The sequence below is a fragment of the Clostridium sp. 1001271st1 H5 genome (assembly GCF_005845215.1).
Taxonomy (GTDB): Bacteria; Bacillota; Clostridia; order Lachnospirales; family Lachnospiraceae; genus Enterocloster.
Genome location: NZ_SPHO01000006.1, coordinates 172,006 through 226,706, shown reverse-complemented (window position 1 = coordinate 226,706; position 54,701 = coordinate 172,006). Strand labels below are relative to the sequence as shown.

Below are 54,701 nucleotides of genomic sequence, written 5' to 3'. Positions count from 1 at the left end.
TCCCGACAATCCGTTTCATGTTGTGGAGGATGAAACGCTGTCAGAGTTAGCGGAAAGCATCAAGGAATTTGGCATTGTCACGCCGATAATCACACGCCCGAAAGAGGACGGGGACGGTTATGAAGTGATTGCGGGACAGCGGCGTGTCCGTGCGTCTGAACTTGCAGGGATAAACACAATCCCTGCTTTTGTCCTGCCCTTAGACCGTGACCGAGCCATCATCACCCTTGTAGACAGTAATTTACAGCGTGAAAATATCCTGCCATCGGAGCGGGCGTTTGCCTACAAGATGAAATCCGAAGCCATGAAGCGGCAGGGGTTCCGCACAGATTTAACCTCGTCACAAGTTGTGACGAAGTTGCGGACGGACGACAAGGTGGCGCAGGGCTTCGGCGTGGGCAGGATGACCGTGCAGCGTTTTATCCGCCTGACGGAACTGATACCGCCGATTTTGCAGATGGTGGACGAGGGGAAAATCGCCCTCACGCCTGCGGTGGAATTGTCCTTTTTGAAGAAAGACGAGCAGGAAAACCTATTCGCCACGATGGAGAGTGAAGAAGCAACGCCCTCACTCTCACAGGCACAGCGGATGAAAAGCCTAAGCCAGAGCGGGCGGCTTGACATGGATACGATATTTGCGATTATGACCGAGGAAAAGGGAAACCAGAAAGAAACCTTGAAAATCAACACAAGCAAGCTGAAAAAATATTTTCCGAAGAACACAACGCCAAAGCAGATGGAGGACACCATCATCAAACTTTTAGAGCGTGAGTTGCAGAGGAAACGGGGCAGGGACAGCCGCTAATCTTCTTTTTCGGTAGGTAAATGCAGAAATTTGGAACAGGAGAAAGACTGTATTTTAAGGAAAATGAGGTAAGGAATGAAAGAAATCCAGTATGAGATTGTAAAGGAAATCGCCGTATTGTCTGTAAGCGACAGCGGATATACAAAAGAAATCAACTTGGTTTCATGGAATGGGAAAGAGCCGAAGTATGATGTACGCAGCTTTTCCCCGAACCATGAGAAGTGCGGAAAAGGTATCACGTTGAACGCTGATGAAGCGGCGTCACTCCTTAAAGCATTACAGAAAGAAGTAAACAGCGGGGATTGATGGTATCTGATTGACAGGGCGGGGCGTTTCCAGACGTTCTCCTGCCCTGTCTGGAAAGGAAGATTTAAGTATGGGCGAGGATAAGAAAGCAGATAAAAAGAGAAAGCGTGTCGTGCCGAAAGCACCAGTGCAGATGATAATCAGCCGTGAATATGTCGGCACACAGACAGTCACAGAAGCGTTTATCCCGATTATCTCCGAGGATATTCGGAAGAAGATTGCCGAGGGCGACACCTTCGACAAGGAGGGGCTGTCCGCTTAGAATGTACGCAATGGAACATGAAAACAGATAGGACAGATATGGAGGTTTTATTATATGGCAGGAATAAGAGCGAAAAATATGATTTATGATGTCGGCAATTACTGCCGTCTGTCAAAGGATGACGGGACGGACAATGAGAGTGCGAGCATCGCAACACAGAAATCCATCCTCACGGATTATGTAAAAAAGCAGGGATGGAATCTGGTAAAAACGTATGTGGACGATGGGTATTCTGGGACAAATTTTCAAAGACCAGCTTTTCAGGAAATGCTTAAGGACATTGAAAACGGTCTGATAAACTGCGTGATTACGAAAGATTTATCACGTTTGGGGAGGAACTATCTTGACTGCGGACTGTATCTGGAAGTGTTTTTTCCAGAGCATAACGTGAGGTATATAGCGGTCAATGACGGCGTGGACACGCTCAATAAATCCGCTATGGACATCACGCCTTTCCGCAACATCCTAAACGAAATGTACTCTGCCGATGTGTCGGTCAAGATAAAATCGGCGTACCGAGCGAGATTTCAGCAGGGGAAATTCATGGGGACGACAGCCCCTTATGGATATGTCAAAGACCCTGCCGACCATAACCATCTGCTGATAGATGACAAGGTTGCCCATGTGGTAAGGGAGATATTCGACCTTGCGTTAGCGGGCAACGGAATTGCCAAAATCCGCAAGCACATCAACAAACAGCATATCTTACGCCCCGCCGCTTATGCGGTCACGCAGGGGGCAACAGGCTATAAGCGGCACTTTGAAGATAACGAGGAAAACCGTTATATTTGGAGCGAGAACAGCGTAAGGGGCATTTTAAGAAGCCCGATATATGCGGGAAACCTTGCAGGCTACAAGCGGATTGCCGCCAACATGAAAAGCAAGAAACGCCCCTCTAAGCTGCCCGAAGAATGGGAAGTGATACCCGACACCCATGAGGGGATAGTCACGCAGGAGGAATTTGACACCGTACAGCAGCTTATTACAAGCCGCAGATTACCAGAAAACAAGGGCGGCTTTGAGAACATCTTTGCAGGCGTTATTAAGTGTGCGGACTGCGGCTATGCTATGCGGGCTATGAGTGCCAACAGGAGGAAACGCCCCGACATCATCGACTGCGTACAATATTCCTGCAATAATTATGGCAGATACGGTAATATCATGTGTACCGCACACAGCATTGAAGCGAGGGACTTGTTCAACGCTGTCCTTATCGACATCAACCGATTTGCGGATATGGCGGTCAATGATGAAAAGGCAGTGAGGGCGATAGAGAAGCGGCTCACGGAAACAGACCAGAGCAGGGCAAAGGCACTGGAAAAGGAGCAGAGAAAGCTGAACAAACGCCTTGCGGAACTGGACAGGCTGTTTTCCTCTCTCTATGAGGATAAGGTGATGGAGCGTATTACGGAGCGGAATTTTGAGATGATGTCGGGAAAGTACCAGAAAGAACAGCTTGAAATTGAAGCAAGGCTGAAAGAGGTAACGGAAACGCTTAACGACAGCTATGAGAAGTCACAGGGTGTTCGTGACTTCCTCTCCCTAATCCGCAACTATCAAGGAATTAAGGAACTGGACGCAACCATTATAAACGCACTCATAGACAAGATACTTGTTTCGGAACGTGAGAAACTTGCAGACGGGACAGTAAGACAGGAAATCAAGATTTACTATAAATTCATCGGCTTTGTCGGTGAATTACATATCACACCCACAAAACGGTGGACAGCGTTAAAGCCTAAGAATTGTACGGTGTGCGGTGGTGAATATGTTCCCCGCTCTGGAATATCAAAGTATTGTCCCACTTGTGCTAAGAGAATACAGAGGGAGAAATCAAATGAGAGCAAACGCAGGAGCAGGGAGCGAAACAGACAGGCATGTATTGAACTGTCCGCAAAAAATGACCGACTGATTTGGAACAGCGTCAAGGCAGGCTCGAAAGGCAGGGCAATATGTTTCCAGAGGTGGAAGTCTACCGTTATGTGACGGAGCAGACCTTTGATGCGTACCTCTATCAGCTTGTGGAATCGAAGCAGAAATTTATTTCCCAGATAATGACCAGCAAAAGCCCTGTCCGTTCTGCCGAGGACGTGGACGAAGTGGCTCTCTCCTTTGCGGAGGTCAAAATGCTTGCCACAGGGGATGAAAGATTTAAGGAAAAAATGGATTTGGATATGCAGGTTGTAATTTAACGTATAGAATCCAAAAAGAGACCAACTAGAACCCTTAGAACTCCTTAAATCTCCTTACGTTGTAGGAAAGCCCTTGAAAAGGGCCGTATTTAGGTTTAAAGAGCTAGAAAAAATGTTAAATTTTCAAGGAGAATTCAATACCAACTTGAAAAAAAGAAAAGGGCTAAAAAGGCCGTTTTGAGATAAAAGATAACTTATAAAGAATGTCCCATAAAAACCGTTCAAAAACCGTTTAAAAACCGTTTGAAAGTAAACCAGTAAAGCGCTTAAAACCATTGATTTTACGTGTTTTTTTTAATTTAAATGTTTTTTGAAAGCCACCCTTCAAAAGAGGGATGATTTTACGAGGAAGAAGTGAATCTTAATACCAACCACAATACCAACTTGCTAAAAGACTAAATTATAGTTAAAAATGGGAATCGGTAAAGTTGCCGATTCCCATTATATATACCAGAGGGCAGTCTGGTATGGAGATAAATGTACCTAAAGTATATCAGGCCTATTTATGGAAGTCAATTCAAAAAAGAATCATAACGCAAATCTGAAAATCGTAACAAAATCCGTTATTATATAACAATTTCACCAAAACAATTCTAAATTACGATAAACTTTTTATAAAGAAGGAATGTCTGTTTTAACTATATAATTAAAAAATGCATCCAAATCATTCCTAATTACCTGCTTGTGTTTATCAATATTTTTCGAATCTTTATTATTAAATGAAACATAAACCATGCGATCCAAGTCCATTACCAATGTTGTAAGTAATTCAAGATAAATTAATTTTCTATCTTCCCCAAGGGAATGAGAACAATCTAACATATTAGAAAATAAACTAAGAGAATTAGCATAAAAACCATATTCAACATTAGATTTTGTTGAAAGGAGAGTCATTATTTTGAGTAAAGCACCATTTGACACTTCTGTCAAGGACGCTTTATCATTTTCATATACTTCCGTATACATTTCTCCATTATCATTTAAAAGCCATGACTCACTTACTCCGAATTCTAAGCAAATAAGCTTTAGTAATTTATTAGTAGGAATTTCGTTACCGTTTTCCAATCCACTTAAATAAGATTGGGATATCAAAAGTCTTTTTGCAAATTCTTTTTGAGTTAAATGTTCGGATTTTCTAAGCACTCGTATTCTATCACTAATATTATTCATTTTCCCTCCAATGAATATCAGTATACTGATAAAAACCTCCAAAATAACTTGACAAATATCAGTAAGCAGATATAAAATATTAATACACTGATAATTATATATTAGAGAGATAAAAAAATCAATTAAGGCGGTGAATGATTTGGATGCTGGTAAAATTATCAAAAATATACGCAAAGAAAAAGGACTTAGGCAAAAAGACATTGCACATGCAATGACTGTTGAACAGTCATATATAAGTCAAGTTGAAAATGGAAAAACAGTACCTACACCTATGTTCATCAAATTATTTTGTCTTACCTTTTCTGTAAATGAAGAACAGTTTCATGAAAAATAAATGTTGAAGCGGGGCATATGTTCCGTAATGTAGAGGCAGTTCCCCGAATCTGAAGATGAGAGACTATAAGGTGGTGATTAGGATATGGGACAGATGCTCACTGTAAAGCAGGTGGCAGAAGTTAAGGGATGTAGAGTTCAGTATATTCAAAGGATGGCTAAAGAAGGAAAACTTCCGTCAGTGAAAACAGTCAATAATAGGAACCAAAAAGTGTACCAGATTCCCCTGGAAAGTCTCCCGGATGAACTCCAACAGCGCTGGTATCAGATGCAGGTAGAACAGATGCGCGAGGAAAACGGTATAGAAGAGGAGAATCGGGGAGGGACAGATCAGTTTTCCGCAGAAGAACGGCTGGAGATAGACTTCTGGCTAGAGTTGGTGAGAAAATGGCAGGAATACCGTAACCTGGCCCCCAAGAGGAGCAAGGGGGAAACCGACCAGAAGTTTCTTATCTGGTGCAGCCTGGAATATCCAGACCGGACCATTTCCATGGATATCTTATATCGAAAATGGAAAGCAGTTCGGGAGAATAATATGGCCGGTCTCACAGATAAGCGTGGAAAATGGAGAAAAGGCACAAGTGACATCCATGAGACTGTCTGGCAGGCATTCCTTTATTACTACCTGGATGAGGGTCAGCATACCATCCAGAAGTGCCTGGAGTATACCAAGATGTGGATAAGGGAAAAGCAGCCAGAACTGTATACGGATATCCCCAGCTATTCCTCCTTTTACCGGAGGCTTAACCGGGATATACCGGAAGGCGTGAAGGTGCTGGGGCGTGAAGGCCATAAGGCATACAATGATCGCTGTGCTCCCTATATCCGCAGAATTTATGAGGATATTGCTAGTAATGAGTGGTGGATTGCGGATAATCATACATTTGACGTGATCGTGGTGGACAAGAATGGTAAGCAGCACAGGCCATATCTGACCGCTTTCATGGATGCCCGCAGCGGCATCCTGACCGGCTACTATATTACATACAACCCCAGTTCAGAGGCCACACTAATTGCACTCCGGAAAGGGATTCTGGAATACGGCATCCCGGATAACATTTATGTGGATAATGGACGGGAGTTCCTGACCTTCGATATTGGAGGGTTGGGGCACCGCAGAAAGAAGCCAAAGAATGGCGAGGAGCGGTTTGAACCACCTGGTGTGTTCAAGCGGCTTGGAATCAACATGACGAATGCCATTGTCCGGAACGCAAAGGCCAAGATTATTGAGCGCCGGTTTCGCGATGTCAAGGATTCCCTGTCAAGGCTGTTTGATACTTATACAGGAGGCAGTGTGGTTGAAAAGCCAGAACGTTTAAAAGGCGTTTTAAAGAAGGATGAAATCTATTCAGATGATGAGTTTCAGGAATATGTCGAGGCAGTGATTGACTATTATTTCAACCTTCAGCCCTATCATGGGGCGGTCCCGGCAGACCATGGAAAACTCAAAATGGATGTATTTAACGAACATCTGATTAAAAAACGCACAGCCACGGCAGAAGCCCTGAATCTCATGCTTATGCGCAGCAGCCGTGCACAGACCGTAGGCAGGCGAGGGGTGCACCTGGATATTGCAGGAGGGCGAATTGATTACTGGAACGATGATTTTGTTCATCTAATGCTTGGCAAGAAGGTGTATTTCAGATATGACCCGGATAATTTAAGCGAAGTACGGATTTATGACCTGGAGGACCGTTACATTATGACGGTACCAGCGGATAATGAAGCAGTTCTTTCCTATAATGCTAGCAGAGAAGATGTCAAAGCAGCTATGGCAAAAACCCGTAGGCTGGAAAAGGTTGCTAAGGAATATATTGAACATGCTGTCCTGGCAGACTGTGACAAGGTAACAGCCATGGAACTGGTGCTGAAGGAAGCACAATACAATAAAGAGAATTACCAGGGCAAGGCCAACCCCAAGGTGCTAGAGGTTCAGAGGGCAGACGAGGAACCAGCATTTAAGAAGGTGGTTGGAGGTATCGATCTGGATCGAATGATCCGGAATGCGGAAATCAGACATGAACAGGAAAAACAGAGATAAGGGACAGACAGGGAGGTAAATGCAATGAGTAAAGAGTATAACGTAAAATTACAGAAGAAGCTGGAAGATTACCTGGAGGCCGAGGGCCTAAGCCAGGCAAAAGCAGCACCGATCCTGGGGATTAGCGCGGCAGTACTCAGCCAGTACCGCCGAAGCGTCTATGACAAGGGCGATATTGGGGAGGTCGAGAAAAAGCTGGAAGAATTCTTCCGGATCAAGGAAGAACAGGGCCAGAACAGCCGGAAGGCGGAGCCCTTCCGAGCCAACCTGCAGGGATACATCCCTACATCCATATCGGAAGCGGCCTACAAGTTGATCCGCTACTGTCAGCTTGAGAAGGGGATTGTGGTTATTGACGGAGACGCCGGAATCGGGAAAACCAAGGCAGCTGCCAAGTTCCTTCAGGACAACCCATCCACCACGGTATACCTGAAGGCGGCCCCCAGCACTGGGACGTTAAGAAGCCTGTTGAAGATGATCGGGAGGGCGTTGAAACTGCCGGAGAACCAGCGGACGGAAGATTTGTCCTTTGCAATCCAGGACAAGCTGAAGGAGACGGATAAGATCATCATCATTGATGAGGCCCAGAACCTGAAATTCATGGCCCTGGAAGAGATAAGGGGCTGGGTGGATGAAGATCCCCTTACGGGGAAGCCGGGGATCGGCATCGTCCTGATTGGTAACGTAGAAGTATACAATAAGATGCTGGGCAGACAGGAAGCCATCTTTTCCCAGCAGTTTAACCGGACCCGGCTCCATGGCCGGTACCGGACTACAGACATCAAAAGGGAAGATGTGGTCAAACTGCTTCCCGCATTGGAAGAACGTAGGATGACGAAAGAGATTGACTACCTGCACAGCATCAGCCGAAGCAAGTGGGGAATCCGTGGAATGGTCAATGTGTTCCGTAACGCGGTAAATGATGAGGATGTATCAATGGCTGGACTTGAGCGGGTGGCCGGTACCATGGGAATCAGGTTTATATAGGAGGGGAACAGGCATGAAGCGTTTGAATGAAAAAGTGATAATGATGGTAAGAGGACTTATGATCGGGAGCAGCATGGCGGCAGTACTAACAGTTTTAGTGATGAGGGGCAAGCTTGGAATATGGGGATTCATTAGCGTTCTGGGTTTGATCGTTCTGGCGGGTCTGAGCGGCTGGATGATTGGATTTCAGACCAGAACGCGTCTGGATGCGGATCAGGTGTGGCTGAAGGGATATAAAGAAGGCCGCCAGGACGGATGCCTGATACCTTCACACCGGGAATAACTCATTAGTAAAAAGGGGTCTAGGCCCCTCCTTAATGCAGCCACCTGATGGTGTAGGTCACAAGCCCTGACAAATGCAGAGTGAGGAAACAAAAGGAAGAAGAAAGTATAAAAGGAGGGAGGTTAAGTTGAAGAGTCAGGAGAACCATTCCGTAAGGCTGGAGGAGTTCCTGGCCTGGGTGAAGGAATGTGAGGAGCAGTACCGGACAGCCAGTGAAGCGGTAGCCCTTGAGGACCGGCGTCTGCAGGACCTGCTGCATGAGATGGAGTTTGCGGCCACCAGCAAGGAACGGAGCCGTGTGGCAACGAAGCTCTCCAGGAGCCGGAAGCTTCGCAGGGAACAGAAGGACATCATGAAACGGAATGAGCAGGTAGTGGAATTCTTCCGGGAACAGCCAGCGAGAGCAATCCTTAAACGGATGAATCAACTGGTGGGCCGTCAGAAAACGGAGGAACAGTACCTGGACGGGAAGCGGACATACAAGCCGAGAGTAGAAGGAGGCGGGAATGGAAAAGGAGCATAGGCCACAGAAATGGGAAAACGATGCCTGTCCTGTCGCCACAGGCGAGTAATAGAAGACAGCAGGGGTGAGAGCATCAGCTTGTGTGTATGCGCAGTGGGAAGGAAATACCTGAATCCGGTATGCCCCCTTGGGACATGCGGCCGGTATCTGGGATATTAGAATTTCCGGTAGAGCCGGAGGAAAGTGAGAGCTATATGAATATAGGTGATTCTGTAATTATGAATGAAAAATATGTTGTAGCAGAAAAGAACCAGGGGAAGGTTTTTACAGTCAGAAGCCAGCATTTTGATATTTGCGGGACAGAGTGCGTCATGCTGGAAGGATACAGTGGCGGGTATGCTGTGGATGGACTTACTGTGGTAGGAAAGCGTATATCGGGGCGAGAAGCTGTTGCCCAGTTATTCCGCTAAACTGATATACTGCGAAGGAAGGGAGGCCGTTTATGAAGTTAAAAGTTATTTCCTGCTTACTTGCCATGATCATTTTCGCGGCCGTGATATATCTGAGGTTGAATATAGTTGCATATTTCTTAAAAATAGTCTGAAATTGGAGGAAAAACATATGAAGAAATACATAGGAACCAAGCTGGTCCAGGCGCGTCCAATGACAAGAGGCGCGTATAACAGATACCGTGGGTGGGAAATCCCGGCGGATGAAAACCCGGAAGATGAAGGATACCTGATACAGTACCCGGATGGATATGTCAGCTGGAGCCCCAAGGGGATGTTTGACCACTCCTATCTGGAAGTGGATGATAACTCGCAGCTCCCATCCGGCGTGAGCATCGGACCCGGAATGGTGGAGGCGTTCATTGACCAGGTAGAGGTCATGAAGCTGGGGGAGCGCACGGCCGTGGTCCGGTGCATCTTGAAAAATGGGTTTGAGCTGGTGGAATCCAGTGCCTGCGTGGACCCAAGAAACTATTCGGAGGAGATTGGCCAGGAGGCCTGCATGGAGAAGATCCGGGACCGGATATGGAACCTGCTTGGTTTCCTGCTCCAGACGGCCTGGATGGGGGTGAGAAAGGATGAAGGCACTAAGGGATGAGTTTTACTTTGAACCCCGTGTGATTGACAGCAGCGGGAAGCTGCGCTGGTATGGGGAAGTATACACCGGCAACATGCTGCTCCTGCACACGGAGGAGACCGTATACATAAGGGATAATGGCAGTAAACTTTTTATCTATACGCTGGACAGTGACCAGATGAAGCAGGAACAGCGGATTGAAGCGGTATTCACCCTGGTCTGTCAGGTACAGAAATACAGTAATAAGTGGCGGTATGGAAAAAGGAACCGCTAAGGGGCATCCGCCCCTTCCTAATGCAGCCACCGGCCTATAGCCGGTGCAGGTCACAAGCCCTGATCAATGCAGAGTGGGAAAGGAGAAATTCCATGCAGATGAGTAAAAAAGTTACCAAAGGCGGCGGTATCACTATTCCACGTATACTCCGCCAGGAAACAGGAATCCTTCCGGGGGTCCCAGTGGATGTGACAGCCGATGCTGCCGGAATCCATATCGTGAAGCATGTCCCAGCCTGCCGGTTCTGCGGGACAGTGGAGGATGTGGCTGCCGTATGCGGGATGGAAGTCTGCCGGACCTGTGCCGGAAAGATTGCGGAGGTGTTCCAGTGACGGAGAAAACAATGGAAATCAAAGCCAAGGCGGACCGTCTGGTGGAGCTGACGGCCCAGAAGGAACGGGTCCAGGCGGAGATGGAGGAAATCAAGGCGTGGTTTGAGAACCTGGCTGTCAATGACTTAAAGGACACCAAGAAAAAGACCGTGGAATACTGGGGCAGCAGTAATGCCCGGGTGGTGGTGGGAAACAGTGAAACGGTCAAGCCAGTTTCCATGGCGATGGTCAAACGGCTTTTAAATACCGTTTACCCGGACTTTGTAACGGAAAAGACCAGCTATTCCCTTGCAGCTCCGGCCAAGCGCCTGTTCACCATCGCCTATCTTGGCGCCTATACGGAAGGGACACTGGATGATACCATCCAGGCCATCACGAAGGATGAGAAGCTGCAGCGGACGCTGCGTAAGAAGCTGAAAGGAAAGTATGAGAAGGACACGGAAAGCCTGATGAAGTCAGCCGGGATGGACGCAAAGGAAGCCAGCGACTGGGCCTATCTGGTGTCAGAGGTGGTCAACTGGGAGTGGATGCTCCAGGTGCTGAAGGCAGCCGAATGGAGCGGGACACCCCAGGAAGCGGTTGATATCATCAACGCGGCCGTGATTGTGGATGAGAGCCTCAAGGTGACGGTAGGAGCGGAAGAAAAAAGTTAGGAAATGTCAGCAGGCCAGGAGGCCATAGAGGAGGGGAGAGATAAAGCCATGAGAAGCATTGACCCATACCAGATGAAGCGGATTTATGCTATTGGACATCAATTAAGCCTTGTGGGCCATGACCATGAGGACGAGCTGCATGCGCTGGTGGCCACCATAACCGGGAAAGAGTCCGTGAAGGCCCTGAGCTATCGGGAAGCGGAATCTGTAATTGCCAGGCTTACGCAGCTGCAGGGCGGGCAGGCCCCTCCAAGGCCCCGGCGAGAACGGGAGCATCCATCGAGGCCTGGCGGGGTAACAAGCGGCCAGCAGAAGAAGATATGGGCCTTGATGTATGAGCTGGCCAAGTACGATAAAAAGCCTGGGAGTGTATCACTGGGAGATCGTCTGTGCGCCATCATCAAAAAGGAACTGGGGACGGACGCAATTGCCAGGACACCCTTTGCCTGGATTGACTTTGACTCAGGAAACAAGCTGATTGAAGTATTAAAGGGGTATGTAAAGAGCGCCGGAAGGGGGTGTAAGGATGGACCTGTTGGATAGGGTACAGATGGAGGACCTGGATGAGGAGCAGCGTACCCTTGCCGGACTCATCGGTATAGAGGCTTTCCGGGCCCTGGTGAGGAACTATAACGGTACCCCCATTTATATCCCCAAGATAGAGAGCCTGGAGAAACCGGTGAGGGACGAACTTATACGGGAGGAGTTTGACGGAAAGAACTACCGTGAGCTTGCCTTGAAATATGGATTGACAGAAACCTGGATTCGGAATATAGTCATAGAGAAAGCCCGCGAGATACGGGCAAAGCCGATGGATGGCCAGATATCCTTAAAAGGAATTTTGTACTAAATTTTTTAAGTACTTTTTTTGAATATTGCCTCATGATGAGATACACTTGCACTAGTTTGCAGGTGTATTTTTTTGAATTATGAGGTTAGCGATGAAAGAATGGGTCATAACGACAGTAATCACCCTGGGAATCGGGGTTGTCTCATATTTTTTGAAACGGACCATGTCCCAGGTAGATCGGCACGACACGGAGATTCGGGAGGGCCGCGAACAATCTGCCAGTAAAGAGGATTTGAAGGAGCAGACGAAAGAACTTAAGGACGATATCCGGAAAATCCGTGAGGATTATACACCCAGGGATACCCACCAGAAGGACTTTGATGAATGCCGGAAGGACATTAAAGAAATTCGTGAGAACTACCTGACCAAAGATGACTTTATCCGTGAAATCAGCAAGATGGACCGGAAACTGGACCGGATGATGGAAATGATGATAGAAGCAGCAAAGAAAGGGTGAGTGATATGAACAGAGACGAAATGATGAAACGGATCAGAGCGGATGCGTTCCCGGCAAATAACGGATCGGTCCTTACCTGTATCAACCTGCTGAACCGGAGCGGCTTCAGCCCATTGGAGCAGGTCCGGGTCGGAGTGAAAAACTGGGGCGTGGAAAAGCCGGAATTTCTGGACAGCATCCATTTCCTGAAGTTGGCCGGATACATCGAAACGCGTACCATTGAAGGCCGCATTTCTGGCGCGGATCTGGCCGACTACAATTATGACGAATTGGAAGCAAGGGCGTCGGAAAAGGGCATCCGGCTGATGCAGGGAAGTCTGACTGACGAATGTGTGAAGGTATGAGCGGCGAGAACCGGCGTCGCAGCATTGGAAAGGTAGACCGGCTTCCTCCGGAGCTAAAGGATACAGTGGAGCAGATGCTGCTGACCGGAAGCACTTACAAGGAGATTGTGGCATACCTGAAGGAAAACGGTGAGGAAATGAGCCAAATGGCCATTTGCACCTATGCCAAGAAGTACCTGGCCACGGTGGAAATGATTAACGTGGCTCAGAGTAACTTTTCAATGCTGATGGATGAAATGAATCGCTACCCGGATCTGGACACATCGGAGGCGCTTATCCGTCTGGCCAGCCATCATGTGATGAATGCCCTGACGAACGTGGACGAGGAGCAGATGAAGGAAGTGCCGGTGGATAAGCTGATTAAGGAGACTAACGGCCTTATCCGCGCAGCGGCCTACAAGAAGCGTATTGAAGTCCAGACACGGGAGAATTATGAGGCCGGACTGGAAGCGGTTAAGGGACTGGTATTCGAGGCCATGGCCAAGGAACAGCCGGAGCTGTACCGGCAAGTCAGCGCCTATCTGAACAAAAAGAAGCAGGAAGGGATGGAGGGATAGCCATGCTGTGGTATGTGGTCCAGGTGAGAACCGGTGAAGAAAGAGACATTGCCGCGAAACTGACGGACATGGGGTTCCAGACGCTGGCACCGGTGGAGAACCGTCCGGTCCGAAGCGGAGGAGCCTGGGGAACAAAGGAGTATGTACTGTTCCCCGGTTATGTGTTCCTCCAGATGGATTACAATGCCGGAAATTATTACCGGCTGAAGGCTGTCCCAGGAATCGTAAAGCTGCTGTCCGGTACCCTGACCTACCTGGAAGCAGAATGGATCCGGCTGTTGGCCGGACAGGGAGGAATACCTCTGGAGCCCACACTGGTGCGGGAGACAGAGGGGGGCCTGGAGATTGAAACAGGCATCCTGCAGAACTTTAAGAGCCGTATCATACGGATGGATAAGCGGAGCCTCAGGGCTACCATTGAGCTATCTATCTGTGGTGAGAAGAAAGAGGTGCAGCTGGGCATCCGGCTGCCAGAGGAAGTATAGGACAGACAGGAAACGCGAAGAATGCAGACGGTTGATTCGTCCCGGTGCAGGAAGCGCGCGGACATAAGGAAACGGAACCAAGCGGGAAAAGCCCGGTCGGGATGGCGAAGCCAGTCCTTCCGGGAACTCCAGGCGGGGTTCCGTTTTTGATTGGGACAAGACCCCGTTTAAATCGTATCAGGACCCGTTTAAAAGCGTTCAAAAGATTCCCAGCGGGGAAACGCCCCAATAGACGGGAAATTCCAAATACGGGCCGTATATGAAGCCGGGAACGGCAGGGAGGAGGTGGAAGCCATGAGGAAAGGAAAGCAGAAAAGCATTGACACCTTGATGGGGGCACTGGCGGAGGCGGAAAGCCGGGCTTTTTATGAGGAAGAGGACAACGTTTTAAACGACCTGGATGAACTTTTGAACGTTTTTTTAAGGAAGGGTGAGGAGCCGGAACGCAGGCAGCTTTTAAAGGAGTATGATTCCGGCCTGCCACTTACCGGACCTGAGGGGATTCGCAGGAAGCTGGGAGCCATTGACATGGAGTTTTTTGGCCGCGCTTACTTCCCCCACTACTTTTCCAAGCCCTCCCCTGGCTTCCACCGGGACCTGGACGCCATCTGGCAGGATGGTGTGTTAAAGGGCCGCTTCCCCATCACACCGAAGGTAGCCAGGGAGATTGACCGCCTGCCCGGATGCCGCCGGGCCGTGGCAGCCCCCCGAGGCCATGCGAAGAGCACCACGCTGACCTTCAAGGGCAGCATGCACGCCATCCTGTATCAGTACAAGCATTATCCCATCATCCTCTCTGACAGTTCGGACCAGGCCGAAGGATTCCTGGAGAACATCCGTGTGGAGTTTGAGGAAAACGGCCTGATACGGGAGGACTTCGGGAATCTGCAGGGAAAGGTATGGCGTAACAATGTAATATTGACTACCACCAACATCAAGGTGGAGGCCATCGGGTCAGGCAAGAAGATACGAGGCAGGAAGCATCGAAACTGGAGGCCGGACCTGCTGGTGTTGGATGATATCGAGAATGATGAGAACGTCCGGACCGCGGAGCAGCGTTCCAAGCTGTCAAACTGGTTTAACAAGGCCGTTTCCAAGGCAGGCGACAGTTATACGGATATCGTGTATATCGGGACCCTGCTGCACTATGACAGCCTGCTGGCCCATACCCTGACCAATACGGGGTATAAATCCATCAAATACAAGGCAGTGCTCTCTTTCTCCCAGGCAGATGACCTCTGGAAGGAATGGGAGGACATCTACACGGACCTTTCCAATGATTCCCATGAGGAGGACGCAAAGGCATTCTTTGAAGCCCATAAGGCAGAGATGCTCAAAGGGACGGAGGTCCTGTGGGAGGAGAAGCTGTCCTATTATGACCTGATGAAGATGCGGATTGATGAGGGTGAGGCATCCTTTAATAGTGAGGAACAGAACGAGCCCATCAATCCGGATGACTGCCTGTTCCAGGAGGAATGGCTGGATTACTACAACGAAGCCGAGGCGGACTTTAAAGACCGCAGCTTTGTGTTTTACGGCTTTGTGGACCCATCCCTTGGAAAGACTAAGCACAGCGACTTTTCGGCTATCATTACCCTGGCTAAGCATAAGGGAACGGGATATATGTATGTGTTTGATGCCGATATTGAGCGCCGCCATCCGGACCGCATCATTTCAGATATCTTGGAAAAGGAGCGGCGGCTTAGACGAGATTATGGCAGGGGATATAAGAAATTCGGTTGTGAGACGGTGCAGTTCCAATGGTTCTTAAAGGAGGAGCTGGTAAAAGCCAGCGCCAGAGCGGGGCTGTACCTGCCTGTGGAGGAAGTCCCACAGACGGCGGACAAAACGCTGCGCATCCAGACCATGCAGCCGGATATCAAGAACAAATACATTAAGTTTAACCGCCGCCATAAGCGCCTGCTGGAGCAGCTGGTACAGTTCCCAATGGGAGCCCATGATGACGGCCCAGACGCCCTGGAGGGGTGCCGGACCCTGGCCAAGAAAGTCAGAAAGTTTAAGGTCATCCCAAGGGAAAGCTTGATCTGATAAGAAAGAGGAAAGAAGGAATCCAATGATTGTATATATGGACCGGGCCTCCATCGAGTCCCTGACGGTGAAGGATATCCGGGAAATCGTGGTGAAGCAGAGTTACCAGATGAAATATCAGAAACTGGAACGCTACTATGTGGGGGATCATGACATCCTGCATTCAGAGAGAACGGATAAGACCGGAGGTGACAACCGGATTGTCAATAACATGGCCCGCTACATCACCGACACGGCCACGGGCTATTTCCTGGGACAGCCGGTGGTGTACAGCTCCGAGAACGAGGAATATCTGCAGACCATTCAGGATATCTTCGACTATAACGATGAGCAGGATCACAACACGGAGCTGGGGAAACAGTGCAGCATCAAGGGGGACTGCTTTGAGATGGTTTATCTGGATGAGGACGGGAGGATTCGGCTGGGCCTGGTTTTTCCAGAAAACCTCATCCTGTTTTATGAGACGGAAAGCGAGTTCACCTCCCCGCTTGCGGCTATCCGCATGGTGCGGGGCATGGATAAGAATGGGAACATTCTCCTGCGTGTGGAGTTTTGGACGTGGACACGGGTTATCTACCTACAATCTTTTAACGGAGGAGTGTTAGAAGTGACCGGGTGGAAGGAGCATTATTGGAATGACGTGCCATTTTGCGAGTACGTCAACAACCGGGAGCGGATTGGGGATTTTGAAGGGGTCCTTTCCGAGATTGACGCTTATAACCGGGTGCAATCCAATACGGCCAACTATTTCCAGTACAATGACGATGCCATCCTGAAGGTGACGCGGCTGGGGGATGTGGATTCCAAGGACATAGCGCAGATGAAGCGGGAACGTGCCGTTATTCTGGAGGATGGAGGGGATGTGGGCTGGATTTTAAAGACAGTGGATGACACGGCGCTGGAGAACTATAAGAACCGGCTGCGTGAGGATATCCACCTGGGAGCCAATGTCCCCAACATGACGGATGAAGCGTTTGGAGGTAACCTGTCCGGGGTGGCGGTATCCTATAAGTTGTGGGGCCTGGAGCAGATATGCGCCATCAAGGAACGGAAGTTCAAGCGGGCCCTGCAGCGGAGGATTGAACTGATCACCCACGTCCTGAACCTGCTGGGACATAACTATGATTACCGGGACCTTGATATGCAGTTCCGGCGTAATAAGCCGCAGAACATTCTGGAGCAGTCACAAATCATCGGAAACCTGTCCAGCATGCTGCCCAAGGAGACGCTATTGCAACTCCTGCCCTTTGTGGACAATCCGAAGGAGGAACTGGAAAAGCTGGAGGAGGAGAAACAGGAAGGGGTGGAATCCTTTGGGATGTACCAGAACCTGGCCCGGGCTTTCCAGACCCGTGAAACCAGACTGGAGGGAACGGCTGAGCCGGAAGAGGAGGCTGAGAAAGGATGAACCAGCGGCAGCGCAATGCATGGATTGAAGCAGCAAAAGAACAGGTCTTAAGAAACGCAGAAGCGTCCGATGGATGCGAGGCAGACTTGATGGAGCTGTATGACGAATGTGTGAATGGCCTTGAAAATGAAATCCGGGCCTTTTACAGCCGGCATGCAAGGGACAATCAGCTGACAGAGGCCCAGGCCTCAAAGCTGCTGACGGGAAAGGAATACAGTACATGGAAAAACTCGCTGGAAGGGTACCTTGAGGAACTGGAAGGCCAGGGGAAGGATTCGCGGCTGGCCTTGGAACTGAACACCCTGTCGGCCAAGAGCCAGGTCAGCCGGAAGGAGCAGCTGCTGGCAAATATCTACCACAACATGGCCCGCCTGGCCGGCCGGTCAGAAACAGAGCTGACCGGACTGCTGGAAGGCCTGGTGCAGACCAACTATGAACGTAAAATGTTCGATATCCAGAGTATCGGGGGAGTGGCCTGGGATGTGTCGAAGGTGGATGAACGGCTGTTAAAGCAGATATTATCTTATCCATGGAGCGGAAAGCAGTATTCAAAAGCGCTTTGGGACAACACGGACCAGCTGGCAGCGCTGACCCGCCGTGAGCTGACTCTGGGATTCATGAGCGGGGCCAGTGTGGATAAGATTGCAAAGGAGATTGACGATGTGATGGGGAAGGGAAGGTATGCGGCCCAGCGTCTGGTACGGACAGAGGCCAGCTACTTTGCCAATCAGGGCCAGCTGCTTGCGTATCAGGATGCCGGGGTGACAAAGTACCGTTTTCTGGGCGGAGGCTGTGAAATTTGCCAGCGCCTGAATGGTCAGGTGTTTGAACTATCAGACGCGCGGGCCGGGGAGAACCTGCCGCCCATCCATCCGAACTGCAAATGCACCACGGTGGCAGCCTATGATATACCCGTATTTAAACAACGCCAGGGAAATCCGCTGAAAAGTAATCCGAAGTTTGAAGAATGGAAGAAAAAACATATGGAGGAAGCGGATAAAGCAGAATCAGAACCAGGACAGGAAAATGCGAAGAAAGGCATCTTTGCGAATCTAAAGGATCGGCGGGAGGCGACCGGCCTGCTGCAGCCCTACGCATCCAAGGTAAAGGTGACCGGGGAGGTGAATCAAGCAAATTACAAGAAAGCAGCTGCAGAGCTGGAACGGCAGCTTGCAAAGGCCCCGTTTCAGAAACTGGATGAAATCACAATATTTAATTCCCGGGATGCGCCTGGAAAAATGGGATCAGCCGTAGGAAAACGATTGCGGATGGGTACGGCGCTCATGAATGCGCCGGAGCAGTATTATGAAGGAAGTGTACTGAATTGGACAAAACGGATTGAAACTTCCATGGGAAAGCTGCGGGCGAGACTGAATGAAGGGGCATCGGAAGCAGTCAGGGAGGCATATGGCAGGCAGATGGAATTAAAACGCTACAGCCGGGGAAATGTCTTATATAAAGGCCGTGAGATAGCATGCGTCATCCAGCATGAAATGATGCATATGATTGTAAACGAAACAGGGATGCGGGATGACAGGAAATTAAAGGAATGTTATAATAGGGCTATGAAAAGCGGCGATGTTTATGGTATTTCCTACCGCGCTTCGGAAAATGAACGGGAGTTTATTTGTGAGGCAGCGGTTATGTACGAAAACGGGGAGCCGATGCCGGAATACATAAAACGCCTGGTGAAGGAGTGTAAATCGCATGAAGCATGAGAACTGTGAAAACTGCCTGGTATACGATGAACTGATGGAGGGAATCCTGGCTCCCTGTGATGAGGAGGAGGCATGGAAGCTCCACTACTGTCTGTCATATGAAAAAGGAATCCCAAAAGAGATATGGTCCGGGAAGAACGCCTGCCCGTATCGGATTGAGCCAGAATCATCTGGAGGGAACGATACAGTAACGAAATGAGAATGAGTCCCATCTATGGGGCTTATTTTATTACGCAAAAATAGGAGCAATGGAAGGAGAATAACATGGAAAAACGTAAATTACTGTTAAAGGACGGAACAGCCATCATCTTGGAAGCCGGATCCTGCCTGGGGCAGATGGAGGCCGCCTATGAGGGGCGGGAAGCCTTAATGGCGGATTGGGAGAAGATGACAAAAGAGAACTTATCCCGGGTACAGATAAAGAACGGTGATACGGTGACCGGGACCTACGAGCACCTAATATTTGGAGATCCGGTGCTGGTAGTCCGGGGAAAGGAGGACGGCACCCTCCTTGCTTCCTGGGGGATCCGGGAACGGACGGAGCTTGAAAAGCTGGCGGACCGAGTAGGGGCAGTGGAGGAAACCACGGATGTGCTTGCTATGGATGCACTGACAGGAGGTGAGGGAGCATGATACAGACATTGACCCGTATCTATCGAGAAACAGGCAACGAGCAATATCTGACCAATGCGGTCAAAAAGAAGTGGATCACAGAGGAAGAGAAAGCCCAAATCATGGCGGAAGTGAATGGATAGGAGGAACATCGGATGGAAGAAGGAACAAAGGCAGCTGTGTCAGAAACGGTATTGGAGCAGCAGGGAGAGAGACAGGAGGAGGGGGGACTGCTTGATAAGATACGCAGCCTCCTGGGAGGAAGCCAGAAGAAAGAGGAGGGCCCGGGAGTACAGACGCCCGCAAAGGATGGGAAAACAGCAGGGGAAACAAAGGAGGAAGGGACAGACGGGAAGGAGGCTTCCCGTGAAAAGAAGGCAGAAAAAACCTATACCCAGGCAGAGCTGGCCGCTGAAATTGAAAAAGCCGTAAAGGAAGCAAAGGAGGCAGAAGAGGCCCGGCGGGCGGAGGAAAAGCGCCTGGAGAAGCTTTCGCCGCAGGAACGGGAGGCCGAGGAGCGCGAGGCTATGAAAAAGGAGAACGCAGAGCTGACCGGGAAACTGAAGCGGATGGAGCTGGAACAGAAAGCGGCCGCTAAGCTGGCGGAGAAAAAGCTTCCGGTCGGACTGTCGGAATTCCTGGATTATACAGATGAAGCCAGGATGGCGGCCAGCCTGGAGAAGATTGGAGCCATGTACCAGGAGCAGTTGGAGACAGGCATCAAGGAGCGGCTTAAGGGCACCACTCCCAAGGGACTGGGAGGAGCAGCCAGCCTGACAGACGGCATGATCAGCGCGGAAATTCAGAAACGAATCAGAGGAGGATTATAAGATGGCAAACACAATTGAGTATGCAAAGATATTTCAGCCGGCTCTTGACGCGGCGGCTGTGGAGCAGGCTACATCCGGCTGGATGGAGGTGAACCGTGACCTGGTGCGCTACAGCGGGGGCGATGAGGTGAAAATCCCCGATGTCGTCATGGACGGGCTGGCGGACTATGACCGGAGGAACGGGTTTGTCGCGGGCAGCGTGGACCTGTCCTGGCAGACCATGAAGATGACCAAGGACAGGGGCCGCTCCTTCCAGATTGATGAAAACGATGTGGATGAGTCCGGCTTTGTGCTGGCAGCCGCCAGCCTGATGGGAGAATTCCAGCGGGTCCATGTGGTCCCGGAGATTGATGCTTACCGTTACAGCACCATTGCGCAAAAATGTATGGGATCTGACTTGGCAGAATACAGCTATACGCCTGCGGAATCAAGCATCCTGAAAGCGCTCTTAGATGATATAGCGGCTGTGCAGGACGTGGTAGGGGAGAGCATCCCACTCATCGTTTCCATCTCCACCCTGGTTTTAAACCTCTTGAATAATTCGGACAAGCTGTCCAGGCGGCTGGATGTGACGGATTTTTCCCAGGGAGATGTGACGGTCAAGGTCAAATCCTTGAATGGGATTCCCTTACGGTCCGTGCCTTCTAGCCGCATGAAGTCCAAGTATGTATTCCAGGACGGAAAGACAGCCGGACAGGAAAAAGGCGGATTTAAGGCGGCGGAGGACGCCATTGACATCAACTGGCTCATCACGCCGCAGAACGCCCCCATCGCGGTCTCTAAAACGGACAAAATGCGTATCTTTGACCCGGAAACCAACCAGAAGGCACGGGCATGGGGATGGGATTACCGGAGATACCATGATCTGTGGATCACGAAGGAAAAGCTCAAGACCTGTCGTGCGAATTTCAAACAGGCAAAACCGGCCTCTGTGGAACCGGAAGAAACGGCGTAATGGAGGGGAGACGCATATGACCAGTGAGCAGCTTACTTGGATAACCGGGGAGGTGATGGCCTCCCTAAAGCTATCGGATGACAAGAAATCAGATGTGGAGCGGTGTATTCGGCGGATTGGAACCATGGTCCTCATCCGCTGCAATCGGGAGGATATTCCAAAAATGCTGGAGCCGGTGATTGCACAGATGGCGGAGGACACCTTAAAGGAGGAGATGAACCTGTCCGGTGCAGGGGCCGTCACCTCCGTGACCAGGGGAGATACCTCCATCACCTATCGGGACGACACGGCCCTTACCCAGGCATGCTCCCGGCTTTTGAAAGACTATGAGCCCCAGCTGCGCCGCTATAAAAAGATGAACCTGCCAAAATAAAGGAGGAACACATGACGGAAGCAGATATCCTGGCTTTGACCTATGAAGATACCGTGACTGTTTACCGACCTTTCAAAGACCGTCTGCCAAACGGAGAGACGGTCTTTCACAGGAAAGCGGAGGGAAGGAAGGTTTATGAATCTATCTCCTGCGCTTTATCCACCCATACGGGAGGAACTCTGAACCGGGAACTGCCCGCAGGAAGTGTCCCCACCCAGTATAGTCTATTTGTGCGTCCGGAGATAGAGATAGAGCCTAATGACTATCTGGAAATTAAACAGAGGGGACGGCTCACCAAAGCCATGGCCGGACTGGCCGAGCGTCAGCCCTCTCACAACCAGGTCCCGCTTGTCCTGGAACAGGAGCGTGTCTGATGGCCGGGACGGAATACCGCATGGATGGACTGGACGAATGGGAACAGGAACTGGCCAGGGCCATTGAGGAGCAGTATCCGGAAGAGTTTAAGGCCATGGTCATCCAGGTGGCCATGGAGCTGCAGGGCAAGGTCAAGGAGAAAACTCCTAAAAAGACCAGCTGGCTGCAGAACAACTGGAAGGTGGGGGAAGTCCGGAAACGCGGGGATGAATATGTGATTGAGGTGTACAACAACGTAGAGTACGCCGAAGCGGTGGAATGGGGGCATCGGCAGAAGGTAGGGCAGTATGTTCCGGCCCTGGGGAAGCGCCTGAAGGCAAAGACGGTTAAGGGGGCCCACATGATGGAGCTGTCCCTTGCGGAGCTTCAGGCCGTACTTCCCGGATACCTGCAGGAGTGGATGAACGATTTCCTGAACACCCATGACATTGTATAAGACAGGAGGAACTAACTGTATGGATGAGAACATCTTACAGGCAGTAAAGGACGCGGCCATCGGTATGCTGCGCGACCATGAACCGGATGTGGATGTGTATGCCGAGGAAATTATGCGGACGGACAGGACGCTGGAGCCGGAGGATGAGGATAGCAGTAAATGGTATTTTGTGGAGGTGATTCCCGCCTCATTCACGACCATCAGCCCGGACCAGACAGAAGCGGCCCTGATGGTATCCATAGATTACCATGAGCCAGAGGAGTCAATCCGCAGATATGGCGAAAAGGCCATGGAACTGGACCGCGTATTCCGGCCGGTCTTTCCATTTGCTTACGGAGGAGAGAGGCGGGCAGCCACGGTAGCCCGTGTTACCACCAATATCAGCGGCGGCATGCTTCACCTGACCTTCCCTCTTACCTTCATCGTATCGGACAGGCCGGAGGAAGGAACGGAGATTGGGACACTGGAAATGAGAACCGAGAGAGGATGAGAACATGGCATTAGGATTACCGAACATCACAATTATATTTAAGGGCCTTGCCGCCTCCGCCATCGAACGGAGCGAGAGGGGGATTGTGGCCTGTATTATAAAGGATGACACGGAGGGCGGCCAGAGGCTGTCGGTCTATGAGAGCATCCTGGACATTGACTTTGAGCACATGACGGAAGCCAACTACGGATATTTAAAGCTGCTATTCGAAGGAGGACCCGTGCGGGTGATTGTACTGAGGGAGTCCGCCGAGTCCCCCAACCTGGCTGCGGCCTTGAAGGAGCTGATGTACCTGCGCTGGAATTACCTGTGCTATCCGGATATTTCAGACGAGGACAAGACCACGCTGGCGGCCTGGATCAAGGAGATGCGAGATAAGAACCATAAGACATTTAAAGCAGTGCTGGCAGCAAGTGCCAGCGATCATGAAGGGATTATCAATCTGACCACGGATGGGATAGAGTCCTCCATTACTGGAAAGACCCACACGGCAAAGGAATACTGTGCACGGATTGCGGGGGTCTTAGCCGGGCTTTCCCTGTCACGCTCCAGCACTTACTACGTGCTGGGAGACGTATTAAAGGCAGAGTGTCCATCGGACCCGGATGAACGCATTAATAAGGGAGAGTTTATTCTGGTGTTTGACGGCGAAAAGTACAAGGTGGGCCGTGGTGTTAATAGCCTGACCACCTTTACGAAGGAAAAGACGGAGGATGTGCGCAAGATTAAGATCGTGGAGGGGATGGATCTATATCAGGACGACATCCGCAACACCTTCACAGACAGCTATGTAGGAAAGTATGTGAATGACTATGACAACAAGCAGCTATTCGTGGCAGCTGTGCGGGCGTACCAGGCAGGACTCGCAGGGGAGGTGCTGGATGCCAGCTATGACAATACGGCATCGGTGGACGCGCAGGCCCAGAAGCAGTACCTGCAGGAACGGGGGCAGGATGTATCCCAGATGACAGAGACAGAAATTCTGACGGCCAACACTGGGGCCAAGGTGTTTATTGCCAGCCATGTGAAGTTCGTGGACGCAATGGAGGACCTGCAGATGACCGTGAACATGTAAGGAGGAGACAATGGCAGGAAACGTGAGAGGGAACCGGACCCTGACCGGAAGCTGGGGAGAGGTCTGGGTGGACGGTGAAAAAATCTTCGTTCTTCAGAAGATTGAACAGAAGGTGGAGGTCAACCGCGAGGATGTGCAGATGGGGATGAACGTGGACAGTAAGATGACCGGGCTTAAGGGGTCTGGTACCCTGTCCATCAAGAAGGTTTATTCCAGGGCAAAGGCTGTCTTGGAAAAGCTAAGTGCAGGCCAGGATGTCCGCTGCCAGATCATTGCAAAGCTGAAGGACCCGGATGCCGTGGACGGCCAGATAGAACGCTGGAGCACGGATAATGTCTGGTGGAACACCATCCCGGTCATCAGCTGGGAGACAGGGGGACAGGTACAGGAGGAGTGGGAGTTCGGCTTTACTCCAAGTGACATGAAGAATTTAGACGAAATCAAATAGGACGGAGGAATCGGAAGATGGAACAGAATAAAGAAGATATTTTTAAACGTTTTTTAGCAAAGGCAGAAAAACGGGCGGAGGAAAAGAAGATACACCGCACCTGCCTTGTCCGGGTGCCAAGTATAGATGAACGGATCCGGATCCGCGGCCTTTCAAAACAGGAGATTGCGGAGGTGTCGGAGATTGATAATACGGATGACCCTTACGCAGGTGATAAATATTCCGTCTACATAGCCACCGTGGAGCCGGATTTAAAAGCGGTTGCCAAGCAGATGAAGGAGGACGGGAACATCCAGGAATACACGGATGTGGTTGACATTTTTGAGATTTACGAGATTAGGCAGATGGCGGAAAAGATCATGGAGCTGTCCGGTGTAAGTGGAAAGAACAAGATTGAGGTCATAGAGGAAAGCCTAAAAAACTAATCCGACTGGATGGAGAGGCGGAATTTTTAAGCCATTACATCCAGAAGGGATTCACCCCGGAATATCTCCTGTCCATGGGACTGTCCCAGAAACTTTTCTTTGTCGCATCCATGCGGCTGGAACAGAAGCGGGAGGAGGAATATTTTAAGGCACTATGCAGGGTACTGTCCAGAAGGAGGTAGGCGATGGGAGGCGTAACAGGAAGCATCAGCCTCAAGGATAACGCCAGCGCCACCTTGAGGAACCTACGGAGCGAGCAGTCAAAACTCCGTGAGGATACAAAAAAGACATCCAGCGCCCTGAAAAGCGTATGGGGAACACCCAGAAAACTAAAGGCCGATGTAAGCGATGCGACCAAAGCGTTAAAACGTGTCACGGATGCAGCGAAGAAAACCAAACCGGTCACGGTGGCAGTCAAGGCAAAGGATACAGCCACAAAGGTGATTAAGGGCGCTGGAACTGTCCTGAAGGCTGTGGGGAGGCCTGTAACGGCCGTGCTGAAGGCGAAGGATACGGCTTTCAAGGTGGTAAAAAAGACAGCCGGTGCATTGGACCGTCTGGGAAGGAAGGTGGCGTCCCCCGTCATTAAGGTGGTGGACAAGGCCAGCGGGGCCATCAAGGGAATCGTGGGAAGGATTGGCAAGGCAGCCAAGGCTGTGGCGATACCGGTGGGGATTGCTGCGGCAGCCGGGACAGCGGCCCTTGGCGCATCCGTCAGTGCGGGGATGCAGCTGGAACAGCAGCAGATTTCCATTGAACATTTCGTTGGGGCCACGAATAAAGAGCTTTCCCAAGCGGATGTAAAGGCGCAGTCTCAGTCCTACATTCAGCAGCTGAGGGAGAATGCCAATGCGACTCCCTTTGAAACCGGGGAAGTCATCCAGGCTGGTTCAAGGGCCATTTCACTTGCCGGTGGAAGCACCACGGACGCCATGAACCTGGTAACGCTGGCGGAGGATATGGCAGCAGCCAGTGGAGGGACTGCCTCCATCATGGATGCCATCGAGGCCCTGGGAGACTTAAAGGTCGGGGAGACGGAGCGGCTTAAATCCTTCGGCTTCAAGGTTTCAGCGGAGGAGTTCAAAAAGAAGGGATTTTCCGGCGTATCCGGTGAACTTCAGGACTTTTTTGGAGGAGCAGCCGGAAAGCTGGCCGGTTCCGGAGCGGGGCTTATGTCCACGATCACCGGCAAAATGAAGAGCAACGCGGCGGACTTCGGCCTTGGTGTGGTGGAGCAGTTAAAGCCGGTCCTGTCCGAGGTGATTGGGCTAATGGACGAGGCACAGCCCGTCTTAAAGAAACTTAGCTCCGGATTCGGACAGGGACTTGGGAAGGGAATCGGTCTGGCTAAGACCGCCTTCACTCAGATAGCTCCTATCATCAGCAGCGTGGTATCCACGGCTCTGCCCATCGCATCCAGCTTCTTGGGGAGTATGTCCACGGTATTTGGACAGATAGCCCCGGTTGTTACCACGGCCATGACGGGTATCGGCCCCGTGGTCATGAGCCTGGTGCCGGTTATCCAACAGGCGGCCTCTATCATAGGGGCTGTGGCGGGCGGGATTGGTTCAGCCATCTCCGTAGTAGCTCCGGTTGTCACGACCATCATGTCGGAAATCGGGGACAAGATAGGCGGCGTGGTGGAATTTTTAGCGGAACGGTCAGATTTCATCCAGTCCGTTATAGAAACGGCAGGCCCAGCCATTGCTAAGGTACTGGAAACTGCCTGGGGCATCATCAGCCCGGTTATGGACATCCTGATTACCACCTTTGAGCTGGTATTTGGCGTGGTCCAGAAGGTATGGCCCGGCATCCAGGATACAATCAGCGGGGTGTGGTCCCATCTTGAGCCGATATTTGACACCATTGGAAAGGGCGCGGACTTACTGGCCGGGGCCTGGTCCAAGGTTAAGGATTTGGTGACCGGCGGAGGAGATACCGGAAGCGGAAGCTCCGGAAGCGGCGTCAGTCCCGGGAAGAATGCCAGAGGAGACAATAACTGGAGAGGCGGTCCCACCTGGGTGGGTGAGAAGGGCCCTGAGCTGATTGACCTTCCGAAGGGGACGCGGATACTGCCTTCCAAGGAAAGCTTTACCTGGGCAGCTATGGGAGACAGTAATATAATCCAACTTTCCAGACAACCAGCCGATGGAGGGGATGTGACGCCATCTGGTGGAAAGACCATCACGATCCAAATCCAAAAGATAGCGGATGAAGTCCATGTAAGGAGTGAGGATGACATTGAGGAAATCAGCGAACGCACTGCAAAGAAAATCATAGAAGAACTTGACAATACGGCATAAACAGAAAGGAGAGGCTTATGGGAAAAACGAGGAAAATCAAGCTGGGAGACATTGTCCTGCCGGTTAACCCGGTAGAGCTGGAAGTCATCACGCCGCAGCTTAATAAGCGTCTGACCCTCCTTAACATGGGGACGGTCAATTTAAAGGGGAACCGGGATGTCGCCACAGCGACAATCTCCTCCTTTTTCCCTAGCCGGGAATCCCCTTTTTACCGCTATGCTGATATGCCCCCTAAGAAATACAGGGCTAAGATTGAGAACTGGAAAGAGAACAAGGAAACAAAGCGCCTGATCATTACGGACATGGGAGTCAACCTGGCTATGCTGATTGACAAATGCAGCTTTAAGGTAAAGGAAGGCAGCGGGGATATGTATTATACGCTGGAGCTGTCGGAGTATCGGAACCTGACCGTGCCGACCGTGTCCATCCCGCTGCAGGTGCGCGACAACGGCTTGAAACAACGCCCGGACGAGGCAGTCCCGGCTAAGACCCATAGGGTGGGAAGCGGGGATACCCTTTGGGGGATCGCAAAAAAAGCATACGGGAACGGGGCCCAAAGCTCCCGGATATATGCGGCCAACAGTGCCGTGATTGAAGCAGCCGCCAAGCAGCATGGAAAAAGCAGCAGTAACAACGGCTGGTGGATTTATCCGGGGACGGTCCTGGCAATCCCGTAATCGGAAAGGAGAACGAAAGTTGAATATCCTGGTGGGCGATAAGGATCTGAGTGAATTGGTGGAAACCATAACCTGGAGCGGGGACAGTGGACAGATAGCCAGGAAACTGGAATTTACCATTGCCAAGAACACGCAGGACCCAAACTTCCCAAATGTGACCATTAACGAGGGAGACCAGGTACTCCTTCAGACGGACACGGGAACCTTCTTATTTGGCGGAATTATCTTTGATATTGAAAAGATGGCAGGAAGCAACCTGGTCCGGTATCTGGCTTATGACCTGATATTCTATTTAACAGGATCCGAATTGACGAAGGATTATAACGGGGCTCCGGAGGACATTGCAAGGGATGTATGCGGGGCACTTGGAATCACGGCCGGAACTATGGCAGCCACGGGTATTACAATCACGAATCCATGTGTAAAAAAGACCGGATATCAGGTCATACAATCATCCTATACGGCAGCCGCCCGGAAGAATGGTAAGAAATATCAGCTGATGATGACGGAGGTTAACCGGGTATCCGTCATTGAAAAAGGCCAGGACAGCGGAGTGATACTGACCGGAGATTCCAACTTGTCAGATGCTACTTACAAGACCACCCTTCAAAACCTTGTCAACAAGGTTTTAATCACCAATCAAAAGGGTACCGTAGTGGGGATCGTGGAGGATACAGAAAGCCAGGCGGCCTATGGAACCATCCAGAAAGTCCTGGAACAGGAAGAGGGAAAGGACGCAGCGGCGGAAGCTAAGAATCTGCTTCATGGAAGTGATCCATCCGCTACGGTCACGGGCATCCCGGATGACACACGGGCGATGGCCGGATATGCATTGCTGGTACAGGAGGAAGAAACCGGGCTGATTGGCCAGTTCTTTATTGAGAGTGACAGCCACAAATATTCCAATGGGGAATCTACGATGAGCCTGACCCTTGCATTCCAGAACCTGATGGATGAGGTTGAGATTGATAAGCCATCCGAGGACAAGAAACAGAAGCGAGGAGGATGATATGGGAGGATATACAGCAAAGCTGGCAAGGCGTATTAAGGAGCAAGGGGCAGGCGGAAGCAGTCCCCTCATCCTGGCGGAATATGTGTCGCCATCTGCCATCCGGATTGGTGGGGAACTGTTCTCACATAATGTTCATGGAAACCCACAGTGTGACGCAACGGCCGGAGATACCGTGCTGGCGGCCCAGATAGGAAGCTCCTTTTATGTTATCTGCAGGGAGGTGTGACATGGGAGTATTTCCATTCATTAATACTGAGACAGTCCAGGAAGCCGCGTCCAAGAAACTTCCCTTGTTCCGGGAATATGCGTATGATTTTGAGAAACACTGCCTGAAACTGGATGATGATGGCAGGACCTATCTGGTCCAGGGGAATGAGGCCCTGCGCATCTGGATTTATTTTGCGTTGGAAACAGCCAGGTACCGATATACGGCCTATGATACTACGTTTGGGAGCGAGATAGAGGAGCAGCTGATAGGCCAACCGATGAACGATGAGGTGACCCAGATGGAGCTGGAACGGTACACAACGGAAGCACTGATGTGCAACCCTTATATAGAGGAGCTATCGGAATTCGATTTCGTGCTGCAAAAGGATGGAATCAAGGAGTCATTCCGCTGCAGAAGCGTGTACGGTGAAGAAACCATACAACATGATATAAAGGCGGTGAGGTAATGGAGCTGGAATGGAGCGCATCGGACATCCTGGCCAGGCTGAAGGCTGGGCTGAAAAATGAGGACACCCGGATTGAAGGGAGTTTCTCCATGGATAACATGCAGGCCGTGTCTGAGGAGCTGGCCCGGTACAACAGCATGCTGATTAAACCCCTGTGGGATGAGATTGACCTGCGGATTGACGAGGTCATCACATCCGGAAATGAAAATCACTATGCGTTCTGGGCCAGGCAGGTAGAAAACGCAGAAGGGAAACGGGTTATCGGCAGCGCGCGAGTTCATGGAGTTAGAGATGGGTCTGGAATTGTACACGTGGCCCTGCTCACGCCAGAGGCCGGAGCACCTACACCAGATGTGGTGGAGCTGGTCCGGGCCTACATTGAGACCCAGAGGCCGGTGGGAGCGCAGCCGGTCATCCGTGCAGCTGAGGCAGTGGAAGTGACTATTAACGGCATCATCGAGCTGCAGGAAGGGGCGGATATGGAAAGTGTCCGCGCCCAGGCCGGCAAGGAGGTAAAATCTTACCTGGCGGAAGTTGCCCTGGAGGGAAAGAAAGAAACGGTATTGAATTACTATCGTATTGGGATGCTCATAGGCGGGACGCCTGGCGTGAAGGAGATAGTGGAATATACCGTGAATGAAGGGGGAGAGTCCATGACAGCGGACTATGACCAATTTTTCACATTGAAAGGACTGACATTAAATGCTTCTGGATGAAAAAATGCTTCCGGGAATTAAGATACGGATTCCTCAGATGGAGGACCTGCTCCAGGCGGAGCAGGCGTATCTGGGTGTGATCTTGGAAGTGGCGGAGTGGCTGCGGGAGAGGATGATACTGTTAAATGAGGAAGTCATGAACATCCCAAACCTGAAGGCCAAGATAAAACAGATAACCGGATGGGACTGCGAGATACTGGAGGATGCGGAGCATCTGACCCTGACTATCCGTTACTATTTTGATGCCAGGGAGCCAGTCCTGGAACAGGAGGAGCGCATCATGAAGTATATCCCAGCCCATCTGAAAGCGGTGCATGAATATCTGCAGCGTTATGCAGGGAAAAGAAAGCTGTATGCGGGCACCACGCTGGGAACCTATGTAAGATACATAGGACGGCCACAGGAAACGAATGGGCACCGGGAAGGGAAGGCCCATGTCAGGGTACAGGGAAATGTGTACATACATACAAAAATGATTGTATATCCGGAGGGAAGATAAGATGGCAAATGAACATGCAATTCAGGCAACAGGAACGTTTGTTGTCAGTAAGGGATTTAGGTTGCTAACAAAGCTGGCGGCATCCCAGGGAAGTCTGCAGTTCACACGGGCTGCCGTAGGGACCGGTAAACCGCCGGAGGGATATTCGCCGGAATCCATGATTGGCCTGAATGCTTATAAAATAGATGCGGAGATAGCGGATTACGGGGTACAGGATGACATGGCCTATATTACAGTACAGGTGAGCAGCGACAACGTAACGGAAGGATTTCTGGTCACAGAGGTGGGGGTATTTGCGGAGGATCCGGATGAAGGGGAGATACTGTACGGGTACATGGATATCTCAACGGATCCAACCTATATCTATGCCAATGGGTCCACGAACCGGTCGAAGTTCGCGGAGTTCACTCTGTATGTACTGGTTGGCAGCGTGAGCAATGTGATAGCGGCGGTGACACCGGGAAGTATCATCACCAGGGATACTTTTACGGCTGCTAATCTAAAAGCGATAGATACTCATGGGATACTTGGAGGAGAAGCGGGTGCAGAGACCACCGGCCAGGGTCTGATAGACGCCCTTACAAATAAGCTGCTGACCGAGTTTGTAACGAACACCGTTTTAATGGAACGGCTGGGAACGTATGTCCTTAAGAGTAAGATAGTAAATGATTTTTTGTCTACGGATGAGGAAACAGTGCTATCGGGGCCGATGGGAAAGCTGCTAAAGGAACAGCTTAATGTGCTCAATACCAATTATGAGGTACTGTTCAATAAAGCAAAAAATATCAACATTGAGCAGGAAGATATAACAGCCACTTGCGATGCTCTTATGGATGGAATGTATAATTTTTCTGCAGGACCGTCTAGCCCTTATCTCCCAACGATTAATGTGTACATTGGCCTTGTGCTGAAAATATCTGACAATACTATACGAATCGTTGCCTATAGGTCAGATAGTACCGAAAAACCTTATTACAAAATTAAAAGTGGTGGTGTTTGGAAAAACATTTGGTTTCAATAGTTGGGAAAATTGCATATCTGACCAAATACCAAGGATAAACTAACGATTGACTTGTAGGCTAAAGTAACTTACATCCTTGATTAACGTGGAGGGACTCAGTTTAATGCCATAATACATTCCTATATTGGGTGTATCATCATCCCAGGATATTATTCTTATCGCATATAGTCCCGATGCATTATTTAGCTCTAAAATCACACCATGCCCATAGTTGGGCTTTAAATTAGCGCTTTTCAGATAGACACACTGGAATCCTGTCTTTATCTGAGCGCTAAGATTTGCAATGGTAGTGGTATCGTCAATATGTATTCGGCTATCAAAATCTGTAATCTTGGTATTATACACATTAATTACGAAAAATTCAGGCCCGCAAGGGCCTTTTATTATAGATAAATATGCAAATCAAGGAGGAAAAAGTATGGATGTAAGTACAATAATGCAGTACGTATCGTATCTATTGATTGCCATTGGGCTAATGGCATTCCTAGTGTCAGCCATCACACAGGTCATTAAATCCTGGCCAGGACTGGACAAGCTACCTACACAGGCGGTAGTCATTGTGTTATCTTTGATACTTTGCCCAGCTGTCTTTATCGCACTGATGGCGTGGCTTCACCACCCTATTGTCTGGTATACCGTATTTGCTTGTATGATTGCAGCCTTTATCGTAGCATTGGTGGCATTAGACGGATGGGAACGAGTGACAGAGATATGGAAACGGACAAAACCACCCAAAACAACAGAATAATGATTTATAAAAGATGAAGGAGGAAAGAAATTATGGCAAAAATAACAAACAAGCATGCAGCAAAACTCCCCGGCAATGGAGGATATGTGGATGCAGGGCCTGATTTGGGCGCAAAGCAGCCGACCCCTTATCTGTATGATGCCCCTTCAAATGTTCCACATCCAGAGATACACGACAGTGGCATAGGTGGCCCCAGTGATCGTGAAGAAAATGGTATGGATGACTGTGAGGAATAAGATAATAGCAAGGCCTTGGATGACTCCCAGGTCTTTGAGATTGGAGGTAAATACCATGAGTAAAACAGTAGCAGGATTAATCCAGCATTGTAAGGACAAGTTGGGCACCCCTTACGTCTACGGAGCCAAGGGAGAGGTCCTGACACAGACCATCCTGGACCGCCTGGCCCGGGAGAATCCAGGCACATATACATCCACCTATAAGGCCAAGGCCGTCAAATACATAGGCCAGCACTGTACGGACTGCTCCGGCCTCATCAGCTGGTTTACCGGGCACATCCGTGGCAGCTACAACTATCACGACACGGCCACGGAGCGGATGAGCATTGACCACTTGGACGAGACCATGGTCGGCTGGGCGCTTTGGAAGCCTGGGCATATCGGAGTGTACATTGGTGATGGCTGGTGCATCGAAGCCAAGGGTATTGATTATGGCACAAAAAAGAGTAGGGTATCTGCCACGCCCTGGCAGAAGGTACTGAAACTCTGTGACATTGATTATGCGCCGGTCCCGGTGACATACACCCAAGGCTTCCAGCCGGCGGCAGACGGGCAGCGCTGGTGGTACCAGTTTGCAGACGGCAGCTATGCGGCCAATGGCTGGTACTGGCTCCAGGAAATGGAGCGCAGGACGTGGGGATGGTATCTGTTTGACAGCGAAGGGTACATGCTGACCGGATACCAGGCGGACCCCTCCGGCGAGGCATTTTTACTCTGCCCCGTCAAAGGCAGCAACGAGGGTAAGTGCATGATTACAGATGCAAGAGGTGCGCTCCGGATTGCGGAGAAGTACGACATGGTCCACCATCGGTATGTGTTTAATTGGTAGGAAATAATAGATATTTAGACATCTGTCCGATTACCCCTTAGAAAGGACGATGGATGAATAGTTTTATTGGATGGATTGGTGGAAAGAGGTTATTACGCAAGGAGATTCTAGGACGTTTCCCGGAGGATATCGGACGTTACATCGAGGTATTTGGAGGAGCTGGCTGGGTGCTCTTTGCAAAAGAGAAGCAAGCAGGTCAGCTGGAAGTGTACAATGACCGGGATGGGAATTTAGTCAATCTGTATCGCTGCATTAAATATCATTGCAGTGCCCTGCAGGAGGAGTTGCAGTGGCTTTTATCCTCTCGCGAACAATTTTATGATTATAAAGCGCAGATGGATATGAGGGGATTGACAGATATTCAAAAAGCTGCCCGTTTTTTTTATTTGATAAAAATAAGCTTCGGGTGCGATTACCGCACATTTGCAACTTCATCTAAAAGCATAGAGAATGCGATGGATTATCTGGGGAAAGTCCAAAAGAGGCTTCAGGGTGTGGTGATAGAGAACAAGGATTTTGAGAATTTGATAAGTGTCTATGACCGGAAGGATGCTCTGTTTTATCTGGATCCTCCTTATGTAGGGACAGAACGATATTATAGTGCTGCCTTTAGTATGAAAGACCATGAGCGTCTTGCAGATGTCTTAAAACATATCAAAGGAAAGTTTGTTCTTTCCTATAATAATGTAGCATGGATACATGAATTGTATTCTCAATATCCTTGTAAAGAAGTGACGCGTAACAATACATTGGCTGGAAATGCAAGCAATCGCGAGAGATACAAGGAAGTAATCATAACGAATTTCTGAAAAATATAACGATATTCGTTATAATATAACAAAACAGAAAAAAGACCTGTCGAAAGCGGTAAAATCATCCGTAAGGGGTGATTGGATGGTCAGAATTCATTTATCAAGGCTTCTTGGAGAGAAACGCTGGAGTCAGGCAAAATTAGCGAGAGTGACAGGAATCAGGGCGTCAACAATCAATGACATATACAATGAATTTGCTGAACGCATCAGCCTGAATCATCTTGACCGAATTTGTAAGGCATTGAATTGTGATATTTCAGATATACTGGAATACATACCGGATGAGCCATGATAATGAAGAGGTAAAAGGGCGTTTGATAGGAAATAAAATACCTTTCAAATGTCCTTTTATTTTTTGCTAATTTTCAGAAAGTAGTTGATTTTTGCAATTTATGCGAAAAGCTTTTGGGTTTTTCGCGAAAAGCTACACAGGTGGCGAAGCTGAAAGTCTTGAAGCAGAGCTATCTTTCCGAGCATTACGACCTTGAGGACAGGATACTGAAGCATTACCCGCAGCAGATTAAAGACTATGAGGAACGCATTACAGCCTATGGGAATGATGCCGAGATAGCCAGTCAGCATAAGCCGCAGGGAGAGGATAAGTTCTGCCCCATGACTTTAAAAGGCGTGACCTATAAAGAAAAAGCAGACGCAGGTGAGATGCTCCTTGCCATCTGCAAGGAAAATCCGTTGTCACAGCCGACAGAAATCGGCAGCTACCGTGGCTTTCAGATGGAGATTTATTATGATACCGTTAATGCCCACTACTGTCTAAACCTCTGCGGAATGAGGAAACACAAGGTAGAGTTAGGTGCGGACGCTCTGGGCAACCTCACCAGAATCGAGAATGAGATTGCCAAATTCCCTGCCAGACTGGAAGCCGCCAAGACCAGAAAGGAGGAAACCATCGCACAGCTTGAAACCGCAAAAGTTGAGGTTGAGAAACCATTTGCTTTTGAAAATGAGCTGAAAGAAAAGACGGAAAGGCTGAATGCCCTCAATATCGAACTGAATCTGAATGAAAAGGACAACACTGTTATTGACGATGAGCCAGAGCAGAACGATGAGCCGGCAGAGAAAATAAGTGAGGACAGGGAGAGGTAAATCCAGTTTGCACATTTGTATTGCTTTATTTTGGGCAGTATAATAAGTGACGATAAGAAAAAGTCGGAGGTGAGGAACAATGTCTGATGCGTTCAGATTTGAAACTTTTGTAGATGTCCACAGCAATATCTTTAATGAATACCTCGGCTCTGTCATAGCAAAGCTGTCCAGAGAAAATGAGGAATACCGTGCCGTGAGAGCCGAGATTGAGAGCCTTTATGAGAAATATCCGAAAGTTTTAGGCGTGTTTGATACGGAAACATCGGCGGAACTGACCGAGGAAGAATGTGCCGCACTGATTAAAGTGATGGAGCTTAGAAACAAACTTACGGATATGGAGATGCAGTCGGTCTATTTCCGTGGCTGTTATGACAGCATAGGGTATCTGAAAAAGGCAGGAATTTTATAATGGACTGACCGAGAAAAAGGCGGTGTTGGCGTGAGTGCTGATGCCGTCTTTTACATAGCCGAGAGGTTTTCATTTACGAAAATTCCTCGGCTTATTTTATTTTCAAGGAGGTGTGTGATTGGATTACCAAGAGTACAGACAGTCCCTTAATCAAAAACTGGCTGAAAGAGTAGAGCGTGAGCTTGCCGATTTCCGTGAGGACATCCTAAGCAAAAGCCCGCAGGAAATTTACGATGCAGCATATCAGATTATCTTGAAGAATGATATTGCAGAGTGCTTTTCGGATGCGGATTATTCCCCGCAGGCGGCAAAAGCCCTTATGAAATCCCCGAATCTTTTGCAGGATATTTATGAGGAATGGATTGAGAGGGAAGATTCCCACATGGACGAATTACGCCAGACCGTTGCTGATTTTAAGTCCTATATGGTTAAGACGGAAAAGATTTTGTCTGGGAAAGAAAGGTGATTGCCCATTGAGAAACAGCAGACCCTATGTGCAGATTGACCCAGACGTGCTTGAGAGGGCAAGGCAGATAGACCTGCTTTCCTATCTTCGAGCTTATGAGCCGAGCAATCTTGTCAAAGTCAAAGGCACAACGAACGTGTACTGTACCGCCGAGCATGACAGCCTAAAGATTTCCAACGGCAAATGGTACTGGTGGTCGAGGGGCTTCGGCGGCTATTCCGCCCTTGATTATCTGATGAAAGTTAAGGAGTACGGCTTTGTGGAAGCCGTGGAAATCCTCACGGGGCAGACGATGGCAGACTGGAAACCGCCGCCCCCTGCCGTGAAAAAAGCCGAGCCAAAGGTGCTGCTCCTGCCGCCGAAGAACAGAAATTGCGACAGGGTGGCAGAGTATCTTTTCGGGCGTGGCATTGATTATCAGCTTATCCAAGAGTGCATTGCCGAGGGAATTATTTTCGAGAGTGCCGACTACCACAATGCTGTTTTTATCGGAAAAGATGAAAACGGGACGCCAAAGTACGCCGCCTGCCGTGGCACAGTCAGCAGCTTCAAGCGTGACGCATCGGGCAGCGACAAACGGTATTCGTTTCGGCTTCTGGCGAGAAGTCCGTGTACTTCGGTGCATTTATTTGAAGCCGCCATTGATTTACTCTCCTATGCCACCTATTTAAAGTGTGAGGGCAGGGATTACAAAGCGGAAAACCTGCTCTCTTTGTCGGGCGTGTATCAGCCAAAGAAAGAGATAAAAGACAGCAAAATTCCTGTTGCTTTATCGACTTTTTTGAAAGCACATCCACAAATCAATACAATCTATCTGCATCTGGATAAGGATAAGGCAGGTCGGTTATGTACCGCCGCCTTGAAAGAATTATTGCAGAAAGACTACCGAATCGTTGATGAACCGCCGCCAGTCGGCAAGGACTTCAACGATTTTTTAATGTCCTATCTGGGGATTGCAAGGCAGAAAACGAACCGTGAAAGGGGTGATGTCCGTTGATTGTCGGATGATTTTTTCGGATTGAAATAGACAGACAGCAAAGAAAAATCGAAGAAGAAAGAGAGGAAATTGCCATTGAAACAGTATGATGTTACGCTCACAGGTCACTTTGAAAAGACCGTTTCCATCTATGCAGACAGCCCCGAACAGGCGGCGGAAAAGTTAAGGATTATCCTGTTTGATACCGACCTTGTCCGCTTTTCTGATGAGGATTTTGTCAGCGGCGAAGCGGATATTAAGGACGAGGATGAGGGCGGTTGTGAAGAAAATGCAGCAGAGAATGAGGATATGGAGGACGTATGCTGTTCAGACTGTCCGTACTTCTGCCCCGTGTGTGGAGAATGTATGTATGAGGGCGGATGTTAAAGACACGTCTTACCAAGCACTGAATTTGGTTATCCATCTGCCGATGGAAACAAAATTCGCTTGTTAGGGGACGCCCCTAATACCCCGTGGAAAAGACCGCCGCCAGAGGACGGCAGGCAGAAAGGAGTATTTTAAGGATGAGTGATTTTATATATTTTATCCTCGGCACAACGCTCGGCGGGATGTTCGGCGTTGCGTGCATGTGCGTGTTGCAGATTAACAGGCTGTCCGAGGGAAAGGGGGATGCAGATGCGGAAACGGAATGTGCAGATACTGTTCCGACTGACCGAGGAAGAAGCTGAATACCTCTGTTCCCTTGCAGAGAAATCGGGACGCTCCAGACAAGCCCTGCTCCAGTCGATGGTCATGGGCTATCGGCTCTGCGAGAAGCCAGACCCAGAGTTTTATAAAATCATGCGGGAACTGTCGGCAATCGGCAACCGCATCAACCAGCTTGCGGCAAAGGCGAACGCCTTGAACTTTGTGGACACGCCGATGCTCTATGACGAAGCCAAGAGGTGGCGGGACTTTCGTCTGGACGTAAGCAGGCAATACTTTGTTCCGAGGAAGATGTCTGGCTGATGGCGGTCTGCGAAATCTGGGACGTAAAGGGCAGGCTCGACCACCCTATCGACTACGCCGAGAATCCAGAAAAGACCGCTAACCCCAAATACACGGATGCGGACTTGCAGGCGATGGGCGATGTGATGAAGTATGCCACCAACGGCGACAAGACCGAGCAGCAGTTCTTTGTCACGGGCGTAAATTGTGACCCTGCTACTGCAAGGGACGAGATGATGATAGCCAAGCATCAGTGGAATGATGAGAGCGAGATTGTCTGCTATCACGGCTTCCAGAGCTTTAAGGCAGGCGAGGTCACGCCAGAGCAGGCACATGAGGTCGGCGTGAAGCTGGCGGAGAAGATGTGGGGCGACCGATTTCAAGTCGTTGTAGCAACCCATTTGAATACGGAGTGCCTGCACAATCATTTTGTTGTCAACTCCGTTTCCTATGTGGACGGAAAGCATTATCACGATAACAAAAAGAACCTGCGGTTGCTCCGTAAGCGTTCGGATGAATTATGCCGTGAGTATTCCTTGTCGGTCATTGAACACCCAAGCGGCAGGAAGAAGCCCTACGCTTTATATCAAGCCGAGAAGAACGGTCTGCCTACAAGGGATACCGTGGCACGGCAGGCGGTGGACGAAGCAATCTCAAAATCGTTTACACTGAAAGATTTTGACCGCCAGTTGTCAGAAATGGGATACCGTATCAATTTTGACCCTAACAGAAAATACTGGACGATTATCGGGAAAGGGTGGCAAAGACCGAAGCGGCTCTACAAGCTCGGCGATGATTACACCAATGAAAGGATAACGGAACGCATTAAGGAAAATTCCTATGCGGTGAAGTTCTTCCGATTTGCTGAGCCGACAAAACCTGTTAAGGTCATAAGGGTAAAAGGCACATTAAAAGATGCCAAGAAAATCGGCGGCTTGCGTGGGCTGTATCTCCATTATTGTTACAAGCTCGGTATTTTGCCAAAGAAGAAACAACAAAACTATGCACGGCTTCACTATCTTCTGAAAGACGATTTAATGAAGATGGATGCCATCACAGATGAAACAAGGCTGCTCTGCCGCAACCACATCGACACGGCGGAGCAGCTTTTGTCCTATAAAGGCTCTCTGGAATCCGAGATAAGTGGGCTGACCGAAGAGCGTAAGGGGCTTTACTCCCAGAGCCGCAAATCAGTCGGCGAAGAAAAAGAAGCGGTCAAGGCTCGATTGTCGGAAATCACGGGTCGGCTTAAAACAATCCGAAAGGAGGTCAGATTATGCGATGGTGTCCTTGCCCGAAGCGACACCCTCAAGGAAAAGTTACAGACCATACGGGCAGACGAGAAAGAACAGCAAAGAAAGGAGCTGATGAAGCATGAACACAGGCGGCGAAGCGGCAGAGCAAATCGTAAGGATGAGCTTGGAGGGATTTGAGGTCGCAGCCAAAATCACGGGGGCGGGTGCGAAGAATATCGCAATCCTCTTATATTCCATTTTGAAAGAAGAACAGAAAACAAAAGGAAAGGCAAGGCTCACAAATATGCTCCGCTCTGGAAAGGAGCTGAAAGTCTTTACCGTAAAAAGCGGCGACTTGAAGAAGTTCACGCAGGAAGCGAAGAAATACGGCGTACTCTACTGCGTTTTGGCGGACAGGGGGAACAAAGACCCCAATGCGGAGGTGGATGTGATAGCCCGTGCGGAGGACGCATCGAAAATCAGCCGCATCGTGGAGCGTTTCAACCTTGCATCGGTGGACGCCGCTTCTATCGTTACCGAGGCGGAGAAATCGAAAGGGGAAAAGACCAAACCGAAAGATGCCAAGACCGCAGGAGAAAAGGATGCAGGGGCAAATGACAGTCAGCCAGAGCCAGACATCGGCGTGCAGGAAAAGGCGGAGAAAGACAGGCTCATGGACGCTTTGATGGGCAAGCCTGTCCAGAAAGAGGAGAACACCCCAAACCCCTCATTGGCAAAGACAGAAAAATCCCCTCTGTCCGAGCCTACCTCAGAGCAGCAAAGGAAGTCCGCAGAGGGGGCTACTATGACTAAGGCACAGAAGCCGTCAGTCAGGGAAGAACTGCGGAAGATAAAGGAGAGCCGCAAAGGGCAGGAAGCGGATGTTTCCCCTGCAAAAGAGAAATCTTCCGACAGGGCAAAGAAACCGACCGCAGGAAAGACGGAGCATAAACAGCCGCAGAAGCGGAAACGCAAACCAAAATCGAAAGGAGCAAGATAGCTATGAGTATCTATGATGTATTCAGCGGCGGCAGCAGAGCATTTAACAAAGAGGAATGGGCTGCCCAAAAGCAGGAGCAGCGGAAAGAAGCCTATGACTTGATTGACACGACCTGCCAAGAGATGATGGCGGACGGCGGTGCATTTCAGCAGTACCTTGACGTGCAGGGGCATTTTGACCGCTACTCTGTCAACAACGCCATTTTAGTATCGGCACAGATGCCCGAAGCGACACAGTTAAAAGATTACGGGAGCTGGAAACAGAGCCGTGTCTATGTGGATAAGGACGCACAGAAAGTGACCATCCTTGAGCCGGGGAAAGAGTATCAGCGTGACGATGGTTCAAAAGCTGTCGGATATAACGCAAAAGTAGTCTATGACGTTTCCCAGACCTCGGCAAAGGACAGGCAGCAGCCGCAGGAGCAGAAAACCATGCGGGAGCTTGTGTCGGCAATGATTGACGCAAGCCCCGTTTCCTTTGTGCCAGTCGATGACCTTGAGCTGCCTGCGTTCTATGACAGCTCACAGCAGACCATCTTCATCAAGACGGGACTTTCCGAGGAACAGCTTTTTGTCAGCATGGCAAAGGAAGTGTCGGCGGCGGTCTTTGACTTCAAGCATAAGGAAAGCCGTGATGATTCCGATTTCAAATCGTTCTGCGTCGCCTATATGGTAAGCTCCCGTTACGGCGTGGACACAAAGGGATTTAGCTTTGGCAAGCTCCCGAAAGAATTTGAGGGCATGGAAACGCAGGCGTTCAAGGGGGAGCTTGGCTCGATGCGTGACGTCCTCGGAGAAATCCAGTCGGATATGTATAAGAGCCTTGAAAAGAACAAGCCGCCCAAATCCAAAGAGCAGGAACGCTAATCGGAGGTGCAGCCTATGAAAGAAGAACGCTACCATTTGGCTTTGGATAAATATGATAAGAACATCATGCTCAACGCATTAAACACGCTGCGTACTGAGCAGGTCAGGGAGGAACGCCCCACCGACCCTGTTGACGAGTTGATTATCAAAGTGTCCAAAGCCCCGACCAAGAAAGTAAAGGTTGCCCCGTGCAGGTGCCATGAAGAACGGTGACGACTATAAGGCAGGCTTAATCCTCTCACTATGCGGCATTATCCCTGTCGTGTGGCTTGCCCTGCTGACAGCCCCTTATGTCAGCGGCGGCATCGTGGAGATAATCGGTAACTTATCCGTGGCAATCGAGAATCCGTTTTCCATAACGGTGTGTAAGGACAGCATGAAAACCGTCCTTATTTTTCTGATTGCCTACGGCATGGGAATCGGCGTTTATTTCTCCACACGCAGGAACTACCGCAAGGGGGAGGAACACGGCTCTGCAAAATGGGGCAACGCAGGTACGCTCAATAAAAAGTACCGAGATAAGGACGCATCAGAAAACAAGCTGCTGACCCAGAGCGTCCGCATCGGGCTTGACGGGAAGAAGCACAGGAGAAACTTAAATATCCTTGTGGTGGGCGGCTCTGGTGCAGGAAAGACCAGATTTTTTTGTAAACCGAATGTGATGCAGTGCAACACATCAATGGTAATCTTAGACCCGAAAGGCGAGATTGTCCGTGACACGGGAGGGCTGCTTGAGAAGAAAGGCTATGAGGTGCGTGTCCTTGACCTTATCAATATGCACCGAAGCCATTGCTACAATCCATTTGTATATTTAAGGAATGATAATGATGTGCAGCGGCTTGTGACGAATCTTTTTAAGGCGACCACGCCGAAAGGAAGCCAGGCGCAAGACCCGTTCTGGGACACGGCGGCAAGTATGCTGCTCTTATCCCTTGTGTTCTATCTGAAATACGAAGCCCCGCCAGAGGAACAGAATTTCCCGATGGTGATGGAGCTGCTTCGTGCAGGGGAAGTCCGTGAGGATGACGACAGCTATGTAAGCCCGCTTGACGAGTTGTTTGACCGTCTGGAAATGGTAAACCCAGAGCATATCGCTTTGAAATATTACCGTGATTACCACAGTGGGAGTGCCAAGACCTTAAAGAGCATCCAGATAACCCTTGCCGCAAAGCTTGAGAAGTTCAATCTGGAAAGCCTTGCATCTTTAACCGCCACGGACGAACTGGATTTGCCGTCTTTGGGCGAGAAGAAAGTCGCATTGTTCGCTCTGATACCAGACAACGACACCAGTTTTAATTTTTTGGTGTCACTTTTATACACGCAGCTATTCCAACAATTATTTTATCTTGCCGACCATAAGTACGGCGGGAGCCTGCCTGTCCATTGCCAGTTTATTATGGATGAGTTTGCGAACGTCAGTTTGCCCGATGACTTTGACAAGATACTGTCGGTTATGAGGTCAAGGGGCGTGTCCGTTTCGATTATCCTGCAAAATCTGGCACAGCTAAAAGCCCTGTTTGAGAAACAATGGGAAAGCATCGTCGGGAACGCCGATGAGTTCCTCTATCTGGGCGGCAATGAGCAGAGTACCCATAAGTTTGTGTCGGAGCTTTTAGGCAAGGCGACCATCGACACCAACACTTACGGGAAAAGCTCTGGACGGAGCGGCAACTATTCCACCAACTACCAGATTTCGGGGCGTGAGCTTTTAACCCCAGACGAAGTGCGTATGCTTGACAACCGCTACGCACTTCTTTTTGTGCGTGGGGAACGCCCCGTTATGGATTTAAAGTATGACATCTTGAAACACCCGAATGTGAAACTGACTGCTGACGGAGGGAAGCCGCCGTATATCCACGGCGAGCCGACACAGGCAGTCGCAACCCTTGTGTTTGACGATGCTTTGCTGATGGATGCAAAGAGCATGGAAGCGGTCAGCACATCCTATGAACTTCTGTCCGATGAGGACTTGGAAGAAATATTCAATTTATAAGGAGGATTTACCCTATGAAACTTTTTAAGAAGAACGAGAAGAAAGAAACCGTAAAACTGCCGATGGGAAGAAAGACCAGAAAGGCGTTTGTCATGTATGCCGCTTTGGTATGCTGCATGATTTTTGGAACGACAACAGCCTTTGCCGCCAATGACCCGATTGCCGTGGTAAACAACCTGTCAAACTTTATCTTCGGTCTGATTAAGGCGGTCGGGATGATTATGCTCGGCTTCGGCATCGTGCAGGTGGGCTTGTCGCTGAAATCCCACGACCCGTCCCAGAGGGCAAACGGATTTCTGACCCTTGCAGGCGGCGTGGTGATTACCTTTGCAAAAGAGATTCTGACCCTTATCACAGGCTAATCCAAAACAGGATGAAATAGCAGACTGACACAAGACAGGGATAACGGGGCAGATCCGCCCTGCGGAACTTGCCCCGCTATCCAATTTTAAGAACGGAGGTGGTCGAATGTCAGATAACTGGGTAGTCCAGAACTTGGAGAACGCTCTTAACACTTGGAATGAGAAGTTAGCCGAGATATGGCAGCTCATCACCCAGTCCCCAGAGAATTTCAAAGGCGGTGCGATATGGAAAGTCATCGTTGACATCCACGGTGCATTGCAGGCTATCGGGTTTGCCCTGCTCGTGCTGTTCTTTGTCGTGGGCGTGATGCGTACCTGCGGCGACTTCGCAAGTGTAAAAAAGCCCGAACACGCATTGAAGCTGTTTATCCGCTTCGCCCTTGCCAAAGGTGCGGTGACTTACGGCTTGGAGCTGATGATGGCTCTGTTCCAGATAGTGCAGGGAGTAATCTCAACGATTATGAAAGCCGCAGGCTTCGGCACGGCTCAAAAGACGGTATTGCCACAGGAGATAGTGACTGCGGTTGAGGACTGCGGCTTTTTTGAGAGCATACCACTATGGGCGGTTACGCTGATAGGCGGGCTGTTTATCACGGTGCTGTCATTCATTATGATAATGTCGGTGTACGGCAGGTTTTTCAAGCTGTATCTTTATACCGCCATCGCTCCCGTGCCGCTGTCGTCTTTTGCAGGAGAGCCGAGCCAGAATGTGGGCAGGAGCTTTATCAAGAGCTATTGTGCCGTGTGCCTTGAGGGGGCAATCATCGTGCTTGCCTGCATCATCTTTTCGGTGTTTGCGGCTTCCCCGCCCGTTGTCAACCCCGATGCGGCTGCGGTCACGATGGTATGGGGCTATATCGGGGAACTGGTATTTAATATGCTCGTCCTTGTCGGTGCAGTCAAGATGGCAGACCGTGTCGTGCGTGAAATGATGGGCTTGTAAGGGAGGGAACGGATGAAACGTGTTTATATCTTTAAGGACGGGGTGCAGCAGGCAAGCACAGCCACAAAAGAAAGTGCGGTTGACCTTATCCGCCAGTACCAGAAACTGGAAACACACCCCATGCTTCGGGCGGAGTTCAGCATCATTGTGGGGGAGGAAGAAGTTATTCCCTATCCGTCACAGAAAAAGCCGCCTAAGAGAAAATCTGAAATGGAGCGATAGGAGGTGCTGCTTTGTACGATTTTGAAACGGAATACCGCAGGATATTTGAAACGCCGCTTGAAGAAATCAAAGAGGATATATTCTTTCGGGCGGATAATTTTGAAAATGAAAAGTGGTACGGGGATTTGCAGATGTATCTGGCAATCGGTGTCTGCAAGCCAGAAAAAGATTGCGTGTCAGATTTGCAGAGAGCCTTGAAAGTTTTAGGATGCCCTACCCAAACGAGGGAAATCGACGGGGAGATGTTTTTAATTCCGCAGAGGGAAAGGCAGAAGCAGACCCCGCCCCGCCATAAACAGGAAATGGAACGATAGGAGGTGTTTATGATTGGAAGTAAAGATAAATAAGGAAATCCGCAACTATACGGAGAGTATGTTTTTCGGGCTGTCTATGCGGCAGTTCCTTTTTTCTGTCCTTGCCTGCGGCGTGGCGGTGGGCTTGTTTTTCCTGCTCCGTGGCAGGTTCGGGACGGAAACCGTGAGCTGGATGTGTGTTCTGGGAGCTTCGCCCTTTGCGGTGATGGGATTTGTAAGGTACAACGGCATGACCGCAGAGCAGTTTGTGTGGGCGTGGATAAAATCGGAGTTCATTATGCCGAAGAAGCTCCTGTTTGTGCCAGAGAATTTATATTACGAAGCGATGAAGAACAGCATTGAAGCCCATGAAAAGGGAACGCCCGCCGTGCAGAAAAAGCGGAAGAAACGGAAACGCAGGGCGAAAAGGCGTAAGGAAGCAAGAAAGCGAAGAAAGCAATCTGAAGAAGCAAGAAAGAAGAATGAAAAAGCAAGAAAGCGTAAGGAGGCAGACTATGATTAAGACGCTCAGGAATCTGTTCAAGCAGGATAAGGAGAAATTTGCCGTGCCGAAATCGGTGCAGGCGGTCATCCCGTTAAAGACCATGTGGGAGGACGGTATTTTCCTTGTAGGCAGGAACAAATACGCAAAGACATTCAAGTTTGAAGATATTAACTATGCCGTGGCGAGCCGTGAGGACAAGGAAGCTATGTTCCTTGAATATTCGGAGCTTTTAAATGCCCTCGACAGCGGGGCGACCACGAAAATCACCATCAATAACCGCAGGCTCAACAAGGCGGATTTTGAGCAGACCATCCTTATCCCGATGGCGGAGGACGGTCTGGATAAATACCGTAAAGAGTATAACAAGATGCTTCTGGATAAGGCGACAGGGGCGAACTCCATCGTGCAGGACAAATATGTGACAATCTCCGTCTGCAAGAAGAACATCGAAGAAGCGAGGAATTATTTTGCCCGTGTGGGTGCTGACCTTATCGGGCATTTCAATCGTCTTGGCTCAAAGTGTACGGAACTGGATGTCAATGATAAGCTGCGTATCTTCCACGACTTCTACCGCACAGGCGAGGAAACGGCGTTTTCCTTTGACATGGCACAGACCATGCGGAAAGGTCACGATTTCAAAGACTATATCTGCCCCGACTCTTTTGAATTTGAAAAAGATTATTTCCGCATCGGCAACCGCTACGGGCGTGTGATTTTCCTTAGAGAGTACGCCGCCTATATCAAGGACAGCATGGTGGCGGAGCTTTGCGAATTAAACCGTAACATGATGCTCTCTGTTGATGTTGTCCCTGTTCCCACGGATGAAGCCGTGAGGGAGGTAGAGAACCGTCTTTTAGGTGTGGAAACCAACATCACAAACTGGCAGAGGAAACAGAACCAGAACAATAACTTTTCTGCTGTTATCCCCTATGATTTGGAGCAGCAGAGAAAGGAAAGCAAGGAGTTCCTTGATGATTTGACGACCCGTGACCAGAGGATGATGTTTGCGGTGCTTACGATGGTGCATACCGCAGACACCAAAGAGCAGCTTGACAACGACACGGAGGCTCTGCTCACGACAGCGAGAAAGCATCTCTGCCAGTTTGCCGTGCTGAAGTATCAGCAGATGGACGGTCTGAATACCGCCCTGCCGTTCGGCGTGAGGAAGATTGATGCCCTGCGTACCCTTACCACGGAGAGCCTTGCGGTGTTTATTCCCTTCCGTGTGCAGGAAATCTACCATAAGGACGGTGTATATTACGGTCAGAATGTTATCAGTAAAAATATGATTATTGCCAACCGCCGCCACCTGCTGAACGGTAATTCTTTTATTCTCGGTGTGTCTGGTGCAGGCAAATCGTTCACAGCGAAAGAGGAAATGACGAACATCATTCTGACCGACCCTAACGCCGATGTAATTGTTATAGACCCCGAACGTGAGTACTCCCCGCTTGTGAAAGCCATGCAGGGCGAGGTCATTCACATTTCTGCTACAAGCGAAAACCACATTAACGCTATGGATATGAACTCTGATTACGGCGACGGTGCAAACCCCGTTATCTTGAAATCAGAGTTCATTTTGTCTTTGTGTGAGCAGCTTATCGGCGGTGCAAGTCTGGGGGCAAAGCAGAAATCCATCATTGACCGCTGCACGGCAAGCGTGTACCGCTATTATCAGCAGGGGAACTATATGGGGACGCCGCCGACTTTGCAGGACTTCCGTGAGGAACTGTTAAAGCAAGATGAGCCAGAAGCACAGGAAATCGCCCTTGCGATTGAGCTTTTCACGGACGGTTCCCTCAATACCTTTGCCAAGCATACCAACGTGGACACCCACAGCCGCCTTATCTGCTATGACATCCTTGATTTAGGCAAGCAGTTACAGCCTATCGGTATGCTCGTGGTGCTTGACAGTATTTTGAACCGCATCACGATGAACAGGGCGAAAGGCAGAAACACCTTTATTTTCATTGATGAAATCTATCTGCTGTTTCAGCATGAGTATTCCGCCAACTTCCTCTTTACTCTCTGGAAGCGTGTGCGTAAGTACGGGGCGTACTGTACTGGAATCACGCAGAACGTGGACGACCTGTTGCAGAGCCATACGGCGAGGACGATGCTTGCCAATTCCGAATTTATTATCATGCTGAATCAGGCATCCACAGACCGTATCGAGCTTGCGAAGCTCCTTAACATCTCCGATTTGCAGATGAGCTATATCACGAATGTCGGTGCGGGGCAGGGACTTTTGAAAGTGGGCAGCTCCCTTGTGCCGTTCGTCAACAAGTTCCCACGGAATACGGAGCTGTATAGGTTGATGACGACCAAGTTTGGGGAGGTCTAAAGGAGGGTTTTTTGGAGAAAAATCGTGTTTACCATGCTGATTGTACGGATGTGCTGCGGGAGCTGCCAGACAGGAGCGTGGATTTGGTGATTGCCGACCCGCCGTACTACCGCATGAAAGGGGATTTTGATTTTGTGTTCCAGACGGTTTCGGAATATCTGGAATGGTGTCTGGCATGGGCAGGGGAATGTTACAGGATTTTAAAGCCGACCGGTGCGTTTTACTGTTGGGGGAGCTGCCAGATGATAGATAAGCTCTCCACCCAAGTTTTAGACAGGTTTGACTGGATAAAGAGGAATCTGATTGTCTGGAATTATAGGACGGGGCGACCTGCGAAAGCGACTTATCGGAACGAAGCGGAATTTTTGTGGTTTTACAGCAACCCTATGCACGAAATCAATATTGATGCCGTCCGCATCCCGTATGATGAGGGCGGCGAAAAAGACAAAAGGAAAAATCCAAAGGGGAAATCCTGCGGGAACGTATGGGAGTTTCCGAGGATTATGCCTAACTACAAGGAAGCAACAGGGCATCCCACGCAGAAGCCAGAAAAACTGGCGGAACGGATGCTGCTTGCAAGCAGCAGGACTGGCGATTTAGTGGTAATTCCCTTTGCGGGTTCAGGGAGTGAGATAGTCCAGTGTATCAAAAACGGGCGTGACTTCATTGCTTCTGAAATCAATGAATCCTATGTGGGGAATATCATTTTGCCAAGACTGAAAAAAGAAACGGAACAGGACTTTATTGTATCGGCACAGGAGAAAGGAGGATTTCTATGTCAGAGATAAGATTCCGCAATGCAGCCCACCGTGATTTCTTTCTGGATAACATGATGAAATGCAAGGTCAACGATTGTTACCACAGGGCATTTTTTTATGTGATGGGGATTGCGGAGGAAACAAGGAAAAATATCAATTCCATGTTTGATTTTAAGACAGACTGCATTGAGCCAGAGGGGATGCACGCAGGGTGGCAGACAAGCGGCACGGTCAAGGTCTGCCACCTTGCCTTTAACCTCTGGAACGGTTACGCAGAGGAGGGGCGTGAGAGGCTTTTCACGCCAGAGGAATTGTTCTGCTGCGAGTTTGCCCCGTATTTCATGGAGGGCATCAAGGTAAGGTATCCCGAATATTGCAGGGATTTACCTGCCCCTAAAAAGCAGACGGAGCATACACGGTAAACAAATATCAGTAAGGAAAGGATATGCCTATGAATTTGAAAAACTATAAAACCATTATCTGTACTGCCGCCGCTGTCGCCCTCTTGGGAGCAGCGGTTTTTTGCGGCTTCAAGATTTACAGCCATTATCAGCAGATAGACGAGCAGACCGAAGCATTTGCGGAGATTGCAGAGGTTGTGGAGAACGCCGAACCAGAGGAAGAACCGCCAAAAGATAAAGATATGCCTGTCAGCGAGGGCGAGGATATTCTTGCGAAGTACAAAGAGCTGTATTTGCAGAATGAGGATATGGTCGGTTGGATTTCCATTGACGGAACAAGCATCAATTACCCTGTCATGCAGAGCAGGAATAGCCCGAATTTCTATCTGAAGCACAACTTTGAAAAGCAATACAGCGATTTGGGAGTGCCATATATCCAAGAGGACTGCGACATCCTCACAAGCGACAATCTGATTATTTACGGACACCACATCAAGGGCGGCAGGATGTTCGGGGCATTGGAAGATTACAAATCCAAGAGCTTTTATGAGAAGCACAGGACTATCCAGTTTGACACCCTCACAGAGCAGGCAGAGTATGAAATCATCGCCGTATTTAAGACCGTAGCGTACAGCTCACAGGGCTACCGTTATTATGATTTTGTAAATGTGGAGAATGAAAAAGAATTTGCTGCTTTTGTTGGGAAGTGTAAGGAGCTTGCTTTGTATGATACGGGCGTGACCGCTGAATACGGCGATAAATTCATAACCCTCTCCACCTGCGAATATTCCGCACAGAACGGCAGGCTCGTAGTCGTGGCAAAAAAGGTAAACTGATATGACCGCAAATCCTCTGGGAAAGGAGGTCGATGTTTATGGCTGATATAAAGACCAGAGATGCGGTCAAAGGCACGATAAAGACCTTTGACAAAGCTGCCATTGCAGGGGAACGCATGAAGTCTGCCTATGCAAAGACAAAGGATAAGGCGGAGCAGGGATATTACGCAGAAGAAAATTCCCCCACAGAATATGCTTCTGACAAGGTTTCCCATGCTTCGGGGTGTATCAAGGACGAGGGAATCCACCAATTCAATAAACAGGGGCAAAGGAGCGTTACGACCACAAAAGAAAATATCGGCAGGGCAAAGGATAAAATTGCTGAATTTAAAACCAAGCGTGCGGTAAAAGCCGCAGAGCAGAAAAAAGCAAAGGCGGTTGCAGAACAGAACGGCTCGCTGATCCGAAACGGGGCAGCGAGCCATTCTCCTGTCCCCGATGTTCCCAGGCAGGGCGAAATGCCCCAGACCCAGACAGGGGCAAGCCAGTTGATAAAGACAAGGCAGCAGGGGAAAAAGACCATCAAGACCACAGCCAGAAATGCAGAAAAAGCAATCAAGACCACAGCCAAAGGGACGGTCAAGGCAACGGAAAAAGGCGTGAAAACCGCAGGGGCGACATCCAAGACAGCGATTAAGACCACGGAGCAGACCGCAAAGGCGGCACAGAAAACGGCGAAAGCATCTGCCAAAGCCGCCCAGAAAACAGCACAGACGGCGAAAGCTACGGCAAAGGCAACAGCCGAAGCAACAAAAGCGACGGTCAAAGCCACCATTGCAGCGGTCAAGGCGATTATCGCAGGGACTAAGGCGTTAATTTCTGCCCTTATCGCAGGCGGTTGGGTTGCCATTGTGATAATCCTTATCGTTGTCCTGCTTGGGTGTGCCGTTTCCCTGTTCGGGGGCGGCAGCGAAAGCACTTCCTATACCCCTGTCAGTGCGGAGGTGGAAGCCTACACGCAGCTGATACAGAAGTATGCGAAGCAGTACGGCATCCCCGAATATGTGGAACTGATAAAAGCGGTGATGATGCAGGAATCTGGGGGAAAGGGCAGCGACCCGATGCAGGCGGCGGAGGGGAGCTTTAACAAAAAGTACCCGCATGAGCCGAACGGCATCAAAGACCCCGAATATTCCATTGAGTGCGGCGTGCAGGAGCTAAAGGCGGCTTTTATCTCCGCTGAGGTGGAAAATCCCATTGACATGGAGCGTATCAAGCTTGCCTTGCAGGGCTACAACTTCGGCAATGGGTATATCTCATGGGCAAAGACCAATTACGGCGGCTATTCCTATGCAAATGCGGTGGAATTTTCCGCTATGCAGGCACAGAGGTTAGGTTGGGAAAAATACGGCGACACGCAGTACCCCGCCCATGTGTTACGCTATTATCCATACGGACGGGCATTTACAAGCGGCGGCAACCAAGCCATTGTAGAGGTAGCGTTGACACAGCTCGGCAATGAGGGCGGACAGCCTTATTGGAGTTGGTACGGCTTTGACGGGCGTGTGGAATGGTGTGCCTGCTTCGCTTCTTGGTGTGCTGACCAGTGCGGCTATCTGGAGAGCGGCATCATCCCGAAATTCTCCCTCTGCTCGGACGGCGTAGACTGGTTCAAAGGCAGGGGGCAATGGCAGGATAAGAACTATGAGCCACAGGCAGGCGACCTTATTTTCTTTGATTGGGGAAATGACGGCTCTATCGACCATGTGGGAATCGTGGAGAAATGCGAGAATGGCACGGTTTACACCGTGGAGGGCAATTCTGACGATGCCTGCAGGCAGCAAAGCTATCCAGTGGGGAGCAGCTCGATTTATGGCTATGGTGTACCTGCGTATTAGAAAAAGGCAAAAGACCAGAGGTTTATTTCTCTGGTTATTTTGCCTTACATAAAAAATTTTTAAAAACATATTGACAAATATCTATGCGATGAATATAATAACATATAGACATTCATCTATTGGAGGTGATGAAGTGAATACAGATGAAAAAAGAATAGCTTTAGTTTTCAAAGCATTTTGTGATGAAAATCGTATCCGTATTATTAAACTTTTGCGTTCTGGTGAGAAATGTGCCTGCAAAATTCTTGAGGAAATTCACGTTACGCAACCTACCCTGTCACACCATATGAAAATATTATGTGACTCTGGGATTGTTGTTGGAAGAAAAGAGGGTAAATGGATGCACTATTCCATTTCGCCAGAGGGAACAAAATATGCGATAAATTGTTTGCAAGAGCTGACTAATATAAATTTTGTTGCGGAAGATAAGCCGTGTTGTGAGGAGTGAACAAATTTCTTTTCCACACGGCTTACAAAATGAATTATATATAGATATATTTCAATATAACTATACGAGAAAGGAAGATTACTATGGAAGTTATAAAAACAATGTGGAACTTTTTTCAGAATGAAGTTCTTGGCATGGGATGGTTAAGCCGTCTGATTGATAATTTGCTTAACGCTTGCGGATTAGATACCTCTGGGAAAGTAGGCGGAAGCATTCAATTTTTTCTTTATGATGTAATTAAAATTATGGTTTTACTCGGTGTTCTTATTTTGATTATTTCATATATACAAAGTTACTTTCCACCAGAGCGTAGTAAACGAATTTTAGGACGCTTTCACGGAATCGGTGCAAATATAATTGCGGCATTACTTGGTACAGTAACACCATTTTGCTCCTGTTCGTCAATACCATTATTTATTGGGTTTACAAGTGCGGGCTTACCGCTAGGAGTGACTTTTTCATTTCTTATTTCATCACCAATGGTTGACCTTGGCTCTTTGGTATTGCTTATGAGCATTTTTGGTTGGAAAGTTGCAATTATTTATGTAGTGCTTGGATTGGTTATTGCAGTTGCAGGCGGTACGATTATTGAAAAATTACATCTTGAAAATCAAGTGGAAGATTATATTAAGAGTGGTCATACCCTTGATGCAGCACAAGAGGAATTACACTTTAAAGAGCGTTTGAAATATGCTTGGGAGCAAGTTATGGGAACTGCAAAAAAGGTATTTCCATATGTCCTTATAGGTGTTGGCATTGGTGCTTTTATTCATAACTGGATACCAGAAGATTTTATAGTAAAGGTACTTGGCGATAATAATCCCTTTGGCGTAGTTATTGCTACTATTGCAGGTGTGCCAATGTATGCAGATATTTTTGGTACAATTCCGATTGCCGAAGCATTACTCAATAAAGGAGCATTACTTGGTGTTGTCTTATCATTTATGATGGGTGTTACAACATTATCTCTGCCATCAATAATTATGCTTCGTAAAGCAGTTAAACCTAAATTGCTTGGTATTTTTATTGCAATATGTACCGTAGGTATTATCGTTGTTGGATATTTCTTCAATGCGATACAATATCTCATTATTTAAGGGGGGATATTTAATGGATAAGAAAAAGTCTTTGATAGCAAAAATACTTATTCCTATTTTGATAGCTGTTGCTATTATAGCTATATTCATTGCAAAAAATATGCAAAATCCTACAACTGAGCCATCAGTAATTGATAGCACCAAGCAGACAGATAATGACAAGGGTTTCCCGCTAAAAGTTACTTCTGTTAGTTTAGAGGAAATTAAACAATATGGTATTCCAACAGTAATTGATTTTGGCTCTGATTCATGTATTCCATGTAAGCAAATGGCTCCTGTCTTAGAAACACTTAACAGTGAATGGCAAGGCAAAGCAGCGGTACAATTTATGGATGTTTGGGAATATACAGACGGCGTTGAAAATTTCCCTGTTCAAGTGATACCTACACAGGTTTTCTTTAATGCTGATGGAACACCATTTGTTCCAAGTGACGAGCTTGCTTCAAAAATACAGTTTACCATGTATTCAGATAAATCAAATGATGAACATATTTTTACTGTTCATCAAGGAGGTATTACAGAAGAAGAAATGCGGGAAATTTTTGCAGAGATGGGGGTTGAATAGTTATGATTGATGGTTGGCTTTCGCAGCTTGCAGAAATGATTGGCAATAATGTATGGATTGCCCCTATTCTTGCTTTGCTTGCAGGTATATTAACTTCTATAACACCTTGTTCATTATCGAATGTGCCGCTCATTATTGGGTATGTTGGAGGTGTCGGTGAAAGAAATACAAAAAGGGCATTTATGTATTCAGCAGTATTTTCTATTGGAACAGCAGTTACTTTTGTTGCACTTGGTGTGATAGCAACATCAGCAGGCAGGTTAATGGGAACATCATCTTCTATCTGGTATTTATTACTTGGTATTTTAATGGTTCTTATGGCTTTGCAGGTTTGGGAAATATTTAATTTTATCCCATCAATAAATCTACTTTCAAAAAATAAAAAGCGGGGATTTATTGGTGCGTTCCTTGCAGGCATTCTTGGCGGTATATTTTCATCTCCATGCTCTACACCCGTATTGATTGCGTTGTTGGCTATTGTAGCGGGGGAG

General features: G+C 49.1%; 76 protein-coding genes and 1 pseudogene (2 of these 77 only partly in view). 76 read left to right on the top strand and 1 reads right to left on the bottom strand.

What is annotated here, in order from left to right; all coding sequences use genetic code 11:
• The 5 genes and pseudogenes from FGS84_RS11545 to FGS84_RS11525 form a co-directional block, all read left to right on the top strand.
• On the top strand, nt 1–805 hold the 3' portion of the coding sequence (locus tag FGS84_RS11545) for a ParB/RepB/Spo0J family partition protein (RefSeq protein ID WP_138308410.1). 50 nt of this gene lie to the left of the window's left edge; the window shows 805 of its 855 coding nt (coding positions 51–855); its start codon lies off the left edge, out of view; the stop codon is at nt 803–805.
• 75 nt (nt 806–880) lie between these two features.
• The gene (locus FGS84_RS11540) at nt 881–1,111 is read left to right on the top strand and encodes a PC4/YdbC family ssDNA-binding protein (protein ID WP_138308407.1); all 231 of its coding nucleotides are present in this window, start codon (nt 881–883) and stop codon (nt 1,109–1,111) included.
• Between the two features lie 70 nt (nt 1,112–1,181).
• Nucleotides 1,182–1,373, top strand: coding sequence for a stage II sporulation protein R (locus FGS84_RS11535; protein WP_138308405.1), 192 nt, complete (start codon nt 1,182–1,184; stop codon nt 1,371–1,373).
• A gap of 54 nt (nt 1,374–1,427) precedes the next feature.
• Nucleotides 1,428–3,285 (top strand): annotated as a pseudogene (locus tag FGS84_RS11530) (recombinase family protein).
• Nucleotides 3,286–3,325: 40 nt separating this feature from the next.
• Nucleotides 3,326–3,565: a hypothetical protein gene (locus FGS84_RS11525; RefSeq protein WP_347563827.1), complete on the top strand. Its 240-nt coding sequence runs from the start codon at nt 3,326–3,328 to the stop codon at nt 3,563–3,565.
• A gap of 612 nt (nt 3,566–4,177) precedes the next feature.
• On the opposite strand, the gene FGS84_RS11520 is transcribed toward FGS84_RS11525, so the two are convergent.
• On the bottom strand, nt 4,178–4,735 hold the full coding sequence (locus tag FGS84_RS11520) for a helix-turn-helix transcriptional regulator (protein ID WP_002570891.1): 558 nt from the start codon (nt 4,733–4,735) through the stop codon (nt 4,178–4,180).
• Between the two features lie 139 nt (nt 4,736–4,874).
• Here FGS84_RS11520 and FGS84_RS11515 point away from each other — a divergent pair, with 139 nt between their 5' ends.
• From FGS84_RS11515 to FGS84_RS11175, 71 genes are all read left to right on the top strand, one after another.
• On the top strand, nt 4,875–5,069 hold the full coding sequence (locus FGS84_RS11515; protein ID WP_048928831.1) for a helix-turn-helix transcriptional regulator: 195 nt from the start codon (nt 4,875–4,877) through the stop codon (nt 5,067–5,069).
• 153 nt (nt 5,070–5,222) lie between these two features.
• Entirely contained in the window at nt 5,223–7,109 is a 1,887-nt protein-coding gene (locus FGS84_RS11510) for a Mu transposase C-terminal domain-containing protein (protein WP_347559196.1), read from the top strand.
• Nucleotides 7,110–7,133: 24 nt separating this feature from the next.
• Nucleotides 7,134–8,096: an AAA family ATPase gene (locus tag FGS84_RS11505; RefSeq protein ID WP_117502537.1), complete on the top strand. Its 963-nt coding sequence runs from the start codon at nt 7,134–7,136 to the stop codon at nt 8,094–8,096.
• 13 nt (nt 8,097–8,109) lie between these two features.
• Nucleotides 8,110–8,379 (top strand): hypothetical protein, encoded by a 270-nt coding sequence (locus FGS84_RS11500; RefSeq protein ID WP_117502538.1) that lies wholly within the window; start codon nt 8,110–8,112, stop codon nt 8,377–8,379.
• A gap of 127 nt (nt 8,380–8,506) precedes the next feature.
• Nucleotides 8,507–8,902 (top strand): hypothetical protein, encoded by a 396-nt coding sequence (locus FGS84_RS11495; RefSeq protein ID WP_002595630.1) that lies wholly within the window; start codon nt 8,507–8,509, stop codon nt 8,900–8,902.
• 9 nt (nt 8,903–8,911) lie between these two features.
• A complete protein-coding gene (locus FGS84_RS30845; RefSeq protein ID WP_171042595.1) occupies nt 8,912–9,061 on the top strand; it encodes a hypothetical protein in 150 nt (49 codons plus the stop codon).
• Nucleotides 9,062–9,120: 59 nt separating this feature from the next.
• A complete protein-coding gene (locus FGS84_RS11490; RefSeq protein ID WP_227130318.1) occupies nt 9,121–9,312 on the top strand; it encodes a hypothetical protein in 192 nt (63 codons plus the stop codon).
• A 151-nt stretch (nt 9,313–9,463) separates the two neighbouring features.
• The gene (locus tag FGS84_RS11485; protein ID WP_138308399.1) at nt 9,464–9,949 is read left to right on the top strand and encodes a Gp49 family protein; all 486 of its coding nucleotides are present in this window, start codon (nt 9,464–9,466) and stop codon (nt 9,947–9,949) included.
• On the top strand, nt 9,930–10,202 hold the full coding sequence (locus FGS84_RS11480; protein ID WP_002570882.1) for a hypothetical protein: 273 nt from the start codon (nt 9,930–9,932) through the stop codon (nt 10,200–10,202). Before FGS84_RS11485 ends, FGS84_RS11480 begins: the two co-directional genes overlap by 20 nt.
• A gap of 92 nt (nt 10,203–10,294) precedes the next feature.
• Nucleotides 10,295–10,534: an AbrB/MazE/SpoVT family DNA-binding domain-containing protein gene (locus FGS84_RS11475; protein WP_117502540.1), complete on the top strand. Its 240-nt coding sequence runs from the start codon at nt 10,295–10,297 to the stop codon at nt 10,532–10,534.
• Nucleotides 10,531–11,187, top strand: a complete 657-nt coding sequence (locus FGS84_RS11470) for a hypothetical protein (RefSeq protein ID WP_117502541.1) — start codon at nt 10,531–10,533, stop codon at nt 11,185–11,187. Before FGS84_RS11475 ends, FGS84_RS11470 begins: the two co-directional genes overlap by 4 nt.
• A gap of 48 nt (nt 11,188–11,235) precedes the next feature.
• Nucleotides 11,236–11,730 (top strand): regulatory protein GemA, encoded by a 495-nt coding sequence (locus tag FGS84_RS11465; protein WP_117502575.1) that lies wholly within the window; start codon nt 11,236–11,238, stop codon nt 11,728–11,730.
• A complete protein-coding gene (locus tag FGS84_RS11460; protein WP_117502542.1) occupies nt 11,714–12,037 on the top strand; it encodes a Mor transcription activator family protein in 324 nt (107 codons plus the stop codon). The genes FGS84_RS11465 and FGS84_RS11460 overlap by 17 nt, the downstream gene beginning before the upstream one ends.
• A gap of 91 nt (nt 12,038–12,128) precedes the next feature.
• Nucleotides 12,129–12,494, top strand: coding sequence for a hypothetical protein (locus FGS84_RS11455; RefSeq protein ID WP_138308397.1), 366 nt, complete (start codon nt 12,129–12,131; stop codon nt 12,492–12,494).
• Nucleotides 12,495–12,499: 5 nt separating this feature from the next.
• Nucleotides 12,500–12,838, top strand: a complete 339-nt coding sequence (locus FGS84_RS11450) for a hypothetical protein (RefSeq protein WP_007863124.1) — start codon at nt 12,500–12,502, stop codon at nt 12,836–12,838.
• Nucleotides 12,823–13,395, top strand: a complete 573-nt coding sequence (locus FGS84_RS11445; protein WP_227125930.1) for a phage protein Gp27 family protein — start codon at nt 12,823–12,825, stop codon at nt 13,393–13,395. Before FGS84_RS11450 ends, FGS84_RS11445 begins: the two co-directional genes overlap by 16 nt.
• Before the next feature lie 2 nt (nt 13,396–13,397).
• A complete protein-coding gene (locus FGS84_RS11440) occupies nt 13,398–13,880 on the top strand; it encodes a transcription termination/antitermination NusG family protein (protein ID WP_007863121.1) in 483 nt (160 codons plus the stop codon).
• A gap of 294 nt (nt 13,881–14,174) precedes the next feature.
• The gene (terL, locus tag FGS84_RS11435) at nt 14,175–15,929 is read left to right on the top strand and encodes a phage terminase large subunit (RefSeq protein ID WP_117502543.1); all 1,755 of its coding nucleotides are present in this window, start codon (nt 14,175–14,177) and stop codon (nt 15,927–15,929) included.
• A gap of 25 nt (nt 15,930–15,954) precedes the next feature.
• Entirely contained in the window at nt 15,955–17,337 is a 1,383-nt protein-coding gene (locus tag FGS84_RS11430; protein ID WP_117502544.1) for a phage portal protein, read from the top strand.
• Entirely contained in the window at nt 17,334–19,055 is a 1,722-nt protein-coding gene (locus FGS84_RS11425) for a minor capsid protein (RefSeq protein ID WP_117502545.1), read from the top strand. Before FGS84_RS11430 ends, FGS84_RS11425 begins: the two co-directional genes overlap by 4 nt.
• Nucleotides 19,045–19,254 (top strand): hypothetical protein, encoded by a 210-nt coding sequence (locus FGS84_RS11420; protein WP_117502546.1) that lies wholly within the window; start codon nt 19,045–19,047, stop codon nt 19,252–19,254. Before FGS84_RS11425 ends, FGS84_RS11420 begins: the two co-directional genes overlap by 11 nt.
• A gap of 65 nt (nt 19,255–19,319) precedes the next feature.
• Nucleotides 19,320–19,688 (top strand): hypothetical protein, encoded by a 369-nt coding sequence (locus FGS84_RS11415; RefSeq protein WP_117565561.1) that lies wholly within the window; start codon nt 19,320–19,322, stop codon nt 19,686–19,688.
• Nucleotides 19,685–19,810 carry a hypothetical protein gene (locus FGS84_RS31195; protein ID WP_002595613.1) on the top strand — a complete coding sequence of 42 codons (126 nt, stop codon included), beginning with the start codon at nt 19,685–19,687 and terminating at the stop codon, nt 19,808–19,810. Before FGS84_RS11415 ends, FGS84_RS31195 begins: the two co-directional genes overlap by 4 nt.
• A 12-nt stretch (nt 19,811–19,822) precedes the next feature.
• Entirely contained in the window at nt 19,823–20,497 is a 675-nt protein-coding gene (locus FGS84_RS11410; RefSeq protein ID WP_117502548.1) for a DUF4355 domain-containing protein, read from the top strand.
• A gap of 1 nt (nt 20,498) precedes the next feature.
• On the top strand, nt 20,499–21,452 hold the full coding sequence (locus FGS84_RS11405; RefSeq protein ID WP_117502549.1) for a hypothetical protein: 954 nt from the start codon (nt 20,499–20,501) through the stop codon (nt 21,450–21,452).
• Between the two features lie 16 nt (nt 21,453–21,468).
• Complete coding sequence (locus FGS84_RS11400) at nt 21,469–21,825, top strand: hypothetical protein (RefSeq protein ID WP_117502550.1); 357 nt, start codon at nt 21,469–21,471, stop codon at nt 21,823–21,825.
• Nucleotides 21,826–21,836: 11 nt separating this feature from the next.
• Entirely contained in the window at nt 21,837–22,199 is a 363-nt protein-coding gene (locus tag FGS84_RS11395; protein ID WP_002595609.1) for a hypothetical protein, read from the top strand.
• Complete coding sequence (locus tag FGS84_RS11390) at nt 22,199–22,636, top strand: HK97 gp10 family phage protein (protein WP_002570863.1); 438 nt, start codon at nt 22,199–22,201, stop codon at nt 22,634–22,636. The genes FGS84_RS11395 and FGS84_RS11390 overlap by 1 nt, the downstream gene beginning before the upstream one ends.
• Before the next feature lie 19 nt (nt 22,637–22,655).
• Nucleotides 22,656–23,126: a DUF6838 family protein gene (locus FGS84_RS11385; RefSeq protein WP_117502551.1), complete on the top strand. Its 471-nt coding sequence runs from the start codon at nt 22,656–22,658 to the stop codon at nt 23,124–23,126.
• Between the two features lie 4 nt (nt 23,127–23,130).
• A complete protein-coding gene (locus FGS84_RS11380) occupies nt 23,131–24,201 on the top strand; it encodes a phage tail sheath subtilisin-like domain-containing protein (protein ID WP_117502552.1) in 1,071 nt (356 codons plus the stop codon).
• 10 nt (nt 24,202–24,211) lie between these two features.
• Complete coding sequence (locus FGS84_RS11375) at nt 24,212–24,649, top strand: phage tail tube protein (RefSeq protein WP_117502553.1); 438 nt, start codon at nt 24,212–24,214, stop codon at nt 24,647–24,649.
• Nucleotides 24,650–24,666: 17 nt separating this feature from the next.
• Nucleotides 24,667–25,074 (top strand): hypothetical protein, encoded by a 408-nt coding sequence (locus tag FGS84_RS11370; protein WP_117502554.1) that lies wholly within the window; start codon nt 24,667–24,669, stop codon nt 25,072–25,074.
• A gap of 185 nt (nt 25,075–25,259) precedes the next feature.
• Nucleotides 25,260–27,377: a hypothetical protein gene (locus FGS84_RS11365; RefSeq protein WP_117502555.1), complete on the top strand. Its 2,118-nt coding sequence runs from the start codon at nt 25,260–25,262 to the stop codon at nt 27,375–27,377.
• A gap of 17 nt (nt 27,378–27,394) precedes the next feature.
• Nucleotides 27,395–28,054 carry a LysM peptidoglycan-binding domain-containing protein gene (locus FGS84_RS11360; RefSeq protein WP_138308395.1) on the top strand — a complete coding sequence of 220 codons (660 nt, stop codon included), beginning with the start codon at nt 27,395–27,397 and terminating at the stop codon, nt 28,052–28,054.
• A 19-nt stretch (nt 28,055–28,073) separates the two neighbouring features.
• Entirely contained in the window at nt 28,074–29,063 is a 990-nt protein-coding gene (locus FGS84_RS11355) for a hypothetical protein (RefSeq protein ID WP_117565559.1), read from the top strand.
• A 1-nt stretch (nt 29,064) separates the two neighbouring features.
• Nucleotides 29,065–29,292 carry a hypothetical protein gene (locus FGS84_RS11350; RefSeq protein ID WP_007863090.1) on the top strand — a complete coding sequence of 76 codons (228 nt, stop codon included), beginning with the start codon at nt 29,065–29,067 and terminating at the stop codon, nt 29,290–29,292.
• 1 nt (nt 29,293) lies between these two features.
• Complete coding sequence (locus FGS84_RS11345) at nt 29,294–29,740, top strand: DUF2634 domain-containing protein (protein WP_002570854.1); 447 nt, start codon at nt 29,294–29,296, stop codon at nt 29,738–29,740.
• On the top strand, nt 29,740–30,456 hold the full coding sequence (locus FGS84_RS11340; RefSeq protein WP_117502557.1) for a baseplate J/gp47 family protein: 717 nt from the start codon (nt 29,740–29,742) through the stop codon (nt 30,454–30,456). The genes FGS84_RS11345 and FGS84_RS11340 overlap by 1 nt, the downstream gene beginning before the upstream one ends.
• The gene (locus FGS84_RS11335) at nt 30,443–30,955 is read left to right on the top strand and encodes a hypothetical protein (protein WP_117502558.1); all 513 of its coding nucleotides are present in this window, start codon (nt 30,443–30,445) and stop codon (nt 30,953–30,955) included. The genes FGS84_RS11340 and FGS84_RS11335 overlap by 14 nt, the downstream gene beginning before the upstream one ends.
• Nucleotide 30,956: 1 nt before the next feature.
• Nucleotides 30,957–31,976 (top strand): hypothetical protein, encoded by a 1,020-nt coding sequence (locus FGS84_RS11330; RefSeq protein ID WP_243129951.1) that lies wholly within the window; start codon nt 30,957–30,959, stop codon nt 31,974–31,976.
• Between the two features lie 418 nt (nt 31,977–32,394).
• Nucleotides 32,395–32,724: a hypothetical protein gene (locus tag FGS84_RS11325; RefSeq protein WP_002595593.1), complete on the top strand. Its 330-nt coding sequence runs from the start codon at nt 32,395–32,397 to the stop codon at nt 32,722–32,724.
• A gap of 32 nt (nt 32,725–32,756) precedes the next feature.
• Nucleotides 32,757–32,960: a hypothetical protein gene (locus tag FGS84_RS11320; RefSeq protein WP_117502561.1), complete on the top strand. Its 204-nt coding sequence runs from the start codon at nt 32,757–32,759 to the stop codon at nt 32,958–32,960.
• 55 nt (nt 32,961–33,015) lie between these two features.
• A complete protein-coding gene (locus FGS84_RS11315; protein ID WP_117502562.1) occupies nt 33,016–33,789 on the top strand; it encodes a hypothetical protein in 774 nt (257 codons plus the stop codon).
• A 53-nt stretch (nt 33,790–33,842) separates the two neighbouring features.
• Complete coding sequence (locus tag FGS84_RS11310; protein WP_002595590.1) at nt 33,843–34,598, top strand: Dam family site-specific DNA-(adenine-N6)-methyltransferase; 756 nt, start codon at nt 33,843–33,845, stop codon at nt 34,596–34,598.
• Between the two features lie 85 nt (nt 34,599–34,683).
• Nucleotides 34,684–34,893 carry a helix-turn-helix transcriptional regulator gene (locus FGS84_RS11305; RefSeq protein WP_117502563.1) on the top strand — a complete coding sequence of 70 codons (210 nt, stop codon included), beginning with the start codon at nt 34,684–34,686 and terminating at the stop codon, nt 34,891–34,893.
• Nucleotides 34,894–35,033: 140 nt separating this feature from the next.
• A complete protein-coding gene (locus FGS84_RS11300) occupies nt 35,034–35,705 on the top strand; it encodes a helicase (protein WP_243129950.1) in 672 nt (223 codons plus the stop codon).
• Nucleotides 35,706–35,784: 79 nt separating this feature from the next.
• Nucleotides 35,785–36,114, top strand: a complete 330-nt coding sequence (locus FGS84_RS11295) for a DUF6664 family protein (RefSeq protein ID WP_138308393.1) — start codon at nt 35,785–35,787, stop codon at nt 36,112–36,114.
• Between the two features lie 118 nt (nt 36,115–36,232).
• On the top strand, nt 36,233–36,580 hold the full coding sequence (locus tag FGS84_RS11290) for a DUF3848 domain-containing protein (protein WP_125128774.1): 348 nt from the start codon (nt 36,233–36,235) through the stop codon (nt 36,578–36,580).
• Nucleotides 36,581–36,587: 7 nt separating this feature from the next.
• Complete coding sequence (locus tag FGS84_RS11285) at nt 36,588–37,577, top strand: DUF3991 and TOPRIM domain-containing protein (protein ID WP_138308390.1); 990 nt, start codon at nt 36,588–36,590, stop codon at nt 37,575–37,577.
• A gap of 75 nt (nt 37,578–37,652) precedes the next feature.
• Nucleotides 37,653–37,943 (top strand): hypothetical protein, encoded by a 291-nt coding sequence (locus FGS84_RS11280; protein WP_138308387.1) that lies wholly within the window; start codon nt 37,653–37,655, stop codon nt 37,941–37,943.
• A gap of 137 nt (nt 37,944–38,080) precedes the next feature.
• Nucleotides 38,081–38,245 (top strand): DUF3789 domain-containing protein, encoded by a 165-nt coding sequence (locus FGS84_RS31805; RefSeq protein WP_138308385.1) that lies wholly within the window; start codon nt 38,081–38,083, stop codon nt 38,243–38,245.
• Nucleotides 38,193–38,525 (top strand): plasmid mobilization relaxosome protein MobC, encoded by a 333-nt coding sequence (locus FGS84_RS11270; RefSeq protein WP_138308383.1) that lies wholly within the window; start codon nt 38,193–38,195, stop codon nt 38,523–38,525. The genes FGS84_RS31805 and FGS84_RS11270 overlap by 53 nt, the downstream gene beginning before the upstream one ends.
• Nucleotides 38,525–39,937, top strand: coding sequence for a relaxase/mobilization nuclease domain-containing protein (locus tag FGS84_RS11265; protein WP_138308381.1), 1,413 nt, complete (start codon nt 38,525–38,527; stop codon nt 39,935–39,937). The genes FGS84_RS11270 and FGS84_RS11265 overlap by 1 nt, the downstream gene beginning before the upstream one ends.
• Complete coding sequence (locus FGS84_RS11260) at nt 39,879–40,739, top strand: PcfB family protein (RefSeq protein ID WP_138308379.1); 861 nt, start codon at nt 39,879–39,881, stop codon at nt 40,737–40,739. Before FGS84_RS11265 ends, FGS84_RS11260 begins: the two co-directional genes overlap by 59 nt.
• Nucleotides 40,740–40,741: 2 nt before the next feature.
• Complete coding sequence (locus FGS84_RS11255) at nt 40,742–41,605, top strand: hypothetical protein (RefSeq protein WP_138308377.1); 864 nt, start codon at nt 40,742–40,744, stop codon at nt 41,603–41,605.
• 15 nt (nt 41,606–41,620) lie between these two features.
• Nucleotides 41,621–41,818, top strand: a complete 198-nt coding sequence (locus FGS84_RS11250) for a hypothetical protein (RefSeq protein ID WP_138308375.1) — start codon at nt 41,621–41,623, stop codon at nt 41,816–41,818.
• Complete coding sequence (locus FGS84_RS11245) at nt 41,805–43,598, top strand: VirD4-like conjugal transfer protein, CD1115 family (protein WP_138308373.1); 1,794 nt, start codon at nt 41,805–41,807, stop codon at nt 43,596–43,598. Before FGS84_RS11250 ends, FGS84_RS11245 begins: the two co-directional genes overlap by 14 nt.
• Before the next feature lie 14 nt (nt 43,599–43,612).
• Complete coding sequence (locus FGS84_RS11240) at nt 43,613–43,960, top strand: glutamyl-tRNA amidotransferase (protein ID WP_138308371.1); 348 nt, start codon at nt 43,613–43,615, stop codon at nt 43,958–43,960.
• Nucleotides 43,961–44,066: 106 nt separating this feature from the next.
• Complete coding sequence (locus FGS84_RS11235; RefSeq protein ID WP_138308369.1) at nt 44,067–44,903, top strand: hypothetical protein; 837 nt, start codon at nt 44,067–44,069, stop codon at nt 44,901–44,903.
• 12 nt (nt 44,904–44,915) lie between these two features.
• A complete protein-coding gene (locus FGS84_RS11230; RefSeq protein WP_138308367.1) occupies nt 44,916–45,125 on the top strand; it encodes a hypothetical protein in 210 nt (69 codons plus the stop codon).
• An 11-nt stretch (nt 45,126–45,136) separates the two neighbouring features.
• Nucleotides 45,137–45,439: a hypothetical protein gene (locus tag FGS84_RS11225; RefSeq protein WP_138308365.1), complete on the top strand. Its 303-nt coding sequence runs from the start codon at nt 45,137–45,139 to the stop codon at nt 45,437–45,439.
• 13 nt (nt 45,440–45,452) lie between these two features.
• On the top strand, nt 45,453–45,941 hold the full coding sequence (locus tag FGS84_RS11220) for a PrgI family protein (RefSeq protein WP_138308363.1): 489 nt from the start codon (nt 45,453–45,455) through the stop codon (nt 45,939–45,941).
• Nucleotides 45,934–48,267: a VirB4-like conjugal transfer ATPase, CD1110 family gene (locus FGS84_RS11215; protein WP_138308361.1), complete on the top strand. Its 2,334-nt coding sequence runs from the start codon at nt 45,934–45,936 to the stop codon at nt 48,265–48,267. The genes FGS84_RS11220 and FGS84_RS11215 overlap by 8 nt, the downstream gene beginning before the upstream one ends.
• Before the next feature lie 11 nt (nt 48,268–48,278).
• Nucleotides 48,279–49,055, top strand: coding sequence for a site-specific DNA-methyltransferase (locus FGS84_RS11210; RefSeq protein WP_138308359.1), 777 nt, complete (start codon nt 48,279–48,281; stop codon nt 49,053–49,055).
• Nucleotides 49,043–49,447, top strand: a complete 405-nt coding sequence (locus FGS84_RS11205) for a DUF6075 family protein (protein ID WP_138308357.1) — start codon at nt 49,043–49,045, stop codon at nt 49,445–49,447. The genes FGS84_RS11210 and FGS84_RS11205 overlap by 13 nt, the downstream gene beginning before the upstream one ends.
• 35 nt (nt 49,448–49,482) lie before the next feature.
• Nucleotides 49,483–50,262 (top strand): class B sortase, encoded by a 780-nt coding sequence (gene srtB / locus FGS84_RS11200; RefSeq protein WP_138308543.1) that lies wholly within the window; start codon nt 49,483–49,485, stop codon nt 50,260–50,262.
• A 38-nt stretch (nt 50,263–50,300) separates the two neighbouring features.
• Nucleotides 50,301–52,100: a lysozyme family protein gene (locus FGS84_RS11195; protein ID WP_138308355.1), complete on the top strand. Its 1,800-nt coding sequence runs from the start codon at nt 50,301–50,303 to the stop codon at nt 52,098–52,100.
• A 133-nt stretch (nt 52,101–52,233) separates the two neighbouring features.
• On the top strand, nt 52,234–52,548 hold the full coding sequence (locus FGS84_RS11190; protein WP_243129949.1) for a metalloregulator ArsR/SmtB family transcription factor: 315 nt from the start codon (nt 52,234–52,236) through the stop codon (nt 52,546–52,548).
• Nucleotides 52,549–52,631: 83 nt separating this feature from the next.
• Nucleotides 52,632–53,645 (top strand): permease, encoded by a 1,014-nt coding sequence (locus FGS84_RS11185; RefSeq protein WP_138308351.1) that lies wholly within the window; start codon nt 52,632–52,634, stop codon nt 53,643–53,645.
• Nucleotides 53,646–53,658: 13 nt separating this feature from the next.
• Nucleotides 53,659–54,210 (top strand): thioredoxin family protein, encoded by a 552-nt coding sequence (locus FGS84_RS11180; protein WP_138308349.1) that lies wholly within the window; start codon nt 53,659–53,661, stop codon nt 54,208–54,210.
• Between the two features lie 2 nt (nt 54,211–54,212).
• Nucleotides 54,213–54,701, top strand: partial view of a cytochrome c biogenesis CcdA family protein gene (locus FGS84_RS11175; protein ID WP_138308347.1) — the 5' portion only. It continues 204 nt past the right edge of the window; only the first 489 of its 693 coding nucleotides appear in the window; the start codon lies at nt 54,213–54,215; its stop codon lies beyond the right edge, outside the window.

Excerpts from the sequence above, each read along its gene's own strand:
- FGS84_RS11405 (WP_117502549.1), top strand. The coding sequence starts at position 20,499 with ATGGCAAACACAATTGAGTATGCAAAGATATTTCAGCCGGCTCTTGAC.
- FGS84_RS11305 (WP_117502563.1), top strand. The coding sequence starts at position 34,684 with ATGGTCAGAATTCATTTATCAAGGCTTCTTGGAGAGAAACGCTGGAGT.
- FGS84_RS11185 (WP_138308351.1), top strand. The coding sequence starts at position 52,632 with ATGGAAGTTATAAAAACAATGTGGAACTTTTTTCAGAATGAAGTTCTT.
- FGS84_RS11235 (WP_138308369.1), top strand. The coding sequence starts at position 44,067 with ATGTCAGATAACTGGGTAGTCCAGAACTTGGAGAACGCTCTTAACACT.
- FGS84_RS11255 (WP_138308377.1), top strand. The coding sequence starts at position 40,742 with ATGAGTATCTATGATGTATTCAGCGGCGGCAGCAGAGCATTTAACAAA.
- FGS84_RS11250 (WP_138308375.1), top strand. The coding sequence starts at position 41,621 with ATGAAAGAAGAACGCTACCATTTGGCTTTGGATAAATATGATAAGAAC.
- FGS84_RS11320 (WP_117502561.1), top strand. The coding sequence starts at position 32,757 with ATGGCAAAAATAACAAACAAGCATGCAGCAAAACTCCCCGGCAATGGA.
- FGS84_RS11375 (WP_117502553.1), top strand. The coding sequence starts at position 24,212 with ATGGCAGGAAACGTGAGAGGGAACCGGACCCTGACCGGAAGCTGGGGA.
- FGS84_RS11310 (WP_002595590.1), top strand. The coding sequence starts at position 33,843 with ATGAATAGTTTTATTGGATGGATTGGTGGAAAGAGGTTATTACGCAAG.
- FGS84_RS11440 (WP_007863121.1), top strand. The coding sequence starts at position 13,398 with ATGCTGTGGTATGTGGTCCAGGTGAGAACCGGTGAAGAAAGAGACATT.
- FGS84_RS11270 (WP_138308383.1), top strand. The coding sequence starts at position 38,193 with ATGCGGAAACGGAATGTGCAGATACTGTTCCGACTGACCGAGGAAGAA.
- FGS84_RS11540 (WP_138308407.1), top strand. The coding sequence starts at position 881 with ATGAAAGAAATCCAGTATGAGATTGTAAAGGAAATCGCCGTATTGTCT.
- FGS84_RS11480 (WP_002570882.1), top strand. The coding sequence starts at position 9,930 with ATGAAGGCACTAAGGGATGAGTTTTACTTTGAACCCCGTGTGATTGAC.
- FGS84_RS31805 (WP_138308385.1), top strand. The coding sequence starts at position 38,081 with ATGAGTGATTTTATATATTTTATCCTCGGCACAACGCTCGGCGGGATG.
- FGS84_RS30845 (WP_171042595.1), top strand. The coding sequence starts at position 8,912 with ATGGGAAAACGATGCCTGTCCTGTCGCCACAGGCGAGTAATAGAAGAC.
- FGS84_RS11500 (WP_117502538.1), top strand. The coding sequence starts at position 8,110 with ATGAAGCGTTTGAATGAAAAAGTGATAATGATGGTAAGAGGACTTATG.
- terL (WP_117502543.1), top strand. The coding sequence starts at position 14,175 with ATGAGGAAAGGAAAGCAGAAAAGCATTGACACCTTGATGGGGGCACTG.
- FGS84_RS11445 (WP_227125930.1), top strand. The coding sequence starts at position 12,823 with ATGTGTGAAGGTATGAGCGGCGAGAACCGGCGTCGCAGCATTGGAAAG.
- FGS84_RS11490 (WP_227130318.1), top strand. The coding sequence starts at position 9,121 with ATGAATGAAAAATATGTTGTAGCAGAAAAGAACCAGGGGAAGGTTTTT.
- FGS84_RS11400 (WP_117502550.1), top strand. The coding sequence starts at position 21,469 with ATGACCAGTGAGCAGCTTACTTGGATAACCGGGGAGGTGATGGCCTCC.
- FGS84_RS11205 (WP_138308357.1), top strand. The coding sequence starts at position 49,043 with ATGTCAGAGATAAGATTCCGCAATGCAGCCCACCGTGATTTCTTTCTG.
- FGS84_RS11450 (WP_007863124.1), top strand. The coding sequence starts at position 12,500 with ATGAACAGAGACGAAATGATGAAACGGATCAGAGCGGATGCGTTCCCG.
- FGS84_RS11520 (WP_002570891.1), bottom strand. The coding sequence starts at position 4,735 with ATGAATAATATTAGTGATAGAATACGAGTGCTTAGAAAATCCGAACAT.
- FGS84_RS11295 (WP_138308393.1), top strand. The coding sequence starts at position 35,785 with ATGTCTGATGCGTTCAGATTTGAAACTTTTGTAGATGTCCACAGCAAT.
- FGS84_RS11385 (WP_117502551.1), top strand. The coding sequence starts at position 22,656 with ATGGATGAGAACATCTTACAGGCAGTAAAGGACGCGGCCATCGGTATG.
- FGS84_RS11365 (WP_117502555.1), top strand. The coding sequence starts at position 25,260 with ATGGGAGGCGTAACAGGAAGCATCAGCCTCAAGGATAACGCCAGCGCC.
- FGS84_RS11240 (WP_138308371.1), top strand. The coding sequence starts at position 43,613 with ATGAAACTTTTTAAGAAGAACGAGAAGAAAGAAACCGTAAAACTGCCG.
- FGS84_RS11315 (WP_117502562.1), top strand. The coding sequence starts at position 33,016 with ATGAGTAAAACAGTAGCAGGATTAATCCAGCATTGTAAGGACAAGTTG.
- FGS84_RS11395 (WP_002595609.1), top strand. The coding sequence starts at position 21,837 with ATGACGGAAGCAGATATCCTGGCTTTGACCTATGAAGATACCGTGACT.
- FGS84_RS11180 (WP_138308349.1), top strand. The coding sequence starts at position 53,659 with ATGGATAAGAAAAAGTCTTTGATAGCAAAAATACTTATTCCTATTTTG.
- FGS84_RS11215 (WP_138308361.1), top strand. The coding sequence starts at position 45,934 with ATGATTAAGACGCTCAGGAATCTGTTCAAGCAGGATAAGGAGAAATTT.
- FGS84_RS11390 (WP_002570863.1), top strand. The coding sequence starts at position 22,199 with ATGGCCGGGACGGAATACCGCATGGATGGACTGGACGAATGGGAACAG.
- FGS84_RS11475 (WP_117502540.1), top strand. The coding sequence starts at position 10,295 with ATGCAGATGAGTAAAAAAGTTACCAAAGGCGGCGGTATCACTATTCCA.
- FGS84_RS11340 (WP_117502557.1), top strand. The coding sequence starts at position 29,740 with ATGGAGCTGGAATGGAGCGCATCGGACATCCTGGCCAGGCTGAAGGCT.
- FGS84_RS11415 (WP_117565561.1), top strand. The coding sequence starts at position 19,320 with ATGGAAAAACGTAAATTACTGTTAAAGGACGGAACAGCCATCATCTTG.
- FGS84_RS11510 (WP_347559196.1), top strand. The coding sequence starts at position 5,223 with ATGGCTAAAGAAGGAAAACTTCCGTCAGTGAAAACAGTCAATAATAGG.
- FGS84_RS11230 (WP_138308367.1), top strand. The coding sequence starts at position 44,916 with ATGAAACGTGTTTATATCTTTAAGGACGGGGTGCAGCAGGCAAGCACA.
- FGS84_RS11345 (WP_002570854.1), top strand. The coding sequence starts at position 29,294 with ATGGGAGTATTTCCATTCATTAATACTGAGACAGTCCAGGAAGCCGCG.
- FGS84_RS11460 (WP_117502542.1), top strand. The coding sequence starts at position 11,714 with ATGGACCTGTTGGATAGGGTACAGATGGAGGACCTGGATGAGGAGCAG.
- FGS84_RS31195 (WP_002595613.1), top strand. The coding sequence starts at position 19,685 with ATGATACAGACATTGACCCGTATCTATCGAGAAACAGGCAACGAGCAA.
- FGS84_RS11325 (WP_002595593.1), top strand. The coding sequence starts at position 32,395 with ATGGATGTAAGTACAATAATGCAGTACGTATCGTATCTATTGATTGCC.
- FGS84_RS11195 (WP_138308355.1), top strand. The coding sequence starts at position 50,301 with ATGGCTGATATAAAGACCAGAGATGCGGTCAAAGGCACGATAAAGACC.
- FGS84_RS11505 (WP_117502537.1), top strand. The coding sequence starts at position 7,134 with ATGAGTAAAGAGTATAACGTAAAATTACAGAAGAAGCTGGAAGATTAC.
- FGS84_RS11265 (WP_138308381.1), top strand. The coding sequence starts at position 38,525 with ATGGCGGTCTGCGAAATCTGGGACGTAAAGGGCAGGCTCGACCACCCT.
- FGS84_RS11245 (WP_138308373.1), top strand. The coding sequence starts at position 41,805 with ATGAAGAACGGTGACGACTATAAGGCAGGCTTAATCCTCTCACTATGC.
- FGS84_RS11410 (WP_117502548.1), top strand. The coding sequence starts at position 19,823 with ATGGAAGAAGGAACAAAGGCAGCTGTGTCAGAAACGGTATTGGAGCAG.
- FGS84_RS11420 (WP_117502546.1), top strand. The coding sequence starts at position 19,045 with ATGAAGCATGAGAACTGTGAAAACTGCCTGGTATACGATGAACTGATG.
- FGS84_RS11465 (WP_117502575.1), top strand. The coding sequence starts at position 11,236 with ATGAGAAGCATTGACCCATACCAGATGAAGCGGATTTATGCTATTGGA.
- FGS84_RS11380 (WP_117502552.1), top strand. The coding sequence starts at position 23,131 with ATGGCATTAGGATTACCGAACATCACAATTATATTTAAGGGCCTTGCC.
- FGS84_RS11370 (WP_117502554.1), top strand. The coding sequence starts at position 24,667 with ATGGAACAGAATAAAGAAGATATTTTTAAACGTTTTTTAGCAAAGGCA.
- FGS84_RS11350 (WP_007863090.1), top strand. The coding sequence starts at position 29,065 with ATGGGAGGATATACAGCAAAGCTGGCAAGGCGTATTAAGGAGCAAGGG.
- FGS84_RS11335 (WP_117502558.1), top strand. The coding sequence starts at position 30,443 with ATGCTTCTGGATGAAAAAATGCTTCCGGGAATTAAGATACGGATTCCT.
- FGS84_RS11330 (WP_243129951.1), top strand. The coding sequence starts at position 30,957 with ATGGCAAATGAACATGCAATTCAGGCAACAGGAACGTTTGTTGTCAGT.
- FGS84_RS11260 (WP_138308379.1), top strand. The coding sequence starts at position 39,879 with ATGAACACAGGCGGCGAAGCGGCAGAGCAAATCGTAAGGATGAGCTTG.
- FGS84_RS11360 (WP_138308395.1), top strand. The coding sequence starts at position 27,395 with ATGGGAAAAACGAGGAAAATCAAGCTGGGAGACATTGTCCTGCCGGTT.
- FGS84_RS11485 (WP_138308399.1), top strand. The coding sequence starts at position 9,464 with ATGAAGAAATACATAGGAACCAAGCTGGTCCAGGCGCGTCCAATGACA.
- FGS84_RS11525 (WP_347563827.1), top strand. The coding sequence starts at position 3,326 with ATGTTTCCAGAGGTGGAAGTCTACCGTTATGTGACGGAGCAGACCTTT.
- FGS84_RS11535 (WP_138308405.1), top strand. The coding sequence starts at position 1,182 with ATGGGCGAGGATAAGAAAGCAGATAAAAAGAGAAAGCGTGTCGTGCCG.
- FGS84_RS11430 (WP_117502544.1), top strand. The coding sequence starts at position 15,955 with ATGATTGTATATATGGACCGGGCCTCCATCGAGTCCCTGACGGTGAAG.
- FGS84_RS11425 (WP_117502545.1), top strand. The coding sequence starts at position 17,334 with ATGAACCAGCGGCAGCGCAATGCATGGATTGAAGCAGCAAAAGAACAG.
- FGS84_RS11455 (WP_138308397.1), top strand. The coding sequence starts at position 12,129 with ATGAAAGAATGGGTCATAACGACAGTAATCACCCTGGGAATCGGGGTT.